The organism is Lysinibacillus parviboronicapiens, from assembly GCF_003049605.2.
GTDB lineage: Bacteria > Bacillota > Bacilli > Bacillales_A > Planococcaceae > Lysinibacillus > Lysinibacillus parviboronicapiens.
Genome location: NZ_CP073713.1, coordinates 165,001 through 222,671, shown reverse-complemented (window position 1 = coordinate 222,671; position 57,671 = coordinate 165,001). Strand labels below are relative to the sequence as shown.

53 protein-coding genes, 2 rRNA genes and 1 pseudogene (2 of these 56 only partly in view) are annotated in these 57,671 nt (G+C 39.4%); 20 read left to right on the top strand and 36 right to left on the bottom strand.

The annotated features are described in order from the left end of the window. The 3 genes from C9J31_RS01260 to C9J31_RS01250 form a co-directional block, all read right to left on the bottom strand. On the bottom strand, positions 1–85 hold the start of the coding sequence (locus tag C9J31_RS01260) for an FAD-dependent oxidoreductase (protein ID WP_107950686.1). Its footprint begins 1,250 nt before the window's first position; 85 of the gene's 1,335 nt are visible here — the first part of the coding sequence; its start codon is at positions 83–85; its stop codon lies beyond the left edge, outside the window. 13 nt (positions 86–98) lie between these two features. Beyond that, entirely contained in the window at positions 99–1,244 is a 1,146-nt protein-coding gene (locus C9J31_RS01255; RefSeq protein ID WP_107950685.1) for a VanZ family protein, read from the bottom strand. Between the two features lie 286 nt (positions 1,245–1,530). Then, positions 1,531–1,818 (bottom strand): DUF6509 family protein, encoded by a 288-nt coding sequence (locus tag C9J31_RS01250; protein WP_054768221.1) that lies wholly within the window; start codon positions 1,816–1,818, stop codon positions 1,531–1,533. Positions 1,819–2,081: 263 nt separating this feature from the next. Here C9J31_RS01250 and C9J31_RS01245 point away from each other — a divergent pair, with 263 nt between their 5' ends. From C9J31_RS01245 to tatC, 5 genes are all read left to right on the top strand, one after another. After that, on the top strand, positions 2,082–3,266 hold the full coding sequence (locus C9J31_RS01245; RefSeq protein ID WP_107950684.1) for an alanyl-tRNA editing protein: 1,185 nt from the start codon (positions 2,082–2,084) through the stop codon (positions 3,264–3,266). A gap of 591 nt (positions 3,267–3,857) precedes the next feature. Next, the gene (locus C9J31_RS01240; protein WP_107925345.1) at positions 3,858–4,601 is read left to right on the top strand and encodes a gluconate 2-dehydrogenase subunit 3 family protein; all 744 of its coding nucleotides are present in this window, start codon (positions 3,858–3,860) and stop codon (positions 4,599–4,601) included. Between the two features lie 12 nt (positions 4,602–4,613). Further along, positions 4,614–6,326 (top strand): GMC family oxidoreductase, encoded by a 1,713-nt coding sequence (locus C9J31_RS01235; RefSeq protein WP_107925344.1) that lies wholly within the window; start codon positions 4,614–4,616, stop codon positions 6,324–6,326. Between the two features lie 124 nt (positions 6,327–6,450). Beyond that, positions 6,451–6,654, top strand: coding sequence for a twin-arginine translocase TatA/TatE family subunit (tatA, locus tag C9J31_RS01230; RefSeq protein ID WP_107925343.1), 204 nt, complete (start codon positions 6,451–6,453; stop codon positions 6,652–6,654). 11 nt (positions 6,655–6,665) lie between these two features. After that, positions 6,666–7,508, top strand: a complete 843-nt coding sequence (gene tatC, locus C9J31_RS01225) for a twin-arginine translocase subunit TatC (RefSeq protein WP_107950683.1) — start codon at positions 6,666–6,668, stop codon at positions 7,506–7,508. A gap of 83 nt (positions 7,509–7,591) precedes the next feature. Here the strand turns inward: tatC and C9J31_RS01220 are convergent, their stop codons facing one another. Further along, on the bottom strand, positions 7,592–8,413 hold the full coding sequence (locus C9J31_RS01220; RefSeq protein ID WP_107925341.1) for a metallophosphoesterase: 822 nt from the start codon (positions 8,411–8,413) through the stop codon (positions 7,592–7,594). A 212-nt stretch (positions 8,414–8,625) separates the two neighbouring features. On the opposite strand from C9J31_RS01220, the gene C9J31_RS01215 reads away from it, so the two are divergent. Next, complete coding sequence (locus C9J31_RS01215; protein WP_153062536.1) at positions 8,626–9,030, top strand: saccharopine dehydrogenase family protein; 405 nt, start codon at positions 8,626–8,628, stop codon at positions 9,028–9,030. A 13-nt stretch (positions 9,031–9,043) separates the two neighbouring features. Continuing rightward, positions 9,044–9,307: a hypothetical protein gene (locus C9J31_RS01210; RefSeq protein WP_107950681.1), complete on the top strand. Its 264-nt coding sequence runs from the start codon at positions 9,044–9,046 to the stop codon at positions 9,305–9,307. 95 nt (positions 9,308–9,402) lie between these two features. Here C9J31_RS01210 and C9J31_RS01205 read toward each other — a convergent pair whose 3' ends face one another. The 3 genes from C9J31_RS01205 to C9J31_RS01195 all read right to left on the bottom strand — a co-directional run bounded on the left by C9J31_RS01205 (position 9,403) and on the right by C9J31_RS01195 (position 11,688). Continuing rightward, positions 9,403–10,125 carry an amino acid ABC transporter ATP-binding protein gene (locus C9J31_RS01205; protein ID WP_107950680.1) on the bottom strand — a complete coding sequence of 241 codons (723 nt, stop codon included), beginning with the start codon at positions 10,123–10,125 and terminating at the stop codon, positions 9,403–9,405. Further along, positions 10,118–10,777, bottom strand: a complete 660-nt coding sequence (locus tag C9J31_RS01200; RefSeq protein ID WP_107950679.1) for an amino acid ABC transporter permease — start codon at positions 10,775–10,777, stop codon at positions 10,118–10,120. The genes C9J31_RS01205 and C9J31_RS01200 overlap by 8 nt, the downstream gene beginning before the upstream one ends. A 110-nt stretch (positions 10,778–10,887) precedes the next feature. After that, positions 10,888–11,688 (bottom strand): transporter substrate-binding domain-containing protein, encoded by an 801-nt coding sequence (locus C9J31_RS01195; protein ID WP_107950678.1) that lies wholly within the window; start codon positions 11,686–11,688, stop codon positions 10,888–10,890. A gap of 638 nt (positions 11,689–12,326) precedes the next feature. Between C9J31_RS01195 and C9J31_RS01190 the strand changes: the two are divergent. Next, positions 12,327–13,675 (top strand): annotated as a pseudogene (locus tag C9J31_RS01190) (IS1182 family transposase). Positions 13,676–13,923: 248 nt separating this feature from the next. Here C9J31_RS01190 and C9J31_RS01185 read toward each other — a convergent pair. Genes C9J31_RS01185 through C9J31_RS01155 form a run of 7 tightly spaced genes read right to left on the bottom strand, consistent with a single transcriptional unit; the run spans position 13,924 to position 19,690 of the window. Beyond that, positions 13,924–14,283 carry a Na+/H+ antiporter subunit G gene (locus C9J31_RS01185; protein WP_054768509.1) on the bottom strand — a complete coding sequence of 120 codons (360 nt, stop codon included), beginning with the start codon at positions 14,281–14,283 and terminating at the stop codon, positions 13,924–13,926. After that, positions 14,261–14,545: a Na(+)/H(+) antiporter subunit F1 gene (locus tag C9J31_RS01180; RefSeq protein ID WP_054768510.1), complete on the bottom strand. Its 285-nt coding sequence runs from the start codon at positions 14,543–14,545 to the stop codon at positions 14,261–14,263. The genes C9J31_RS01185 and C9J31_RS01180 overlap by 23 nt, the downstream gene beginning before the upstream one ends. Further along, positions 14,545–15,027 (bottom strand): Na+/H+ antiporter subunit E, encoded by a 483-nt coding sequence (locus tag C9J31_RS01175; protein WP_107926073.1) that lies wholly within the window; start codon positions 15,025–15,027, stop codon positions 14,545–14,547. The genes C9J31_RS01180 and C9J31_RS01175 overlap by 1 nt, the downstream gene beginning before the upstream one ends. Beyond that, positions 15,027–16,532 (bottom strand): Na+/H+ antiporter subunit D, encoded by a 1,506-nt coding sequence (locus C9J31_RS01170; RefSeq protein WP_107950677.1) that lies wholly within the window; start codon positions 16,530–16,532, stop codon positions 15,027–15,029. The genes C9J31_RS01175 and C9J31_RS01170 overlap by 1 nt, the downstream gene beginning before the upstream one ends. Beyond that, positions 16,525–16,863: a Na(+)/H(+) antiporter subunit C gene (locus C9J31_RS01165; RefSeq protein WP_107926069.1), complete on the bottom strand. Its 339-nt coding sequence runs from the start codon at positions 16,861–16,863 to the stop codon at positions 16,525–16,527. Before C9J31_RS01165 ends, C9J31_RS01170 begins: the two co-directional genes overlap by 8 nt. 3 nt (positions 16,864–16,866) lie before the next feature. Beyond that, positions 16,867–17,289: a Na(+)/H(+) antiporter subunit B gene (locus tag C9J31_RS01160; protein ID WP_107926067.1), complete on the bottom strand. Its 423-nt coding sequence runs from the start codon at positions 17,287–17,289 to the stop codon at positions 16,867–16,869. Continuing rightward, entirely contained in the window at positions 17,276–19,690 is a 2,415-nt protein-coding gene (locus C9J31_RS01155; protein ID WP_193767129.1) for a Na+/H+ antiporter subunit A, read from the bottom strand. Before C9J31_RS01155 ends, C9J31_RS01160 begins: the two co-directional genes overlap by 14 nt. Before the next feature lie 487 nt (positions 19,691–20,177). Between C9J31_RS01155 and C9J31_RS01150 the strand changes: the two genes are divergently transcribed. Further along, positions 20,178–20,864, top strand: coding sequence for an adenine nucleotide alpha hydrolase family protein (locus C9J31_RS01150; protein WP_054768511.1), 687 nt, complete (start codon positions 20,178–20,180; stop codon positions 20,862–20,864). Positions 20,865–20,922: 58 nt separating this feature from the next. Here the strand turns inward: C9J31_RS01150 and C9J31_RS01145 are convergent, their stop codons facing one another. Further along, positions 20,923–22,131 carry an MFS transporter gene (locus C9J31_RS01145; protein WP_107926065.1) on the bottom strand — a complete coding sequence of 403 codons (1,209 nt, stop codon included), beginning with the start codon at positions 22,129–22,131 and terminating at the stop codon, positions 20,923–20,925. Between the two features lie 108 nt (positions 22,132–22,239). Between C9J31_RS01145 and C9J31_RS01140 the strand changes: the two genes are divergently transcribed. Beyond that, positions 22,240–22,959, top strand: a complete 720-nt coding sequence (locus tag C9J31_RS01140) for a YetF domain-containing protein (RefSeq protein WP_107950676.1) — start codon at positions 22,240–22,242, stop codon at positions 22,957–22,959. A gap of 18 nt (positions 22,960–22,977) precedes the next feature. Here C9J31_RS01140 and C9J31_RS01135 read toward each other — a convergent pair whose 3' ends face one another. The 6 genes from C9J31_RS01135 to C9J31_RS01110 all read right to left on the bottom strand — a co-directional run bounded on the left by C9J31_RS01135 (position 22,978) and on the right by C9J31_RS01110 (position 27,931). After that, positions 22,978–23,691 (bottom strand): CBS domain-containing protein, encoded by a 714-nt coding sequence (locus C9J31_RS01135; RefSeq protein WP_235616378.1) that lies wholly within the window; start codon positions 23,689–23,691, stop codon positions 22,978–22,980. A 653-nt stretch (positions 23,692–24,344) separates the two neighbouring features. Next, on the bottom strand, positions 24,345–25,127 hold the full coding sequence (locus tag C9J31_RS01130) for an ABC transporter permease (protein ID WP_107950674.1): 783 nt from the start codon (positions 25,125–25,127) through the stop codon (positions 24,345–24,347). Then, complete coding sequence (locus C9J31_RS01125; RefSeq protein WP_107950673.1) at positions 25,124–26,017, bottom strand: ABC transporter ATP-binding protein; 894 nt, start codon at positions 26,015–26,017, stop codon at positions 25,124–25,126. The genes C9J31_RS01130 and C9J31_RS01125 overlap by 4 nt, the downstream gene beginning before the upstream one ends. Continuing rightward, positions 26,014–26,217 (bottom strand): PLDc N-terminal domain-containing protein, encoded by a 204-nt coding sequence (locus C9J31_RS01120; protein ID WP_107950672.1) that lies wholly within the window; start codon positions 26,215–26,217, stop codon positions 26,014–26,016. The genes C9J31_RS01125 and C9J31_RS01120 overlap by 4 nt, the downstream gene beginning before the upstream one ends. A 314-nt stretch (positions 26,218–26,531) precedes the next feature. Beyond that, positions 26,532–26,966 (bottom strand): protein-tyrosine phosphatase family protein, encoded by a 435-nt coding sequence (locus C9J31_RS01115; RefSeq protein ID WP_235616377.1) that lies wholly within the window; start codon positions 26,964–26,966, stop codon positions 26,532–26,534. Positions 26,967–26,983: 17 nt separating this feature from the next. Beyond that, complete coding sequence (locus C9J31_RS01110; protein ID WP_107950671.1) at positions 26,984–27,931, bottom strand: carbohydrate kinase family protein; 948 nt, start codon at positions 27,929–27,931, stop codon at positions 26,984–26,986. A gap of 178 nt (positions 27,932–28,109) precedes the next feature. Here C9J31_RS01110 and C9J31_RS01105 point away from each other — a divergent pair, with 178 nt between their 5' ends. The 7 genes from C9J31_RS01105 (at position 28,110) to C9J31_RS01075 (ending at position 36,381) form a co-directional block, all read left to right on the top strand. Then, positions 28,110–28,673 (top strand): GNAT family N-acetyltransferase, encoded by a 564-nt coding sequence (locus tag C9J31_RS01105; RefSeq protein ID WP_107950670.1) that lies wholly within the window; start codon positions 28,110–28,112, stop codon positions 28,671–28,673. Between the two features lie 18 nt (positions 28,674–28,691). Further along, positions 28,692–29,609 (top strand): EamA family transporter, encoded by a 918-nt coding sequence (locus tag C9J31_RS01100; protein WP_107950669.1) that lies wholly within the window; start codon positions 28,692–28,694, stop codon positions 29,607–29,609. A gap of 307 nt (positions 29,610–29,916) precedes the next feature. After that, a complete protein-coding gene (locus C9J31_RS01095; protein WP_107950668.1) occupies positions 29,917–31,002 on the top strand; it encodes an extracellular solute-binding protein in 1,086 nt (361 codons plus the stop codon). A gap of 88 nt (positions 31,003–31,090) precedes the next feature. Further along, positions 31,091–32,161, top strand: a complete 1,071-nt coding sequence (locus C9J31_RS01090; RefSeq protein ID WP_107950667.1) for an ABC transporter ATP-binding protein — start codon at positions 31,091–31,093, stop codon at positions 32,159–32,161. Positions 32,162–32,173: 12 nt separating this feature from the next. After that, a complete protein-coding gene (locus tag C9J31_RS01085) occupies positions 32,174–33,895 on the top strand; it encodes an ABC transporter permease (RefSeq protein WP_107950666.1) in 1,722 nt (573 codons plus the stop codon). A 27-nt stretch (positions 33,896–33,922) separates the two neighbouring features. Beyond that, positions 33,923–35,437 carry an argininosuccinate lyase gene (gene argH / locus C9J31_RS01080; protein WP_107926047.1) on the top strand — a complete coding sequence of 505 codons (1,515 nt, stop codon included), beginning with the start codon at positions 33,923–33,925 and terminating at the stop codon, positions 35,435–35,437. Continuing rightward, on the top strand, positions 35,434–36,381 hold the full coding sequence (locus C9J31_RS01075; RefSeq protein ID WP_107950665.1) for an N-acetylglucosamine kinase: 948 nt from the start codon (positions 35,434–35,436) through the stop codon (positions 36,379–36,381). The genes argH and C9J31_RS01075 overlap by 4 nt, the downstream gene beginning before the upstream one ends. A gap of 53 nt (positions 36,382–36,434) precedes the next feature. Here the strand turns inward: C9J31_RS01075 and C9J31_RS01070 are convergent, their stop codons facing one another. The 4 genes from C9J31_RS01070 to C9J31_RS01055 form a co-directional block, all read right to left on the bottom strand. Continuing rightward, positions 36,435–37,742, bottom strand: coding sequence for a transglutaminase domain-containing protein (locus C9J31_RS01070; RefSeq protein ID WP_238602165.1), 1,308 nt, complete (start codon positions 37,740–37,742; stop codon positions 36,435–36,437). Between the two features lie 141 nt (positions 37,743–37,883). Further along, the gene (locus C9J31_RS01065) at positions 37,884–39,038 is read right to left on the bottom strand and encodes a transglutaminase domain-containing protein (protein WP_107950663.1); all 1,155 of its coding nucleotides are present in this window, start codon (positions 39,036–39,038) and stop codon (positions 37,884–37,886) included. A gap of 279 nt (positions 39,039–39,317) precedes the next feature. Beyond that, on the bottom strand, positions 39,318–39,578 hold the full coding sequence (locus C9J31_RS01060) for a metal-sensitive transcriptional regulator (protein ID WP_004233098.1): 261 nt from the start codon (positions 39,576–39,578) through the stop codon (positions 39,318–39,320). Between the two features lie 91 nt (positions 39,579–39,669). Then, positions 39,670–40,377 carry a glycosyltransferase family 2 protein gene (locus C9J31_RS01055; RefSeq protein WP_107950662.1) on the bottom strand — a complete coding sequence of 236 codons (708 nt, stop codon included), beginning with the start codon at positions 40,375–40,377 and terminating at the stop codon, positions 39,670–39,672. Between the two features lie 132 nt (positions 40,378–40,509). On the opposite strand from C9J31_RS01055, the gene C9J31_RS01050 reads away from it, so the two are divergent. Beyond that, positions 40,510–42,477 carry an SEL1-like repeat protein gene (locus C9J31_RS01050; RefSeq protein WP_244854854.1) on the top strand — a complete coding sequence of 656 codons (1,968 nt, stop codon included), beginning with the start codon at positions 40,510–40,512 and terminating at the stop codon, positions 42,475–42,477. 478 nt (positions 42,478–42,955) lie between these two features. Here C9J31_RS01050 and C9J31_RS01045 read toward each other — a convergent pair whose 3' ends face one another. From C9J31_RS01045 to C9J31_RS01020, 6 genes are all read right to left on the bottom strand, one after another. Continuing rightward, complete coding sequence (locus C9J31_RS01045; protein ID WP_107926039.1) at positions 42,956–43,360, bottom strand: hypothetical protein; 405 nt, start codon at positions 43,358–43,360, stop codon at positions 42,956–42,958. 77 nt (positions 43,361–43,437) lie between these two features. Next, positions 43,438–44,811 (bottom strand): HAMP domain-containing sensor histidine kinase, encoded by a 1,374-nt coding sequence (locus tag C9J31_RS01040; RefSeq protein ID WP_420798436.1) that lies wholly within the window; start codon positions 44,809–44,811, stop codon positions 43,438–43,440. Further along, positions 44,808–45,479, bottom strand: a complete 672-nt coding sequence (locus C9J31_RS01035; RefSeq protein ID WP_107950661.1) for a response regulator transcription factor — start codon at positions 45,477–45,479, stop codon at positions 44,808–44,810. Before C9J31_RS01035 ends, C9J31_RS01040 begins: the two co-directional genes overlap by 4 nt. 56 nt (positions 45,480–45,535) lie before the next feature. After that, positions 45,536–46,633, bottom strand: a complete 1,098-nt coding sequence (locus C9J31_RS01030; RefSeq protein ID WP_107950660.1) for a DUF1648 domain-containing protein — start codon at positions 46,631–46,633, stop codon at positions 45,536–45,538. A 4-nt stretch (positions 46,634–46,637) separates the two neighbouring features. Further along, complete coding sequence (locus tag C9J31_RS01025; RefSeq protein WP_107950659.1) at positions 46,638–47,033, bottom strand: GntR family transcriptional regulator; 396 nt, start codon at positions 47,031–47,033, stop codon at positions 46,638–46,640. 172 nt (positions 47,034–47,205) lie between these two features. Then, on the bottom strand, positions 47,206–48,099 hold the full coding sequence (locus C9J31_RS01020) for a LysR family transcriptional regulator (RefSeq protein WP_107950658.1): 894 nt from the start codon (positions 48,097–48,099) through the stop codon (positions 47,206–47,208). 120 nt (positions 48,100–48,219) lie between these two features. On the opposite strand from C9J31_RS01020, the gene C9J31_RS01015 reads away from it, so the two are divergent. After that, positions 48,220–48,882, top strand: a complete 663-nt coding sequence (locus C9J31_RS01015; protein ID WP_107950657.1) for an O-methyltransferase — start codon at positions 48,220–48,222, stop codon at positions 48,880–48,882. A gap of 110 nt (positions 48,883–48,992) precedes the next feature. Here the strand turns inward: C9J31_RS01015 and C9J31_RS01010 are convergent, their stop codons facing one another. The 3 genes from C9J31_RS01010 to aceA form a co-directional block, all read right to left on the bottom strand. Next, entirely contained in the window at positions 48,993–50,162 is a 1,170-nt protein-coding gene (locus tag C9J31_RS01010; protein ID WP_054768522.1) for a pyridoxal-phosphate-dependent aminotransferase family protein, read from the bottom strand. Between the two features lie 301 nt (positions 50,163–50,463). Further along, entirely contained in the window at positions 50,464–52,062 is a 1,599-nt protein-coding gene (gene aceB, locus C9J31_RS01005; RefSeq protein WP_107950656.1) for a malate synthase A, read from the bottom strand. A gap of 111 nt (positions 52,063–52,173) precedes the next feature. After that, positions 52,174–53,457 (bottom strand): isocitrate lyase, encoded by a 1,284-nt coding sequence (aceA, locus tag C9J31_RS01000; protein ID WP_107950655.1) that lies wholly within the window; start codon positions 53,455–53,457, stop codon positions 52,174–52,176. Between the two features lie 214 nt (positions 53,458–53,671). Here aceA and C9J31_RS00995 point away from each other — a divergent pair, with 214 nt between their 5' ends. Further along, on the top strand, positions 53,672–54,343 hold the full coding sequence (locus tag C9J31_RS00995; protein WP_107950654.1) for a LytR/AlgR family response regulator transcription factor: 672 nt from the start codon (positions 53,672–53,674) through the stop codon (positions 54,341–54,343). Between the two features lie 104 nt (positions 54,344–54,447). Here the strand turns inward: C9J31_RS00995 and rrf are convergent. Together rrf and C9J31_RS00985 are read right to left on the bottom strand one after the other, a co-directional pair. Then, positions 54,448–54,563 (bottom strand): 5S ribosomal RNA (gene rrf / locus C9J31_RS00990). Between the two features lie 188 nt (positions 54,564–54,751). Next, positions 54,752–57,671, bottom strand: a 23S ribosomal RNA gene (locus tag C9J31_RS00985); it runs 9 nt beyond the window's last position.

The following is a 57,671-nucleotide window of genomic DNA, read 5'->3' as shown; positions in this document are numbered from 1 at the left end:
TAATTTCTGCCCCCGGTACATTTCGATAAATTTCCATTGCGGCTGACATTCCAGCCGCATCTCCCCCGATAATTACGTATTTCATCGTCCAAGCCCCCTTATTTTTTTCTCGTCGCTACTAAGTTTGCATATTCATCTATATACAGTCGGCGTTTTCCGCCACTCACAATAACACGTACGACATGTATGGCGATAACTAGTCTTAAAAAGAACGCTAGTGTAAAAGCTAAGATTGTTAAAACAATTTGCAGTACGTAAAACGGTGAATCCATATCTAATTCAATTTGCCCCAGTATACGAATAATCTCAAAGATAGTGATTGTCGCTATAATTGCCACACAACGGCGCCATGACTGTACGACGATACCTTTCGTTTTATCGCTTGTCATCGTAAAGCGCATAACCCTCATCCCAATGGTTGCGCCGTTTGTGATGCTCGGTACAACCCCAAAAATAAGAATATATAATGCGATTTGCACGATAAACTCAAGTATATCGCTATAACCAGTTACTGCACCAACTATGAACCATACCACGTGTACAATCATCACATCTATAACAAGTGCTAGTAAAATAGACAAAGGCTTAACGATATCTTTTTTTGCAACTTCAGCAGCTTTTGCCTCAACAGCCTCTTGTGATGGAAACATTGCCCACACAATTGGTGCTAAGAAGAAGCCAATAAGTGCACCTATACTATTAAGCATTAAATCATCCACATCAAAAATACGATACGCACAATTAAAGATGCCATAAATACCAGTTACTTGTGTTGTCTCATAAAACAATGTTAACAAAAAGCTCAACATAAATGCACGTTTCCAGTACTTACGATTTTTTAAAAAATAACGCAAGTATACGCCAAATGGCATCAACAATAAAAAGTTAAAGAATGCCTGGAAAAATGCGGGCTGTTTCGTCAATAAGAGCCATGTCTTCGGACTTGTCAGCACAATACCACTATTTTTCATAATATCCGCCATAAATTGAAACGGATGCAAATTATAATGGACAGTGTCTGCTGACTGTAATGAACAGGTATCACGTGTTTCTGGAAACGGTAGCAATACCAAACATAGGGCTGTTAAAAAATAAAAAATAAATGAAAACATAATGATTGTTTTCGATACGGACAAAAAATTATATTTACGATACGTATAAATGAGCCATGGCACAAATAACACAAATGACAATAGTATCGTTATCAATGCTGCCACCACTATGGAATTGGTATAACTTGACATATATGCACCTCTTCTGTTTAAAAAGAGCACGAAATGACTTTCAGTGCCCTCCGTTTAATATCTCTGTTTTTTATTCTAAATCTACTTCAAGCATAATCTACAAATACAACAGTACTATTTCATCAAACTTAAATAATTCTTAAATTGCTTTTGTTTCAAAGGACTACAGCAAGTTGCTAGCTACTAAACATCTTTGCTAAATCGAAGAGCTTCTTTCAGGAAGAACGAAAAGGCAGGTAATGAAAAACCATTCGTTTTCCTTACCTGCTTTCATAGAAACTTATGCTTATGCTTTTGTTATTTCTTCTTTACAAAATGCTAATATCTCTTCTAACTCGTCATCCTCAAGAGCAAAGTCTAAATACTCGCCCTTCGCCTTTTCCATAATGAAATAATTTAAAATAAACGGCTCACTATCTTTTTCGCCAATTAGTACACGAAACTCGATACCTGCCTCATGGTACAACTCATCTTCTTCATCAATGTCTACATCTAAAATGAACTCAAAGCGTTTACCCTCAATAATATTTGTCGGATCTAAAATTTCTTCCATAGAAAATTGTGTAATATTCATTTATACTAGCTCCTTTTTCTTTACCTGTTCTTTTATATAATAAATCAATTTCAGCATGGGTCAACTAGAAAACCCGTATACACCTACAAGCAATTATGCCACAATAAAGTGAATCATCCATTAATAGGCTGTGTGAAATGGTGCCTATTGGTATCAAAGGATTGCGAGTAACGTATTATCCCTCTATTTCCACTAGCCTTGGTATAGGAAGGTTTCCAGCCCGCTTATTACACGATATAACTATATAAAGGAGGCTTTTTACAGTGAAAGAGCTACTATATTATCAGGATGCAATGCTACGTGAATTTGACGCAACAATTACACGGACAGGTACTGATACAGACGGCCGTAAATACGTTGTACTATCAAACACTGCCTTTTATCCTACAGGTGGTGGTCAACCACATGATACAGGCACCTTAAATCATATTCCGGTCGTTGATGTCGAAAAAGTTGACGATGAAATCCGTCATTATATCGCGTGTGACACTTCAACTTTAACTGGCTTAGTTCATGGCAAATTGAACTGGCAACGACGCTTCGACCATATGCAACAACATGCTGGTCAACATATTTTAACTGCAGCATTTGTAGAATTATTCGATGCGCAAACGATAAGCTTTCACTTAGGAAGTGAGCAGGTAACAATCGATATTGCCGTAGATAGTCTGACAGATGAACAGCTTGTTGCGGCTGAAGCGAGAGCAAATGACATTATTTTAGAAAATCGCCCAATTGAGACGAAATGGATTACTGAGAAAGAACTTGCAAATTTCAACTTACGAAAAGAGGTAGCAGTCACAGGAGATATCCGTCTTGTCATTATTCCTGACTATGATTACAACGGCTGTGGTGGTACGCATCCAAGCTCTACTGGGCAAGTTAACGTTATTAAAATTCTAGGTACTGAAAAAATGAAGGGCAATGTACGTGTCTCTTTTGTCTGTGGGCAACGTGTATTAACTGAGTTAGCCATGCGAAAAACAGTGCTAGCCGATGTTGCACGTCAACTGAGTGTACCTGAAATTGAAGTAGCGAACGCTCTCACTAAACTACTAGCAACACAAAAAACGACTGAAAAGGCACTTGTGGCAGCGAAAGAAGAATTACTGAACTTTGAAGCGAAAGCATTGGCATCTAGTACTGACCTCATTATTACGGCATCATTTAGTCAACGAACTGTGCAAGAACTTCAAAAATTAGCACGTTTTATCGTAGCTGAACGTACAGACGTCACTGTATTACTTGTCTCACAAAATGAAGACAAGCTACAGTTTGTCGCAGCTCGAGGTGCTCATGTAGAAACAAGCATGAAGGACATCGCCGCGCATGTACTTCCGTTTATTAATGGCAAGGGCGGCGGTAGTGAGCAAATGGTCCAAGGTGGTGGCGAGTGTATCATTTCTCCAGCACAGCTGCTCGTTGCAATGCAAGAAACCATTTGTTAACTACTTTTTAAAAATAATCGATGCTCAATTGACATCATTTAAAAATGGAGCTGCCCAAGGTGTTTGGACAGCTCCTTAATTCATTTATAGGGTATTGTATCATTTAACACTTTAGGCACAGTTTTACCGTTTGGTCGTACATGGCCATCAAACTTGCCAGTTGCTTAGCTAAAGCACGATGTACGTGTCTATAGATTCCCCTATTTTATGGTTATAGCAGTCACTTTCCTCTATAAAAGCTAAACCTCTCCCCATCGAAGTGTACGCTTAGATTATTTGCATTTACTTTCATCCCTACAAGCATCATACAATAATGCTATTATATGTATTTTAAAACACCTCATCCTACAACGTTAAATTTAATTCACCCGGTTTTTTCCACGGATTTAGCTTGCTCTTTTTTCGAGAATACGCCCCTAGTGCAAATAACTTTCTACCCAAAAATCAGCTTATGGTAATTGTGGTTATATTGGCAATCACTTACTGGATAAAATTAAAAATTTTCCCATGTGCAAATGATTATAATTTACTTTTTTTGCTGATTATAAATGATAGAACATAATTTCTTTATTTTTGAGGGGAGGATTTTATATGAGTACTGACAATAACGTTTCACGTCGTGACTTTTTAAAAACAACAGGTATTGCTGCTGGTACATTAGTCGGTGGTGGCTTAATAGGTGGGCTTGTAGGCTATAACATGAATGGCAAAGGAACTTCAACTTTAGATCATGGTAATGGAACTACAAATGAAGCTACTGGAGCACCTAAAGCTAAAATGTTTTTCATGAACGACCGAGATTTTAGAGTTTTATCGAATGCTACTGAACGCATTTTCCCAGAGGACGATTTAGGTCCAGGTGCGATTGGTTTAGACGTACCCTATTTTATAGATCATCAATTAGCCGGGCAATACGGCAGTAACTCCAAGGAATACATGCATGGCCCATTCGCTGAAGGTTCACCAACACAAGGCTATCAAAGTCGACTAACACGGGCAGAAATCTTCAAACAGGGTGTTCAAAAAATAGAAGCAGAAGCACAAAGTCGATTCAAAAAAGGTTTTAGTGATTTAGAAGGTAAGCAAATGGACGAAATTTTAACTGCCTTCCAGAAGGGAGAAGTTCAGATGAGCGGTGTCACATCCGCATTCTTCTTTGCTTTGTTACGTGCAGCTACATTAGAGGGTGCTTATGCTGATCCGATGTATGGCGGGAATCGAAATATGGATGGCTGGCGTATGAAAGGCTTCCCAGGACATCAGATGGCTTTTATTACACAAATTGAAGATCCAAAGTTCCAAAAAATTGAGCCTAACCCATTAGGCAACCATTAGGGGGTTTTTTAGATGGTAACAACATTACCAAGTGTAGACGTTGTAACAGTCGGTGTAGGGTGGACTGGGGGCATTGTTGCTGCAGAGTGCTCAAAGGCTGGCTTAAAGGTTGTAGGTTTGGAGCGTGGACAAAAACGTGGAACCGAAGATTATTTAAATGTTCATGATGAGTATCGTTATGCAATTCGATATGACTTAATGCAAAACCTTTCGAAGGAGACTGTATCCTTCCGTAATAACAGCAAAATGAGAGCATTACCAATGCGCCAGCTTGGTTCCTTTTTACTTGGAGAGGGTCTAGGGGGATCTGGGACACACTGGAACGGTATGTCTTATCGCTTTTTACCGTATGATTTTCAGATTAAAACACTGACCGACGAACGCTATGGTCCAAATAAATTAGGACCTGATTATTTACTGCAGGATTGGGCTTTAACCTACGATGAACTAGAGCCTTATTTCGACAAATTCGAAAAAACGGCAGGTATTTCGGGGGATGAAAAAAATCCTTTTGCTGGTAAACGCTCAAATCCTTTTCCAACACCTCCTATGAAAATGACACCGATGCTAGAGCAATTTGAAAAAGCAGCAAAAAATCTAAAATTATCACCTTATATGGTTCCTTCTGCTAACGTATCAGAAGTCTATAAAAATCCTGATGGTGAAACGATTAACGCCTGTCAATACTGCGGATTCTGTGAACGTTTTGGTTGTGAGTATGGCGCAAAATCCTCTGCAGAAATTACAGTTGTACCGACTGCTTTAAAAACAGGAAACTTCGACTTACGCTTTAATTCCAATGTTGTTGAAATTCTGAAGCAAGGAAACAAAGTAACAGGTGTCAAATATGTCGATACCATATCTGGCGAAGAATTTATTCAACCTGCTAACGTTGTTGTCTTAACAAGCTATGTTTTTAATAATGCCAAATTATTAATGCTTTCCAATATAGGGCAAAAATATGATCCAGCAACAGGAAAAGGAACACTGGGTCGAAACTATTGCTATCAAATTTTACCGGGTGCTGCCGGATTCTTTGATGAGCAATATAACACATTTATGGGCGCAGGCTCACTCGGTATGACCGTAGACGACTATAACGGTGATAACTTCGATCATAGTGAATTAGACTTCATACATGGTGGTAATATTGCCTTAACACAAACTGGTACGCGTCCTATCGGCTCAAACCCAACCCCTCCAGATACACCAACATGGGGACCAGAGTTTAAAAAGCAATCAATCCATTACTATACACGTTCATTCGGTATTGGGGCACAAGGTGCTTCTATGCCACATAAAGATAACTATCTGTCACTTGATACGGTATACAAGGATGCTTACGGTTTGCCATTAATGCAATTAACCTACAACTTTACTGACCAGGACCGTGCACTTCATAAATTTATCTCAGCGCGTGCGGCTGACATCATGAAAGAAATGGGTGCCAAAACAATTGTCCCAAGTGCAGAGATTACGGATTACAATATTGTGCCATATCAAACAACACATAATACAGGTGGAACGGTGATGAGCTCAACGCCTGAGAATGGTGTTGTGAATAACTATCTACAACATTGGGACGTTGAAAATCTGTTCGCTGTTAGTGCCGGAAATTTCCCACATAATAGCGGCTACAATCCAACAGGCACTTTAGGTGCACTTGCCTATCGCTGTGCAGAGGGGATTATTAATTACAGCAAATCTGGTGGGTCTTTAGTTTAAGAAAACGTATCCTCGCTCATCATACTATCGCATGGGACAGGGACTACTTAAAAAACCATGCTGAAAGCGTATAGCGATTTCGCATAGGTTACGAATAACGATAATTTAATAGGAGGCTTGACATATGGGAGGTCTTGGTGCAATTGGTGTTCCTGGATTAATCATCATTTTGGTTATTGTATTAATTGTTTTTGGTCCGAAAAAGCTACCTGAAATTGGTGGTGCAGTTGGTAAAACTTTCGCAGAATTTAAAAAGTCAACGAAAGGCTTAATAGATGATGACGATGAACCGGCAAAAAAGGTAGAAAAAAAATCTGACGTTTCGTAGGAGGTGTTCCTATGGATCCATATGAAGAAAGAAAATATTTAAGTCCACTCGATAAAGCACAAGACGAGCCTCCCGTAGCTGTGGAGGCTTCTATTGGAAATCTGACAATTGACACTGAACAGGAAGTGGTTACGAATAAGCCTCTTATTCCTGTGGACTCTTTGCTTGAGCATATTAGCGAACTACGTAAGCAAATCATTAAAGCACTCGTTGTATTTATACTATTTTTCATTGTCGTGTTCTCGACAATAAATTTTTGGTTTCCATACGTGACTCGTGGACATTCACTCATTATCTTAGGCCCACTTGAAGTTGTTAAATTTTATATGACAATTTCCACAACATTGGCACTTGGGCTGTCCATACCGTTTTTTGTTCACTTTCTTTGGAGTTTTGTTAAACCAGGATTAAAAGAAGAGGAAAGTCGATTTCTTGGTCTCTATGCGCCTGTTATGTTTTTGCTTTTTTTCTTGGGCGTGGCGTTCGGTTATTTTGTCGTCAACCCACTTAGCTATACTTTTTTAGTAAGCATAGGTGCGGCTAATTTTAATGTCATGGTTTCAGCGAGCGAGTATATGCATTTTTTAATTATGACAACAGTGCCACTCGGACTGTTATTTGAGTTACCCATTGTTGCAATTTTCTTATCATCCATTGGCCTATTAACTGCGAACTCCATGAAAAAAATACGGGGCTGGTCATATATTGCTATGGGAGTTGGCTCTGCAGTCATTACTCCACCTGATTTTATTAGTCAGCTACTCGTCTTAATTCCAATGATACTTTTATACGAAATAAGCATTTTGATAGTTAAGCGCTTGGAACGTAAGCAAGTAACCGGAGCTGTCCAATAAGCTACAAACGTATTGTTAGAAAGTCGAATTCGCGTCTGACATTGCATTTACGAGCATAAAAAGAGATAGTCTCAAAATTGAGACTATCTCTTTTTTGTCTTTAATTCCATGACAACAATTTCGGGTAAATTAAATATCCGATATGGTACAGTGCTATTGCCTAAACCTCGACTCACGACCATTTTTGTCTCCTGTCCTTCGTAAATACCGGCTGTATATTTCGGGAGCATGCCCTGCCCCGGCGCAACAAGTCCACCAAGTCCAGGGATACGAATTTGTCCACCATGTGCATGCCCTGTGAATGCCAGGTCAATACGGCTTGCTACATACACATTAAACACTTCAGGTCGATGGGCAAGTAACAGCTTTAGCATATCTTGTGGGACATATGTTGTCGCAAGATTCAGCATTTCTTCTGTTGTTCTGCCCATTAACGGATCTTCAATACCAACAATCGCCAAGCGCTCCCCGTTGCGCTCTAATACGGTCGATTCATTGGCCATTATATGTACACCTAACGATGACAGCGCCTCATAAATTTCACTAACCTTATTGGTCGCCACTTCATGATTCCCGAGTACATAATACACATCCGCTAATTCAACTAGCCCTTGAACTGCCTGCAAGCTCTGCTCCAAATCATAGCGATTGCTATCTATGACATCACCCGTAATAAAAATAATGTCCGGCTGTGTCGCCTTAACCTTTGCTATTAGCTTCTCTTGCGTGTCACCAAAGAGGGCATCATGTAAATCTGATATCTGCACAATACGTAGCCCATCAAAGCTTTCTGGTACCTTTTCTGATTCAAATACATGCTCACTTACAACCAGCCAGTGATTGTTTACGTACAAAAAAATGACTATAAAGACAAGAAAGAAACCTACGTATAATAATTTTTTCAATCGCAATCGCTCACTTCGTGGCTACTTATTCAGAAAATCTTCTGCATCTACTATTATAAGCAAAAAACAATGCGATTGTAAGTACATACTCCGAAAATCCACTAGTTTGCGAAAAAGACTAACCCAGGCTGTAACTTCGGCTAGTCTTATCTATCAATTTTTAGGGAACTTATACGATGTTCCAGCGTATACTCATGGACTATAGAGGCTGCTTGAATTTCAAAGAAAGCCCAATGGTTATCGAAAAAGCTAAACAATTTTGTACACAGCTAAATAACATGGCTACCCCTATTCAACTGGATGTTACGAAAAAAATCGAGCGTCATCAATTAGCCAATATAGCTCTTGTCATCATGTGTTTAGAGCAAGAAAACACCAAATTCGCTGAACGTTGCCTTGAAGAAGGGATTAAATATATTGATATTTCCGCAAGCTATTCCTTTTTGCAGAAGTTAGAATTGCTAAATCCCATCGCTGTGCAACACAATACAACAGCCATACTTAGTGTCGGTTTAGCTCCTGGGCTGACAAATTTAATGGCCATGCATGTAGCACAACAATTTTTCTCCATGGAAAAGCTTCATATTATTATTGAAATGTCCGTGGCTAAAGAATAGATTTGCATTCCTCATGCAAAAGATGAAGATTGGTTCTCCTATATGTGCTATCAAAATTGAGGCTACAGGCATAAAGCAGCATGGAAAAATTGCTGCATCGTTAACCTTTACTGAAAATGATGAATCCTTCATTACAGCTAAAATAGCCGCAACAGTCGCTCAGAAATTGCTTGAAAAGGAGCATTCGTCTGGCACATTCCATATAGAGGAGCTATTTACTCTTGAAGCATTAAGGAATAATTTGATATTCCTACTGTACAAAATAAACAATATATAAATAATTCTTAAAAATAAAAACGCATTTAGCAGTTCATATAAAGCAAGTCTAATTGCGTTTTATTTTCATTCAACCTTATTAACGGCGAAATTGATTTAAAGTACTTTTTCTAAGAAATCTTTTGCACGTTGTGTTGATGGTTCTGAGAAAAACTCTTCAGGTGATGCATCCTCAATAAGCTTACCACCATCAAGGAATAAAATACGGTCTGCTACTTCACGTGCAAAGCCCATTTCATGTGTCACGATTAGCATCGTCATTCCTGTATCTGCTAGATTTTTCATAACAGCCAATACTTCTTTGACCATCTCCGGGTCAAGTGCTGAAGTGGGCTCATCAAATAACATTACCTTTGGATCCATGGCAAGTGCTCTAGCAATCGCAACACGTTGCTTTTGACCACCAGATAGACGGCTTGGATATTCGTTACGCTTTTCAAAAAGGCCCACCTGCGTTAGTAAATCTTCAGCTTTCTTCGTCGCTGTCGCTTTGTCCACACCTTTAACATTAATTGGCGCATATGTTAAATTTTCAAGTACTGTTTTATGCGGGAATAAGTGAAAATGCTGAAATACCATGCCGACTTCTTCACGCACTTTCATTATGTTTGTTCCTTTTTTTGTTAACACTTCACCAGCAATTGTTATGTTACCGCTAGTAGGCTCTTCTAATAGGTTCAGGCACCGAAGAAAAGTAGATTTACCGGAACCCGAGGGACCAATAATGGCGATAACTTCCTTTTCTTTTACCCCTGTAGAAATCCCTTTTAGAACTTCATTTTGTCCATATGATTTGTGTAAATCTTCAATTTTAATCACTTTTTCTCATTCCTTTCTCGATTCGTTTACCAAGGAACGTTAACACAAGCGTCATAATGTAGTAGATTAAACCTGCAACTAATAATGGCTCAAGATAGCGATATGTTGCTCCACCTACAATATAGGCACGACGCATAATATCAAGAGCGCTAATAACGGTTACAACTGCTGACTCTTTATTTAATGTAATAAATTCATTCATTAATGAAGGTAAAATATTTTTCAATGCTTGGGGAATAATAATGTCCTTCATCATTTTTCTGTAAGGTACGCCCAGCGCCATTGCCGCTTCTTGCTGTCCTTTATCGACTGCATTTATACCAGCACGAATAATTTCAGAAATATAGGCAGAAGAGTTTAAACCAAACGCAATAATTGCGGTCGGTACAGGGGCAATCTGAATATCTAATAATTGCGGTACAGCATAGTAAATAATCATTAATTGTAGGACAAGCGGTGTCCCACGGAAAATTGACGTATAAATATCGGCAAACCAGCGAAGTGCCGTAATCTTACCAATTTTGCAAAGCGCTAATAATATACCTACTATAAAACCAATGATGGTTGCACCAATTGTAATTTGAAGTGTAACACCTATTCCTTTTAATATATAAGGAATAGAGGGAATTATAGCTGTAAAATCTAAATTCACAGCATTCCCTCCTTTCTTTTTATCGATTAAACCTTAAGGGAGGTCTGAATTTAGTTAACAAGAAAAGCACAAGCGATAGCCCTATATAGAGCTATCGCATTTCAATTGAATTATTCAGCTTTTTCTAACCATTTTTCTTCAAGTTCTTGAATTTTGCCTTCATCCGCTAATTCCTTTAAAGCTTGATTAATTTTATCTTTAAGGTCACTACCTTTTGGAACAGCAATTGCTTTGAAGTCTTCAGGTTGCTCTTCTACAGGGAACGCTGCTAATTTATCATTTGTTTTAAGATAACCTTTCGCTACGCCACCTTCTAAAATTGCACCGTCTAAACGTTTAGACATCATGTCTTGAATAATTTCAGGAATACGAGTGCGTCCTTCAACTGCTACATCTACTTTTTTCGCAATTGTGTTTCCTAAAGTTTCTTGAATCGAAGCTGTTTGCACGCCGATTTTTTTGCCAGCTAAGTCAGCTTCTTTTTTAATGCCACTATCCTTCTTCACAACGATCACTTGCTCTGTTTCATTGTATTTATCTGAGAAATCCACAACTTTTTCGCGGTCTTCATTTGGTGTCATACCAGAAATAACAACGTCAATTTTACCTGCTTGTAAAGCTGGTACTAAACTGTTGAAATCCATATCTTGAACTTGTATTTCTACACCAATCTTTTCACCAACTAATTTAATTAAATCAATATCAAAACCAATAATTTCTTCACCTTTTGCAGCATCCACATATTCAAATGGTGCATAGTCAGCAGATGTTCCTACTTTTATTACTTGTTTTTCTTCCGTCCCGGTACCAGCGTTTGAGCCTGTATCACTTGTGTTATCATCTTTTGTACCACATGCTGCAAGTACACCGATGACTAGAACGAGCATAAGTATAAAAATTTTATTCTTCATATTTAAACACTCCTTTGTATTTATTGTGTATTATGATCCAATTTCTAGAAAATATCAGATTGGATATTTATTCATATTACAGAATAAAAAATCTATCTGCTAATTAAGATATACTCTTTCAAAATAATTTTCAAGCTAAAAGTTAAAATTTTTTGCAAAATATTTTAAACTAAATTTTCTAATAAATCAATTTATTTTTATTTTTCTGTTAATATTTAAACTTAATGCCAACCTCCATCTACATAAAATTAGCGTTACTATACTATTTTCCTTCTTTTGAACATTTATGCTTGCTTCAAGTAAATTCTAATTTTTCCCTTGCCTTGAGATTATTCTAGACTATAAAAAAACAGATCTCCTTTTAGGAGATCTGTTCAGACTGTAGAAACTCAATGAATTTTGAGTTTGCCTACAGTCTTTTTTCTTTTACAATGAAATAAAGTAAAGCCGTTGATTTCCACTACGGGCGGACGCTTTCCGCGGGCGGGGTCGAGCTGCTTCCCTCGCTTCGCTCAGTCCAGGATCTCGACTTTCCCGCTTTTCCCGCAGGAGTCGCCGCCCTTCGTTCCAATCAACTTCTACATAAAGTGCTCCATCTACATAGGGTGTTGAAAAGTAAATTTTTGAGGTGATAAATGATGATGACGAAGAATCAAACCAATGAACGTGAACAATTAGAAATGTTAACGATTGATCAATTAGTTCCCCAAGATCATTTAATGTGAAAACTAGAGGCTGCTATTGATTTTTCATTTATCTATCCCTTAGTAGAAAATCTCTATTCACCTAATGGGCGTCCAAGTATTGATCCTGTCGTTCTCTTCAAAATGACGTTTATTCAATATGTTTTTGGAATTCGCTCCATGCGTCAAACGATCAAAGAAATTGAAACGAATATGGCGTATCGCTGGTTTTTAGGATTTGGTTTCCATACAGAAGTCCCGCATTTCTCTACCTTCGGTAAAAATTATGCCCGTCGCTTTCAAGACACCGATATATTTGAACATATTTTCTATCGTATATTAAAAGAGATTATGCATCAAGGACTCCTCCATGCAGACCATTTATTTATCGATTCTACGCATGTGAAAGCGAGTGCGAATAAACGAAAGTATGATAAAAAGGTCGTGCGAAAAGAAACACGGGCTTATGAAGAGAAACTTCAATCAGAGTTAAATATTGATCGTGAGGAACACGGAAAAAAGCCCTTCCCCCCGGAGAAGTTTGAAAAAGAAGAATGGAAAGAAATAAAGGAAAGCACTACAGACCCTGAAAGTGGGTATTACGTGAAGGATGAACGTACGAAACAGTTTGCGTATTCCTTTCATGCAGCGACAGATGAAAAGGGCTTTGTATTGGGTGCCATTGTGACTCCGGGAAATGTGCACGATAGCCATGTATTGCAACCACTTGTTCAAAGGGTCATTCAAAACGTTCAAAAACCAATCGCCGTTGCGGCAGATGCAGCCTATAAAACACCAGCGATTACGAACTTTTTATTAGAGAATCAAATGTTGCCTGTTCTTCCATATACACGTCCTAAAACCAAAGATGGATTCTTCCGAAAGCACGAGTATATATATGACGAGCACTATAATTGTTATCTTTGCCCACAAGGGCAGATATTGAAGTATGCGACAACGACGAGGGAAGGCTACGGCAATATAAATCGAATCCTTTGATTTGTGCTAAGTGTCCAAGCCTTTCCCAATGTACAGAAAGTAAGAATCATCAAAAACTCATTCAACGCCATATTTGGGAGTCGTATGTGGAAGAAGCTGAACATTTACGCCATTCTTATGACATTAAACAAATCTATGCAAAGCGCAAAGAAACGATTGAGCGTGTCTTTGCAGATGCAAAGGAAAAGCATGGAATGCGATGGACAACCTTAAGAGGTCTTAAAAAATTGTCCATGCAGGCGATGCTTACTTTTGCTGCCATGAATTTAAAGAAACTGGATACTTGGACGTGGCAGACAGCTTAAGAGAGCATCTATGCTCAAAGAGTATGTTGGATACGGCAGTAATTTACCAAATATTAAAAATGAAAGAGAAAGAAAAATGACAAAAGCCATCGAGAGTGAACTTCTCGATGGCTTTTGTCTACAGTGTAAGAAACACGGACTTTACAAACGTTCACTTGTGTGAAAATTACAGAAAAAAAGTTTCGGGATTGACCAGCATTCCCGAAACCTTTTGACTCCAGTTTGAACAGACCCAAATAGGTCTGTGCTTATTTCTCATCTGAAAACAGTTTGGACTTCAACTCATCCTCACCGGAGCCTTCTGCTAAAGGGACACGCGAGCGATAGGCAGCACGACAGATTAAATGTCCTGCTACAGGAGCCGTTACAAAGACAAACGTAATTCCTAAAATTAGGCGCACACTAACATAACCATCATGTACCCAAAAATATATAAATGTGCCCAAAAGACATGTTAAGACCGATAGTGTCGAACTTTTTGTTGCAGCATGTGAGCGCGTGTAAACATCTGGCAAACGAATCATCCCAAACGCACTAATAACACTAACAATTGAGCCTATCAGAATTAGGATGACCGCTGTCCATTCAATCATTTGATTTACGTTCAACAATCACACCTCTTTCTATATATTTCGTAAAGGCGATTGTGCCTATAAAGGCCAATATGCCTAAAATTAGTATTGCCTCTAAATAAGCCTTCGTTTGTAAGACAATCGAGACGATAGCGATTGACGAAAGAAGGTTGATACCAATCGTATCAAGTGCAATTGCACGGTCTGGCATCGATGGTCCTCGAATGACACGGTATAACGACAGTGCAATCGAAACACTAAATAATGCAAGTGCTAATAGTAAAACATTTTCAATCATTAGCGTGTCACCTCCATTATTGCTTGTTCAAACTTTCCTATTGAACGAATTACTGCGTCCTTAGATTGCTCAATATCCATTGCATGAATATAGAACAAATCACCCTCTTCGGAAACCTCCATTACGACAGATCCAGGTGTCAATGTTAGTAATAAGGCAAGTGCCGTTACTTCCCAGTCTCCTTTGAGCTCCGTTTTATACGTAAAAATACCCGGTGTAATATTCAACTTCGGTGTTGTAATTTGTCTTAACACACTGTAACTCGATAATAACAGCTCCCAATTAAAGAGCCATAATAATTTAATGGTTGAAAACACACGACGCAGATAAAACTGCGTACCATAAAAGCGGTGCATCGCATATAAAATACCAATCCCCACAATAAAGCCCATTAAAAAAGTAGTAAATTGCGGTGTAATTTCATCCTGCAACAGCAACCAAAGTGTTGCAATGAACAAGTTCAATATAAATTGCATTGCCATTACTCATTCACCTCGCCTTGCCATTTTGCACCGTCTAGCACTGCATCTATATATATCGAAGGCGTATGTAGCGTTTCAGCTGCATCCGTAATATATGGTGATATCCACTCTGCCCCAATGCCTAAAGCAATTGTACAAAGCGCCAGCAATATAACTGGCAACTCTACTCGCCTCGGCAGTGGTTTTTCATCCTCTAGACTTATAATTGTTTCACCAAAGAATGAACTAAGGAAGATACGTAGTAGTGAATACAAGACAACTAAGCTCGATAAGAAACCAAGACCTAGCAGGACAAAGTTACCACCCTCAATAGCTCCTTGTCCAATTAATACCTTCCCTAAAAAACCACTTAATGGCGGAATTCCGGCTAGCGAACACATTACTATAAAGAACATCCAACCAAAGACGGGATAATTTCGAATGAGTCCACTCATTTTATCTATAACGGTCTCACCAGTAAGATATATCATCATGCCAACCGCTAAAAATAACATTGCCTTTGCCACCATATCGTGCATTAAATAGTACGTTACACCCTGTAATGCCGATTCCGTTCCAATGGCAAGTCCGGCTACTATAAAACCAACCCCAATAAGGACATTATAGGAAGCAATTGTTCGCACATCTCGACCAGCAAGTGCCCCCATACAACCCGCTACAATTGTTAATCCTGCCATAACACCGAGAACTGTATGTGTTACCTCTGTATTATTTGTGAATAACAATGTAAAAGTACGTACGAGTGCATAAATCCCTACTTTTGTTAAAAGGGCTGCAAATAATGCGGCAATAGCAGTTGGCGGTACACTATATGAACCTGGTAACCAGAAGAATAATAATAGACCTGCTTTCAAGCTAAAGACAATTAAGAAAATAAGTGCAACTGTCGTAATTAGTGGATCATTGCCCGTCTCCATAACACGTACTGAAATATGCGCCATATTTAACGTTCCAACGGTTCCATATAAAAACGCCAATGCTACTAGGAAAATCCATGATGCGACGATATTGATGAGCACATACTTCAACGCCTCACGTAGCTGAACTTTCTCACCGCCTAAAGCAATGAGCGCATAAGAAGCGAGTAGCATCACCTCGAAACATACAAACAAATTGAAAATATCACCCGTTAAAAATGAGCCATTGACCCCAGCTATCATCAGTAAGGCAAACGAATAAAAATACATTTTTTCATAACGTTCGCCTATCGTAAAGATTGCATATAGCAAACAAATTGCTGCAACAATATTGGCTACTAAAACCAACAGTACCGCAAAGGAGTCAGCCACAAATGAAATCCCAAATGGAGGGAGCCAGCCGCTGAAATCAATACGCATTACTCCCTGCACCTGAATCTCCATCAAAAGCACAATACTGATAATCGTTACAAAAACTAATGTTAATAAAGTGATGATGCGCTGTAATAAAACATTTTCACGCATAAATACGAGCAAGATGGCCGTAATGACCGGCACAATTAATGGTAAAACAATAATATTACTCATCCGGTGTACCTCTCAATTCATCAAAGTTTCCCGAACCATTTGTTTTATAGGCACGGTAGCCGAGAACGAGCACGAACGCCGTCACTGCAAAGCTAATAACTATCGCTGTTAAGATTAGTGCCTGTGGAAGCGCATCTGTATACGGGCCCTCCGATTCACCAAGAAGTGGCACATCGCCTCTCTTCAGACCACCCATCGTTAAAATAAGTAAATGCGCTGCATGTGATAATACAGCCGTTCCTAAAATCACACGTAATAACTGCTTGGAGAGGATTAAGTATGTAGCCACAGCTACCAATACACCAACTAAAACTAGTATTAAAGACTCCATAGGCTACTCATCCTCACTTATACTTAAAATAATTGTTACAACTACGCCAACCACGGTTAATGCCACGCCAGCTTCAAATATAGTTACTGTCGAAAAGCCCATTTTCCCGAAAATCGGCACATCGATATAGGTATGGGTCTGCGTCAAAAATGGCACATCAAAAAATAATGAGCCAACTGCTGTTCCAGTCGCTAGCAATACCCCGAGCGCTGCTACTTTCTTAAAATCAAACGGCATCCCTTTGTGCACTGTTTCAATGTCATACGCCAAATAGAGCAATACAATACCTGAAGCAAGTACAAGACCACCGATAAAACCACCACCTGGTGCATGGTGTCCCGCAAAGAATAAATACACACCAAGTGTCAAAATAATAAATACGACAGCCTTCGTAACAGTACGTAAAATAACATCATTGATTTTCATGATCTGCCTCCTCCTTTCGCGGCTTGAGTTTCGTCAATGTATACACACCTAAGCCTGCAATAAGAAGAACTACAACTTCTAACATCGTATCAAATGCGCGGAAATCTCCTAAAATTGTATTAACAATATTCGAACCACCCGCTAACTCATAGGCATCATTAAAATACAATGACACTGGTTTGAATTTATCGTAATGCACAACCGCTAAGCCAACTAATGTCACTGTAGCGCCAACAAAAATGGAAAGGACTGCATTCGACCACTTCACTCTCTTACGGGCGATTTCAGGCATTACATCAGGTAAATATTTAAAGCTTAGGAGGAATAGTGCTGTTGTTACAGATTCAACGACTAATTGTGTCAATGCTAAATCAGGTGCGCGGAAAATCACAAAGAAGAACGCTATGGAATAACCAAGCACACCATTTAACAGCATGGCAGTTACACGACCTTTAGCGAAAAGCATCCAAACTGCCGCAAACATCATGACAAATACTAAAATTAGCTCATACGACTCAACTGCTGAGTCCTGCGCAAAGTTAAATGCAAATGCTTCCGACCATATAAAGTACCCCGCTATAAGTGCCACAAAAAATACATAAATATAAACAAAATAATGCGTGAGATTGCCTGTCATATAACGCTTTGTAAGCGTTATTGAACTATTTTCGCCAAATTCAATCATACGATTATAATAGGTATTAAAGGCATATTTTTGAGAAAACACACGATATAGTGGTTTCCATTTATCGAATGTTTTAAATAAGATAACACCGACAATGACGACACCAAATGTCATCAGTAGCTCAGCATTAAAGCCATGCCATGCATGGATATGTGGCGTTAATTCGCTTGCACTTGGGAACGTTGGGTAAATACTTGCCATGGCAGGCTCTAAAATATAATGTCCAAGTACGTTTGGAAAAAAGAAAATGCCAACAACAAACAGACATAGTACTATAGGTGAGATTAGCATCCCAACTGGCGCTTCATGCGGCTTCTTGTCTATCTTATCAGGCTTTAATTTTCCAAAAAATGTACGGCCAATTAAAATCATACTGTAAACAAAGGTGAATATACTTGCCACCCAAGCCAGTATTGGGAACAATAGTCCCATATCAGCAATTGAAAATGCTTCGACATCACGGATGGCTAGCACGGCAGTAAAAAACATCTCTTTACTAAGGAAACCATTAAATGGTGGTAGTCCAGCCATCGAAAAGCCGCCAATAACTGCAATTGTAAAGGTTACTGGCATCAATGCCATCAAACCACCTAGACGACGAACATCGCGTGTCCCAACTTCATGATCGACAATACCGACCATCATGAATAATGCCCCTTTAAACGTGGAGTGATTAATAAGATGGAACAGCGCCGCAAAACTTGCCTGTGTATAAAGAATTGAACTTTCTGCATATCCAAAATAATGTCCGACTGAGCCAAGACCAAATAAACTCATAATTAACCCAAGCTGACTGACTGTCGAATAAGCCAGTAATGCCTTTAAATCTGTTTGTCGTACCGCATTGAATGAGCCCCAGAATAATGTTACAAGACCAACGCCACTTACTAACCAGAACCAGATTGCCTCTCCTCCAAACACAGGAGAAAAGCGAGCAACTATATAAATACCTGCCTTGACCATTGTCGCAGAGTGTAGATACGCACTAACAGGTGTTGGTGCCTCCATTGCGTCTGGCAACCAAATATGGAAGGGAAATTGTGCAGACTTCGTAAAAGCCCCCATTAAAATAAGTAATAATGCTGGAATAAACAATGTATGATCACGTATTACCTCTACGTTAGCCACAATTTCACGAATACTAAACGTTCCTGCTGAAACATAAAGCATCAGGAAACCTGCTAGCATTGCAAGTCCACCAAAAACAGTAATGGTCATAGCTTTTCTCGCACCAGCACGCGAAGCCTTACGATGATGCCAAAATGCAATTAGTAGGAACGACGATACACTCGTTAATTCCCAAAATGTATATAGCACCATTAAATTATCTGAAAAGACGACGCCAAGCATTGCGCCCATGAATAGTAATAAGTAGCAGTAAAAATGATGAAGTGATTCTTTCGTTGATAAATAAAAAATAGAGTATAAAATAACTAAACTACCTACACCTGTAATCAGCAAAGCGAAAATCATACTGAGTCCATCAAGGTATGTTGTGAAATTTATATCAAAAGAGGGAATCCACTCATATGTATGGATAAACACTTTACCCTCGGCAATTTGAGGAATATACCTAGCGAGTAAAAGAAACAATATGATTGGAACGGATAAAACAAACCAGCCAAGGTGTGCAACACGCCTTAGTCGCCTGTATAGCAGTGGAATAAGTGCAGCACAAACAAATGGGAAAAGTATCATAATGAGAACTGTAACCAAAGGAAGACCTCCTACTAACTGAACTAACATATCAGAATTTCTCTTAAAACGGGATTTATATCTCGTACTAATGGTGTTAAGATAATACTTCAAAACGAAGAGTAAGCGGGTGTTTAAACACCCGTAAGTACCCGATAAATTCAACTAATGATAATTTAAATGACGACAATCCCTATCGTTTAAAATTTCAATTTATCATGACACTTGACTATCTATTTAACTCACTGCATAATAATGTGGCATATAGAGGCAATTGGTTTACATGCACGTAATGCATATATCAAATAACTATAGAGCATGGAGATAAGCCTATTTCTTCAAGGGTTTTCCGATATATCGTAATTAACTTTTATACACTTTTAAGTATACATTATAAATGTGCATAATGCACTGTAACTGCATCGGTTTTAGCTGTTTTAGGATAATTTTTCGGAAATCGGCAGTACAAATAACAAAATAACAACAGGATAAGAGGTGTGATTTTTTTATGAAACATGTAAAAGGGAGATTAGACGAAAGTATTTTAGTTTGCGTTTATTACGGTCTCAATGGCGAGCGCCTAATTCGTCGCGGTCATAAAATGGCAACGATGCTCGATTGCCCACTCTATATTCTTTCAGTCGATTCACAACCCCTTGATGCATTTGACGTGGAGAAATCCAGTTACATTGATCAGTGGAAAGACCTATCGGAAGAACTTGAGGTTGAAAAATTCATTTTGTTAGACAATGAAAAACGTCCTATACAAAAGGTCATTGCTGAGGTGGCAAAGAATTATAGTATTTCACAAATTATCGTAGGTCAAAGTGCACAAAGTCGCTGGGAGGAAATTACAAAAGGCTCATTCCTGAACGTTCTTTTAAAAGAAGTACCTTTTGTTGACTTCCATATTGTTGCGGTTCAACGTCCTACTGAAGATGATGCCAATGATACATATGAAAAAGGTGTACGTGCTTACTTAATTAAAGAGAACGATGACTTTAAGGTGGCATTTACATGTCCTAAATATGTTTCAATCGAAGGTATTTTCTTCAAAGAAATCGGCACAGACTTTGACAACGGTATTTTCAAATTCACGTATAATGATAAAATGCATGAAGTTCATATTTCAGAGGGCTTCGTTATTGATAAGGGCAATCTTCCCGTAGAATTTTTATCACCGTTACGTCAATAAAGTAAAACAACACGCACTCAATAACAGGGGCGTGTTGTTTCATCTATCCGTCTGAACCTTACAAAGGAGCTGAGGCTGGTTTATCCTTTGGTAAGAAAAACGCCACCAATAATAATAACGGCAATATCGAAACGACCATCATGGTAAAATCTATCCCCTTATGATCCATTAGCACACCAATTACCATCGCACCAATCGCTCCCATACCAAATGCAAAGCCTGTAGTTAAACCTGCCATAGTACCAATTTTAGAAGGTACTAGCTCTTGTGCATAGACAACCGTTACAGAGAAGCTAATCATAATAAGTGTCCCTATAATGACTAAGAATATCACCGCAGCCCATAATGGTACATAAGGCAGTGCTAAACAAAACGGCAGTGGTACCACAACGGATAATAGGATTACATTTTTTCTACCAATACGGTCTGATAAAGACCCCCCAAAAAATGTCCCAATGACCCCAAAAGCCATAAAAGTAAATATTAGAATTTGACCGAGACGTAAATTCACATCATAATGGTCCATCAAATAAAACACATAAAAGCTCGTAATATTTGTTGTATAAAATGATCGTGCAAAAATAATAGTAAATAATAATGTTAATGCAATGCCCACTTGTTTCTTTGTAAGTGGTGGTAAAGATGAAACTAGTGTTTTCTTTTTATTTGATGTCCGTTCTTGCTCTAGTTGCTTCTTATACCATTTGGCTATCTTACTTAATAAAAGTATACCGAACGTTGTTAATAGTAAAACAAACGCTGCTCCACGTTGCCCAAAAATGTCTAAAATATAAGCACTAATAAGCGGTGCAAGTGCTTGGCCAGAGTTTCCTCCAACTTGATATATAGACTGTGCTAAACCTCTTTTAGAACCAGCAGCCATAAATGATACACGAGAGCCTTCTGGGTGAAAAATGGCTGAACCAAAGCCTAAAAATAATACAGCTATAATGATTACCCAGTATTGTGTTGTAAAGGCTAAAATGGCAATACCGATAAATGAACTAATCATACCGATTGGTAAAGCGTACGGCATCGGCTTTTTATCACTAACAAAACCAACAATCGGCTGTAAGGCAGATGCAAATATATTTAACACAAATGAAATGAGCCCGATTTGTGTAAAGGTTAAACCTAAATCACTCTTCAGAATCGGGAACATCGCCGGAATAACTGCCTGCATCGTATCATTGATAAGATGGGCAACACCAATAGCAATCATTATCGGATAGACAGGGTTGTTAAAATTCCCTATTTGTCTGTTCATAACCGTCATCACACTTTCTAAACTTTCTTATTGTTAGTGATTGTCGCATACAATCTCTCCTTTTGCACAAGCTATGCAACGACAGCTGTAAAAGGAGTTGATTAATATATGGATAGTTTCTTTCATGCAAACTTTTGGGAAATGATTCTTCGTACTACACTTTCATTCTTTGCGTTACTTATTTTGGCCCGTATACTTGGTAAAAAGCAACTTGGGCAATTGACATTTTTCCATTACATCACAGGGATTACATTTGGATCGATTGCATCAGAAATAGCCTCACAGCACGAAACCCCTTTTTTAGATGGTATCATCTCTCTTATTTGGTGGAGTGTTTTAACTTATTTAATGACTATTATTACCATTAAATCGAAAAAAGCCCGTGTACTCGTTGATGACAAACCAACTATTGTTGTCCAAAATGGTCTTATTTTAGAATCAGGATTGAAGAAAAATCGGTTGCATATGGATGAGCTAACAATGATGCTACGGGAACAATCCATTTTTTCTGTTCAAGATGTGCAATATGCACTGCTTGAAACAAACGGTAAACTTAGCGTGCTACAAAGAACTTCTGAACAACCGGCTACGAAACAAGATGTCAAAGCCGATATTTCACCACCTACTTATTTGCCAACAGAAGTGGTATCAGATGGTCAGCTCATTTATGAAAATTTAGTTGAACTTGAATTAACCGAAGAATGGCTCATAAAAAAGCTAAAGAAACAAAATGTCCAATCGGTGGAAGATGTCTTTTTTGCTCAGGTTCAAACAACGGGCTCCTTATATATCAGCCTAAAAGACAAAGCGAGACAAGCAAGCCCTTAATAGCTTGTCCCGTTTTGCTTAATCTACTTTCATAATGTCTAAAGGTGTCACAATACCCATTAATTTTTGTTGTGCTTTTCCATGCTCCGTTATTAAAAGTGCCTCAAAACGGCGCCCCCGTTCGACCCCCTGCTTAAAAATCTCCTCAGCTTCATATATCGTTATGTATCGACTCACAAATTTGTAATTCACTCTATTTTTTTCATGCAATAATATGTCATGTAAGGTAGGTACCTGCTTTGGTATTTGATTTCCTCCCATCATCGTGGCAAGCCAGTTTGCAATCCCTACCGTTGTGATAAGACCTTTGAATTGATCTTTATGATACACCGGAAACTGTGTAAATTTACGAGTACGAATGACTTTTAATACATGCTTTAATGAGTCCCTTTCTTGAAAAACATGTACTTTTTTCCGAAACATTTGACCGACAAGTGTCGGCTTGGCAAGCGTAGCATCCATATATTCAATTCGTTCTACCACATCTACATGAGGTTCAGCGATTACATATTCCATGGACGTACGATGATGGACAATGGCATTGCGTAAATCTGCATAGGAACGTAAATCATCTTCATATTTACGGACTAATACATCCTTCTTCTTTGCTTGATCTATAAGACGGTAAAAAGGCATAAAATCCTTCGCACCAACGATATCCCGTAGCCTATGATCAATGCGATTAAAGGCTGTAAGAAACCGATCGGAATTTTGTGTAACCAATCTTGTCACCTATCTTCCTATTAAAATCTTATATTTTCGAGTTATTTGACAAATATCGAGTTATAGCTACATTATATTCCTAAGTTATGGATATTCCAAGAGGAGTAGTGAGCGTACGTCACACAAATCACGTTATTAGCTTTGACAGAACATTTATCTGTGCTGGAAGCATTGACAAAACTCGCTACAGATAATGTTGCAGATGGTGGAAAGCCGTACAGCGCCATTATCCTAAAAGGTGGTGTACAGATTGCTAGCGCAGTGAATCTTTCGCATAAAATTAGACACCAAACTTATCAGATTGTATCTTATATGCAAGTGCACAGCCTTGCCTTATGTGCCACACAGCAGCAAAATGGGTAAAAATGTAACAAATTTATTATATTGTACAGCGGGAAAACATTCCTCAATCGATGCAGGCTTTATGGATGACTTCGCCATTGCCGGTAGACTCTCTATCCTACTCTCCTGTCAATCGATTATTCTCTCTGTCGGATAATGATTAACCATAACAGCAAAACCGAATGCGACAAGCGCACTCGGTTTTGTTTTCTAGAACAATCTACAACTCTGTAACTTCAGCGTGATAATAGAATCTGAATCGCAGTAATTAATTTCGTCATTTCTATCTGCTTGTGCGCCCTATTGAAAAAAAGCATAGGCTAAATTTTTGTCATTGCTACATTTTTCTTCATTGTCAAAACGCCAATGTTCATACAAACTATCGTAATTACCAATGTAACAGCTAAACTCCACCAGTAATCAGACATCTCCATTGTGCCACGAATCAACTGTACGCCATATGTCGGAAGTTTCCATGGTGTTACTGTCCAAAATACGCCAACAAATGCATCCATAATTTGCCCAACAAAAATAATGACAAATGCACCTGCTGTTGCAACTACGGATGTAAATGTAGCACTCATCATCAACGTTACTGCAAATACAAATAATAGCCATACAAAATACGTGCCAATACTTGCTATCAAAGTAGCTCCTTCAAATGTTCCATATAACACAGCTATATAGTAAACACTTGCCGAATATCCAGCAACGATGCTAATGAAACCAACAGTGCTCATGACAACAAATTTACTCATAAAGTATGCGCGAAACGAAATTGGTCGCACATACATTAAGGTAGCCATTCCATTCGCTCGCTCTTTACTAATAGTACCGACAAACGAAGCCATCAGTACAAGGAGCCCAATCGTCTGAAACTGTCCAATTGACGCCTGCAATAAATCAGCGGGTCCCAATTCTGGCATTAACATTTCAAAACCTTCAGGTACATTACCGACAGCCGATAAAATATCCATCATGTAGTAGTTTGTCAAAGGATCAGTCATACCCAGCAGCGCGAAAACCAGTGGTATCCATAAAAACTTCCAACTACGCCAAGCCTCCCTAAATTCCTTTTGAAGAAGTACGCTAAAGCCATTCATACCCTTTTCGCCACCTTCATAAAAATTTCCTCCAGTGATGCCGTTTGCCGTGCTACTTTTCGTACGTTATAGGGACAAGCACTAAGTTGTTGCAGTAACTGCTGCATAGTCGGTTCTTCCTCCTGAATATCTACAAATACATAGCATCCTTGTGCTTTACCAAAAAGCTCTGAATGACTAGCAAAAAGTCGCGCCTCTTCTTCAGTGCTAAATTCTACTACATAACGAGGCTCATCAAAACGTTGCCTCACCTCGCGCAATGTTCCTTGCTCCACAAGCTTTCCATCACGTAAAAATAATAATTGGTCTGTCATTTCTTCAGCATCATTTAAAATGTGTGTCGAATATAAAATTGTTGTCTCTTGTTGTAAACCTTTCAACAAATCTAAAACTTCTCTACGTCCAACTGGGTCTAATGCAGATACGGGTTCATCCAGTAAAAGTAATTTAGGCTTATGCACAATTGCCTGGGAAATACCAAGGCGTTGCTTCATACCACCTGAAAATGTCGCGATTTTTTTATTTAAAGCGTTCTCTAGACCCACAAACTCTAGTGTTTTTTGAGCATCTGCTTTTGCTTTTTTACTAGGCACACCATTTAGCCTCGCAGCCATTTCTGTAAACTCTAGTGCACTTAACCAAGGATGAAACTGCGGGTATTGTGGCAAAAAACCAATGTTTGCACGCAAATCTACACCTGATAGCTCTACGTTACCGATTGTTGGCTTTAATAAGCCCGTTAACATCGATAAAGTCGTTGTCTTACCTGCACCATTCGGTCCAATCAATGCTGTTGAGGTATGTTCCTCTAAGGTAAAACTGATTGCATCTACAACTGTTTTCTCTGCAAAGCGCTTTGTCAGCCCTGTTACCTGTAGTATTGTCGTCATGATTGCTTTCTCCCAACTATAAAGTAAGCAATTGGGCCAAGTAGATTGACAAACAGAATAATAAAAACCCATAAAATTTTCGGGCCATTCGTTTCATGAATTTTACGTAAATCGATAAGTGCTACTATCATTAAAATAATTTGAACCAGAATCAATGGCGCAATTACGGCCCAAGGAATTTTATCTAACTCCTCCAACATACAAACCACCTCATTCTTTGTTATAATATAACTATAACAAATTTTGTTCTAATATGTATAGAACAAAAAAACTTCATGATAAAATCACTTGAGCATAGCATTTCTGTAAGTTTAAAGAAAAATACTTGCATCAACACCTACCGCAAAAATTAGTTGGAGCCGTGCCTGCGTAAAGGGCGCTTGAAGCAGAAATCAACGGTTTCTTACTATTTTATTCAAAAAGAAAAAGACTGTAGGCCAACTCAAATTTCTTCGAAAGTTAGTCTACAGTCTGAAAAGATATACCAAAGCTAAGATTGGTACCTCTTTTTGTTTTATTTATACAATTTCGTTAAAGCCTTCGCCATATTTGGTCGAATTGTTACTTGTGAACGGGCATTTTTCACAGCTTGCTCCGCTTCCTCTAAAGTACTCGCCAAGCCTAGCTCCATTAATACAGCCGTTGCTGCTACACCCGCTCGTCCGCCGCCACTACCGCAATGGAAGTATACCTTCTGACCGGCTTCATAGGTTGTAACAATTTCTTGTGCAACCTTTTCAATGGATGATGCCACTTCTTCTTCTTCATCTGCAATCGGTAAATGCTTGTACGTATAGTTCACTTTTACTTGTTCCTCAGTAGATAATCCATTAACCCGAACATCAATTACGACATCAACTGATTCATTTGCAAATGCCGCCTCTGCATCCTTTGCGCCACCAAAATAAAGCCGATCTTTTACTAACACATCATAGTTTTTTTCCATCATCTGCACGCTCCAAACTACTACTTTAACAAATGCTTTATATCATCATAGTATGGCAGAGCTGTTAATGCGCCTGCCTTTGTTGCTGCTAAGGCACCTAACTTATTGCCAAAACTAACACAGCGCACAAGCTCATCCTCAGTCGTTGGTAAGCCATTGTAATGTACATCTCGTAATACTCCCGCCATAAAGGCATCACCTGCACCTGTTGTATCTACTGGCACAACCTTTTCTGTTGGTACATGGATAACCTCGCCGTTCAATACTGCGTATGTGCCCTCTTCACCTACCGTTACTAAAACGATGGGTACTAAATAACTGTCTAATTGCTGAATCCCCTCATCTATTGAGGTTGTTTCAGTTAAGAAAAACAGCTCATCATCCGTTACTTTTAAAATATCGACATTTTCGAAAAATGAAGTAATGGTCTCGCGGCAAATTTCTTCGCTGCTCCAACGTAATGGACGAATATTGGCGTCCATTGCGATTATTGCTCCTCTATCCTTCGCCATATCGACTGCGGAGCGAGTTGTTGTCAAGGCAGTAGGATGGAACATAGTACCTGAACACACAATTAATGCTGAAGCGTGTTTAAAAGCTGCTTCATTTAATTGGCTTGCCTCTACTTGTAAATCTGGTGTCTCATCAACATAGTCCTTGAAAATACGCTCACATACTTCTGTTAAATGTACATAAACCCCACTGACACGCTTTGCTGGGTCAAATACCGCATAATCTAGGCTTACCCCTTCTTTTACAAGGCCGTCTCGGACGAATTGCGAAGTTTCGTCATCTCCCGTTATTGTAATCAGTGCAGAGGGTGCACCGATACGGCTAATGCCAGCAGCTACGTTTACTGTCGCACCACCCATATATTTAGTAAAAGATGTGTTCGTTACATCATCTGCAATATAGTCAATAAAAGCGTCACCATAGACTAAAATAAAATCCTTATCTTCCTTTGTCATTGTTGTCCTCCCGAAAGTCTGTTCATTTTAGATTAACACGAAATTTGATTTCATATAAAGTTTTAAACTTTCGGAAAAATACTGAAAGATTCCTTCCATAAAGTAGTGAATATTTCAAAAGTTTGTGACATCCTCTATCTTTGTTATACTTGCCTATAGAAAGGTAGGGATTTTGAAGATGAGTATTTCAATTCGACAAGCGCAACCACAGGATGCCCATGCCGTTGTACCATTAATTATTGACGCTATTGGTGATATCGCAAACCGTTTAACTGGTGAACAAACACCAGAGGCTGTTGAGCAAGCACTTATAGTACTTTTCAAACGAGAAGATAACCGCCATTCCTATTTAAATACTTTTGTTGCTGTAGAACATGAACAGGTCTTAGGCATTCTTGTTTATTATAACGGCGAACAAGCCATTGACATGGACGTAAATCTTGTAAAGTGGCTTGAAGCAAAAAATGCGCCAAGTATTGTCATCGATAAAGAGGCTCATGAAGATGAATACTATATAGATACAGTTTGTGTGGCACCTGAGGCTCGTGGAAAAGGAATCGGCACATTATTATTACAATTTGCTGAAGAACAGACGAAAAAATATAATTTTAAAAAGTTATCATTAAATGTTGAAACGCAAAAAGAAGACGCTCGTCGTTTATATGAACGTATGGGATTTGTTATTACAGAGCCATGGTCTATAATCGACGAACCCTTTCATCATATGGTGAAACAGATTTAGGATGTGACATAAAATAGCATGAAAACTAATTTACTCTATCCTCTCTTGATAGTCATCGCATCAAGTAGCTACGGAATTCTATCAACAATCGTTAAAGTAGCAATGTTACATGGCTTTACGTCAGCAGAGGCGGTATCTAGTCAATATATTATTGGCTTTATGTTGGTTGCGACTATCTTTATAGTTACGCAAAGACAGATACCAAAGATTTCGAAAAAAGGCTTATTGATTATGGTTAGTGCCGGGATATTTACCGGGATTACAGGTATTGTGTATGGTGAATCATTGAAATATTTACCTGCATCTCTTGCAGTTGTAATGCTCTTCCAATTTACGTGGATTGGCTTATTGTTGGATTGTGCACTTCATAAACGTTGGCCAAGTCGACCTGAAGTGATTTCCCTCATTGTCCTATTTGCTGGGACAATTTTAGCTGCTGGTATATTGAATGTAGATTTAAGCGGTATTGCGATTCAAGGTTGGATATTCGGCTTTGCTGCTGCATTTACTTTTGCTTGCTTTATTCAGTTTAACTCTCGCCCTGTTGAAGGTGTAACAACCACAGCGCGTGTATTGATTGTTTCCTTCGTTGCACTCATCATGATTAGTATTTTCTTAAGTCCTGAAATTGCATGGAACGGAAAATTATTTACTGAAGGTTTATGGAAGTTTGGACTAGCTCTCGGACTTTTCGGTATTATTTTACCGATTTATTTATTTTCTATTGCTGTGCCAAAAGTTGGTGGGGGCCTTGCCTCCATTTTAAGTGCAATCGAATTACCTGTTGCTGTGACAGTTTCCGTAATTGTTTTACATGAACCGCTCACTTATTTACAAGTAATTGGTATTGTTCTTGTCATTTTAGGTATGATGCTTCCGACAATACTCGCTCAGCTACGTCACAAGAAAAGTACTTTTGAGCCTGGAAGCGCCTGATTGACATTAAAGTTCAAAAAGTGATTGTAAATTAGGCAGTGACTTTCGTAGGAAGATTAAAATAAACTTGGGTGTGGGGTTTCATATCCCTTTCATTGTCAAGAAATACAAAACTCCTTAAAAGTGGAAATCCCCATTTTTAAGGAGTTTTTTTGACATTTTTTTAAATTCCATTGATAACCATTATTTACTTAGTTTAAGATGTTTATAATGTTAGAATTTTTTAATTATTCTAACATTAATGTTCTTTGTAAGTATTATACTGCAATATGTAAGCTACTCACTACGTAGAAAGGGGAAGATGATTATGAAAAAAATGCGTATTTTCAGTTTCTTATTTGTATTGATGGTCATTATGTTAGCGGCTTGTAGTAACGACGACAAAAAAACTACAACAAACGATGCAACAAATGGCGACAAAGCAGATGTAGAAACACCTCCGTCAGGTAAGCTTGTGATCTACACAGGGCGTGATGAGGAAATGGTGCAAGACGTAATCGATCAGTTTAATGAGAAGTACCCGGATATTGAAGTGGAGTTTTTAACAATGGGTGCGCAGCAAATCTTAGAGCGCCTGCGAGGCGAAAAAGCCAACCCTCAGGCAGATTTTTGGTGGGGAGGCACACAGTCAGCACTAATTGTTGGTGCAAATGAAGATTTACTACACGCCTGGAAACCAAGCTTTAACGATGCAATTGATGCTAATCATACAGACGTAGAAGGTCGTTGGTTCGGTGAAATGTTATTACCAGAAGTAATTATGATTAATAGTGATTTACTAACTCAAGAAACCGGCCCACAGGATTGGGACGATTTACTGGATCAAAAGTGGAAAGATCAAATCTTAATTCGAGGTGTATTAGCCTCTGGGACGATGCGTACAATCTATTCTTCCATGATTGTACGACAAGGTGTGGAATCACCTGAGAAAGGCTATGATTGGTTACTAAAATTAGATGCCAATACGAAAGAATATACACAAGATCCAAATGCACTTTACTTAAAACTAACTCGCCAAGAAGGTAGCATTTCCTTATGGAATTTGCAAGATATTTTGCTAAAGAAATATACAACCGACTATCCATTTGATTATATTTATCCTAAGAGTGGCGCTCCTATTTTAGTAGATGGTGTTGCTGTCGTAAAAAATGCGAAAAATGTGGAAAACGCTCAACTATTCGTAGAGTTTTTATTTGAAAAAGAAATGGTAACGAAATTAGCCAATGATTACTACCAAATCCCAACGCGCTCAGATATCGACAAAGCAACAATGCCTGAATGGTATCAGGACTTAGATTTAAAAACATTTGATATTGATTGGCAACTTATGTCTGATAAAGAAGCTGAGTGGATGGAGCATTGGGATACGAATATTAAAGGCCGTGGGAAATAGTAAATAAATTACGTTTTTAGAACCTCGAGTAATTTTTTGCTCGAGGTTTCCTGTACAACTAGTTGTTAGTGAGAGAGGAGCATTGCATATGAAAAGTGTCAAAATAGAAAATGTCTCGAAGCAATTTGGTCAAGTACCTGGTGTAAAAGATTTAAACCTTACTATTAAAGCCGGTGAATTTTTCACTTTCCTCGGCCCTAGCGGTTGTGGAAAAACGACAACACTACGCATGATTGCTGGCTTTTATTACCCAACTGAAGGAAAAATTCTTTTCGATGATCGAGACGTGACATTACTTCAGCCAAATAAACGCAATATCGGTATGGTGTTTCAAAACTATGCTCTCTTTCCACATATGACCGTAGATGAAAATATTGCTTTTGGTTTACAAGTACGAAAGCTTTCGAAAACTGAGATAACGCAAAAAGTTGATCGAATTCGCGGACTTGTACATTTAGAACAATATGGTAGACGTAAAATCAATGAGTTATCTGGCGGTCAACAGCAACGTGTTGCGTTAGCACGAGCACTTGTTATTGAACCAGACATTCTATTACTCGACGAACCTTTGTCCAATTTAGATGCTAAATTACGTGAGGAAACACGTATTGAAATAAAGCGTATTCAAACGGAACTCGGTGTCACAACAATTTATGTCACGCATGACCAAATGGAAGCGATGGCCATGTCTGATCGCATTATGGTGATGGAACAGGGCATTATTAAACAAATTGGTACACCGCAGGAAATTTATAATCGTCCATTGAACCGTTTCGTTGCTGACTTTATTGGCGAAACAAATCTAATTGAAGCTACAATAGAATCCATTAATGGCGATGACATACAGGCAAAAACGGTGAATGGACTAAATTTTATTGGGCGAAAGCAACACAGCTCCCCTACTTTAACGCATATGATTGGAGACAAAGTGTTTATATCTATTCGTCCTGAATCCGTTAACCTAGGTCCTGGTGAAAACAAACTTATTGGTAAAATCTCTTTTGTCGAATTTACGGGTGTTAGTGTAAATTACATTGTTGATTTTACGGAATTTTCACTGAAAGTCATGATTATTAATTCTAACGGCCAGTTAAAACAAATTGGCGAAGACATCACCTTGCATATTGCACAAGATTCACTGTACTTCTTAGGGGAATAGGAGGGGACCACTATGGAAAAACAGCCTGTCGATTCTTATCAAGATAACGCATGGGTACGACTAACCCAATCTAAATGGTTTGTGTATATTTTAATTTCACCATTATTTTTAGTGTTGTTCGCCTATGTGGTGTATCCCTTCTATCAAACTTTTATTCAAAGCTTTACTGGCGATGATGCGCTCTCTCATTATAAAAAGTTTTTCAGTCTAGCAAGTCCTGCAAACCTCGAGGCACTGTGGACTAGTTTATATATATCTATCATCAGTGTTATTTGTTGTGCAATTGTCGGCGTGACCATGGCCTTTTTGTTGGAACGCTATGATTTTCCAGGTAGACGTTTGCTCGCTATTTTAGTACTGGTACCCATGGCGCTTCCCCCACTTGTAGGTGTACTTTCTTTTACATTCTTGTACGGGGATAGTGGTATCTTCCCTCGAGCACTCCAGCATCTGTTCGGCCTAGATCAAGTCCCATTTTCGTTAAATGGTATCTGGGGCGTAATTGTTGTGCATACATTCACCATGTACACATACTTCTACTTAACCGCTTCCGCCGCCATTAAAGGATTAGATCCTTCTCTTGAGGAAGCAGCTACTAGCTTAGGAGCTGGGCGTATCCGTGTATGGACAAAGGTTATTTTACCTATGTTAACGCCTTCAATTATTGCCTCTGCGCTACTTGTCTTTATGATTTCTATGGCATCCTATACAGCTCCTCTAATGTTTGGCGTAGAACGCACGATGACCATGCAAATATACTTATCACGCACAAATGGTAATTTGGAGATGGCAGCTACTCAGTCCATGATTTTATCCTTCGTGTCTATCACATTTTTAATCATTATGCGTTGGTATCAAAACCGCCGCAATTATCAAAACTTGAGCAAAGGCATTAGCGTACATCGTTCTGAAGTATCTTCTAAAGGCATGAAAATCTTAGCAACTATTGCTTCTTTTGTAGGCACGCTAATTTTAATCTTGCCGATTTTAGTACTGATTTTAATTTCTTTCTCAGTCGATGGTGCTTGGAAAACACAAATCTTACCGACAGACTATACCGTTGATCATTATATTGCACTCTTTACGGATGAACGGACATGGCGACCAATTTGGAATTCTATTCAAATGGGTGTTGTTGCAACGCTCGGCAATATACTATTTGGAGTCGCGGCCGCCTACGCAATGGTGCGTTTGAATTTCAAAGGGAAAACACTGCTAGATATTTTGATTATGGTTCCTTGGGCATTACCCGGAACAGTTGTAGCTGTCAATTTAATCGCTGCTTTTAGTACAGAAAATATTTTCGCCTTTAATCAGGTGCTTATTGGTACATTTTGGATTCTTCCGTTGGCATACTTTATTAGACATTTACCGCTAGTTTTCAGGTCGACCTCAGCGTCTCTTGTACAATTAGATCAATCCATCGAAGAGGCAGCACGGAGCCTAGGTGCTACCTGGTTATATACATTTAGGCGCATCGTTATACCGCTAACCTTTACTGGTATTTTAGCAGGGACATTGTTAGCACTTGTCCAAAGTCTAGGTGAATTCGTAGCATCTATTCTTATATACAGTACTTCTACAATTCCGCTGTCAGTCGCGATCTTTCAAAAGTTATATGCGTTTAAGTTTGGAACAGCCTGTGCCTATGGCGTCTTACAAATTTGCTTAATTTTAATTGTTCTTATTATTTCTGAAAAGCTATCAAAAGGCAGTGCTGGCTCAGCTATTTAACTGTCAATCTATTAGGAGGAAATGGATATGTTTGAAGATTTCCGTAACAAAACCCAGCAAGAAGATGGGATGATTTTCCCGTCTAATATTTATCGTAAAATTGTATTGCAACCAGCATATGACGAAGCAAAGAAAAACTTTTTAATAATTATGCTTCAAATTAATATTGCACATTTAAAAATGTTAGAAGAACAAGGACTCGTAAAAGCTGAAGAAGCTAAACAGATCGGCCTCGCACTAAAGAAACTAGATTTGAACTATTATCGTATAGAGGATTACAGCCCGAACTATGAAGATTTATTTTTCCGCATTGAAAATAAGCTAATCGAATTTGCTGGCGATGTTGCTGGAAATCTTCACATTGGTAGAAGTCGTAATGATATGGGTATCGCCATCTATCGTATGACATTGCGTAAGAAATTATTAGAGCTTATGCGGGCGCTACTGACATTACGAGATGATTTAGTAGCTGCAGCAGAGGAGCATATCGATACCATAATGATTGGTTATACACATACGCAACAGGCACAGCCAACAACCTTTGCTCATTATTTAAAAGCTGTGATTGACCAACTGAACCGTGACTTTGAACGCCTGCAAAATGTCTACAAAACAGTCAATCGTAGCAGTATGGGGGCGGCAGCATTAACGACTACTGGCTTTAATATTAGTCGCGAACGAATGCGAGATTTACTGGCATTTGATGAAATAATCGAAAATGCTTGGGATGCAGTAGCAGGGGCTGATTATATAGCTGAAGCTGCAAGTACCGTCCAGCTCGCTGCACTCAATCTTGGCCGCACATCACAAGATTTCTTATTATGGGCGACGCAGGAATTCAATGCATTTACACTTGCCAGCCCATACGTACAAATTAGCTCTATTATGCCTCAAAAGCGCAACCCTGTATCGATTGAGCATACACGTTCATTGCTATCAGCGGTCGTTGGTGATGCAAGTACGGTACTGCAAATGGTACATAATACACCGTTTGGTGATATCGTTGACACAGAGGATGATATGCAACCTTATTTATGGCGTGCCATCGATCGTTTAGTAGGGATTTACGAATTATTTGGTTCCCTCGTTGTGACGATGGATGTAAACAAGAAAAAGCTACGAGATCGTGCAGAAAATAGCTTTGCGAATGTAACAGAGCTTGCGGATACTTTAGTACGCTCTGAAGGTATTTCCTTCCGCCAAGCACACAGTATTGTAAGTAAATGCATCAAAGTATTGCTTGCTCATAATGAAGAATCACTTGCTAGCCTGACATGGGGGCTCGCAAATACACAATCCAAACTAGTAACAGGTAAACCTTTAGTCATTTCTGAGGAAGATTTCTACCATACTTTAAAACCGGAGTTTTTCGTAGGTATCCGAACATTGCTAGGCGGTCCTGCGCCCGAAACGATGCGAGCATCACTTGAGCAATGCAAGGCTTCTGCTCACAAACTATATGAATGGATTCAACTAAAAGAAACAGCTATTGCTGAAGCAGAAAAACAATTAGGTATGTTTTTGGAGGAATGGAATCAATGAAGGATTGGTTACTGATTATTGATGGTGGTGCAACAAAAACGGCATGTGCAGTTGTGCATGCCGAATCCGGTGAGATTATATACACGAAAACGGCTGGCGGATCCAACTATCAAGCAATTGGTGTTGACTCCGCCACTGAGATTTTACAAGCACTATTAGCGTATGTACTTGCATTTTTGCAACAGCAAAGTCATTCAAAAATTGCTGTAGCTACTTTTGCTATGGCAGGAATTGACTCTTCGAAGGATCATGCCATCGTAAAAGCCATTGTACATGCAGCCATTACCAAATCACAGTTAGACATAGAAACACTTATTATTGAAAATGATGCAGAGGCAACATTATTAGGTGTCACCGCTGGACAAACTGGGGCCTTGCTTATTGCTGGAACTGGGGCCATTGCCTACGCTTTTGATGGCAAGCGTATTGAACGCGCTGGTGGTTGGGGACATCGTGCAGGAGATGAAGGCAGCGGCTACTGGTTAGGGCAAGAGGTCGTACGCGCTATTTTTCGTATGGAAGACGGACGCGGTGAACCGACAATATTAAAAAATGACGTCTATAGTTATTTACGTATTCAGGATGTTACAGATCTTGCTGCGTGGATATTCCGCCCATCTTATACAAATGCTCAGCTTGCAAAAATGGGGGCATTTTTAGCCGATGCCGTTACCAAAAATGATTCTTGTGCCATTCAAATCTCAATGAGAGCTGCCCATGAATTGGTGCTTTTAGCCTGTGCAGTGTTAAAAAAAATTTACTACCAAGGAGAAGCCATTAACCTATATTGTAATGGTGGGGCCATAAAGCATAACCCATTGATTTTAAAGGCCTTTTCACAAGACATGACGTCAATGTACCCACAAATCCAGATATCTTTATGTCAGCATCAGCCCATTCATTACATTATTGAACGCACTAAAAGGGCATATGACAATTTATAATGTCATATGCCCCTTATCACGACCATTTAGCCTAAGTTGTATGTGGAATAAAGTTATAGTGCCATTTTCTTCAGTTCATCTGTCACGAAGTATAGATAGCCATCCTTCACATATAAATCCTTTGTTTCTTCACGATTCAATACTTGTTCACCACTACCATCAGGGCGGATTTTCGATAAATATGCGCCGTGTGAATAATTACTATAGTATAGCCAGCCATCAGCATACACAATATACTGTGCTCGCGAGCTTGAAACGCGCGTCGATTTACCTGTGGAGATATCAAGTACATACAATTTATTATCATCAGAGACACTGCTATAAAATAATTGTTGTCCCACCTGTGCAGGAAAGTCGATATCATGGTAGTAACTATAAATGGTACTTGTTGCTTTCGGATAATCAGCTGCAACCCATGTATGATCACGTGCCATTGTACGATCATCAACTAAAAAATATTGGTATCGTATAGCGCCTTTACGATCTGGCACAGGATCATTCCACGTTGTATCGAGATGATACCATTGACCGTTGAGTTTCACTAAATTCCAAGCATGTCCTTCCTGCCCAACATAGCCGACAATGTACTGTGTTTCGATACCAAGTTTTTGTAACATTGAATGTGCTAGTAAAGCGTAGCCTTGGCAAACACCCCTATGCTCAGCTAACACTGTATATGCGCTATGTGGACTTGCTTTTGTATTATCCGTATAAGCGGTATTTGATACAATATAGTCATTGACCGCCTTCACTTTTTCTACATCGCTCTTAGCGCTCTTATTAAGAGTAGTCACGATTTCTTGAACATTCATCTCCACATAAGCTGCTTGTTCAGGTGTCATCAAATAACTTTGCTCACCGTAAATTGTCGCCACCTTTTTCCCGTATTCATAACGAATAGAGTGTTTACTAATATGGCCATACACATAATCATCTCGTTTAATGGCTCTGTCATAGGCTTCCTCTACTAGCTGCTCTATGCGTTGCGTACTGCCCTTATATTGAATTTCGAAAGTTGGTGAAAAACTACTGTAATAAGCATACATTGCATCTGCCATTTCTTTAGCATTCGTTACAACGAGCTTGGCTTCAGGTTTCAGGGCCAGTGCAGTCGTTGCCACTAACTCAGCTTCATCATGCTTTCCTTCTGTTGGGGTGGCTGTTTCGATTGAGGCATCTTCTGAAAGTTTTGCTGTGACATCAACGATTTTGTCTTTTGTTTCTAGAAGCATCGTTTGAATTTCATCATTAGTTGCCCATGTGATGATTTGTTGTACTGTTGCTTTACCGACCGTATATATAGGATCAATAAAAATAATCAAAATCACAATAATGGCTAGTTTTTTCCACAAAATCCTCACCTCCAACCGTATTACTAGTTACATTATATACAAAAAAAGCACAAAGAACTCACTTGGAAGCCCTTTTGTGCTTAGAAATTATGAACAGCTGGTAAATGAAGTATAGAAGTCTTTACTCAGCAACTTATTAGAAACTTAAAATTAATTAATTTTCAATTTTTGTTCTTTTGCATTAACCTTGTAAACTAAATTATTGTCTTTAATCATTAGATCTGATACGGGTTGCTTCACAAGCACACCAGTCTTTAATGTCTTTAAACTCATCTTTGTTAAGTAACCACCATTGCTATAGTCGCTATAATAAAGGTCATCACCTACACCTGTAATATACAACGCACGACTATCCATCACCTTTGTTTTCTTACCATTCGTTAAGTCGAGTTTATACAATTTGTCATTGTCAGCTGTATTACTAAAGTACAGCATGTTATTGATTTGATATGCAAAATGTACATTTTGCATATAGTTATATGCTGTGCTCGTTGCTACAGGATAATCTGAAGCAATCCAAGAATGATCTTTCTTTAGTTGTGCATCTGTTACTAAGAAGTAATCATAGGAAGATGCCCCTACTCGGTTAGGTAATGGGTCATTCCATGTTGTATCTAAATGATACCACTTGCCATCAAGTTTCACCATATTCCAGGCGTGGCCTTCACTGCCGTTGACATAACCTACTACATACTGTGTTTCAATACCAGCTTGTTGTAACATTTTATATGCTAGTAATGCATAGCCTTGACACACTGCTTGTCCTTCCATTAATAATGCGTATGCACTGTGGGGGCTTGCTTTCGTTTTATTGCCATATGTTGCATTCGAAACAATGTAATCATTAACGGCCTTTACTTTTTGAAATTGTGTCATAGAAGGCTTTATAATTGTTTTTAATACTTGATCAACCTTCTTTTGTACCGCAGCTTCTTGTGTTTGATTCGTAAAGTATTTCACTTTAAACGTGATATTACCCTCAGAATCCGAGGTAATAGAAACACCTTCCAAATGCCCACTCGCATAGATTGCCTGTTTCTGAGCACTTTCTAATACCTGCATGATATTTTTATTAAAATCAGCCATTGGCCCACTATATGTAACTTTAATTTCGGTAGAAAAATTATTCATTTGTTGTGCTACTTCATTTATGAGTTTATCCCAAGTAGTGATCTTTGAGCTGGACATACCATTGAAAGCACTCTTAGGGGAAGTCTCGACTGTATGAGTTTCTGCATTATGTGCATATGCAGCAGTTGGGCTTAGCATTAATACCGCTACACCGCTTAGTAACCATTTTTTCATAATAAATTCTCCTTCCCATTTATAAATTATTCTCATAATAATTATAAAAGAAAAAGGTACTATAAATCTATCGTACAAGTTCACTACATATGACTTTTTTCTATAATTATATTTTCATTAATATAGGTTTTTAATCTCACGGATACAGTATAGATACTATAGTACAACACTTTTCTGCACAAAATAAAAAACTCACCCATTACAGTGAGTCTTGTCTTTTATGTTTATGGTAGCTGGCAATTATACTTACGATACCGCCCATACAATAATGTTGCACCTTTAACGGCTTTTTACAACTAAATTTACAGCCTCTTGAATCGCTTCATTCATTTTTTCGCCGTCCCCTTCAGCATTTTGTACACATTCTAGGAGATTTGTACTCACTATTACACCAACTGTACGATCTACAGCTGAGCGTACCGCCGATAATTGCGTAATAACCGCCTTACAATCCTTTTCTTCTTCCATCATTTTTAAAATACCACGTAGCTGACCTTCCATCCGCTTTACGCGATTTTTCACTTGATCTGAATATTCCACATGCATTACTCCTTCTTCTTATACTCGCTACGTTCTATTGAGTAATTATTATTTTTATCCTAGCCTAATATGTTAAAAATACACCAGTAAGTTACTTTCTCCTTGGTTTTAAATAATTCATAAGCATTTTTGCAATAACTGTACTTGCATTGCTAACTTCATCATACTGAATTACTGAATTTTTCTTCAAGCGTAGCTGACCAATTTCTACTTCAAAAATTGGACATTTTCTTTTAAGCGCAGTTATCAGCATATTAGTATCGTACTCAAAGCGATCACCTTTCACTTCCATTAGCCACGGCAACTCTTTTATCGATATATAGCGTAAACCTGTTTGTGTATCCATGAGCTTTCGGTGAAAAAGCAAATCAAAAAACAAGCTTGTCGCACGATTACCCCAATATGACAAAAACGTACTATCGGTCGACTGAAAATTACGTACTCCTAGTACTATTCCTTCAGAAAACACTTTAGTCATCGTTAACACTAGCTTCACATCCTGCAATGTATGCTGACCATGAGCACCAATTGTTATAACACCTTGAAACCGGCCCTTCTGCGCCCAAGCATAAGCAAATGCTGTTTTTAAAGCGCCACCTTTCCCAATATTCAAGTCATGTTGCAATACTCGACAATTATCAATAGTTTTCAATTCTTCAAAAATACCTGCATATTTTAAATCACTGCCATCATTTACAATAATAATTTGTGTGATTGAAGTGGCCAATAATTGATGTACATATGTTACAAATGACTGTTGCGGATTATATGCTGGAATAATAGCTGCAATCTCTTTCATCAATCAATCCCCCAAATGGCTATAAACTAACCCTTATATCAAATAGTATCATGTAACGTAGACAATTCAACTGGGGAATCCATTTGAAAATATCAATAACTCCATTTATTTCCCGATAAATGAGAAAAGAGAGTGTTTTCGTCATTTATAGAAGTAGAGGTGAGTACTATCGTCATACAATATGAAATTCTACGAGAACAATGTAAAAAATTATCTGCATTGTCCCTCACAAATTTAGCTAAAAATTTACAAGATGCTAGTAAATTCACTGTAACAAAACCGGATATTTCCTTGCAAAGGTCACGCCTTGTACTCGAGGAGATTTTATACGAGAGTTATAAGTTGGAAATGCATACTGAGCCTAAACTAAAAAGTATTCGTACACTCATGAATAATCGCAGTTTTATCGCCAAAATCCATCCACGTCGTATTTATTTACTCATGAATCTTGTTCGGAAAATGACGATTAGTAGTAGTGGCATTATTGAGGCGAAGGCAGCAAAAATTGTTCTCGATTACATCAGTGATATTGTTGAGTGGTTTATCAATCGTTATGATCGTAGCTTTATAGCTTCTTTATCCGTACGGAAAGGTTCCTTCTTAGAAGATGTTCTGCCCCCATTCGACATGAATATCTTACATCAGGAAGACCAGCCAACAGATGACTACGAATATGCCGCCAATTGGTTTGAATTAGCAGCGAACGAGGGCAATGCCAGTGCACAATATAATTTAGGCGTCCTTTATAATCATGGACGGGGTGTCAAGAGAGACTATAAAATTGCAAGAATGTGGTATGAAAAAGCTGCGGCTCAACAGGATGCGAACGCCCTCTATAGCTTAGGTGTTCTATATCATTTAGGACAAGGTATAGCCCAAAATTACGAGGAAGCTGCTCGCCTTTATAAAGCATCGGCTGATTTAAGCAATGCCGATGCACAGTACAATCTTGGTGTCATTCACAATCAAGGGCTCGGCATGCCTATCAATTTTTCTGAGGCCGCTAAGTGGTATGTTTTAGCAGCTAACCAAGGGAATACAAGTGCACAAAACAATCTCGGCTTTCTCTATCATAACGGCAGTGGTGTACCACAAAACTTCGAAGAAGCTATAGCCTACTTTGAAATGGCAGCATTGGCTGGTGACGCAAGTGCACAGTACAATCTTGGCTATATGTATATTAAAGGACGTGGGATTGCACAAAATTTTCAGGAAGCCGCGAGATGGTTTCATTTAGCTGCATTACAAGATCATACAAATGCAGAATTTCAATTGGCTATGCTCTACAATACAGGGCAAGGATTACAACAGGATACGGTCGAAGCATTAAAATGGTTTAAACTTGCGGCACATAAAGGACATATTAATGCACAGTATTGCCTTGGTGTTCTTTACGAAAGCGAAAAAAACAGCACAGGCGCTGAAAAATGGTGGCAACTTGCTGCTAATAATGGTCATATTCGTGCAGGCTATGAACTTGGTCGCCTTTATGTAAATCAACTTCAGCAACCTGAAAAAGCGCTACACTACTTTAAAGTTGCAGCAGAAAAAGGTTACCCTGATGCTCAATTTGAGCTTGGGTTGTTATACGCAACTGGCATTGGAATCACTCTAAACTATCCCGAGGCTGTTAAATGGTGGCGTGCGGCTACCGACCAATCACATATAAGCGCTGAATATCAGCTAGGATTGTTATATGAGCAAGGACTGGGCGTCACACGGGATTTAGATGAGGCACGACGTTGCTACCGCCTAGCTGCCACACAAGGACATGCTGGGGCACAATATCAACTTGGTAATTTATATGACAAAGGGAAAGGTGTTGAGCAAGACTATACGGAAGCAGCAAGATGGATCGGGCAGGCTGTAACAAAGGGCCATGCTAAAGCTCAATTTCAACTAGCTCAAATGCATAGTCACGGACAAGGTGTACCAAAGGATTTTGCAAAGGCTGCTCAGTTGTATCGACTGGCTGCCAATCAGGGCCACCAAAAAGCTCAATTTCAGCTAGGTATGCTCTACAAAAAAGGCCAGGGCGTTGCACAGGACTATAACGAGGCGACACGTTGGCTCAAAAAATCGCTTGAAATATTACATTGATTAATGAGCCATAATTTGCCCAGATGTTGAATTGTGACAGCATAATTCAACATCTGGGCTATTTGGGGTGAATATTAATTTAGTTAAAACTTTTCTATCATCAGTTTTATAAAAGCTTGTGCTGCTTTACTTAAATATCTATCATTGCGGTAAACGATATCAAGTTCACGTATTGGCGCGTTTTCAATTGGAATAGAAACGATGCCAAGACAAGAACGATTTACTGCAAAAAAATAAATAAGACAGTATAAGATAGTTTGTTACAATCAAGCGGCGATCAGATGACTTGGGTAAGCTGAATAAGCTGCCGAAGTCATTTTTTTAAACATTCATCACCTTGTTGAACAAGCCTCTATTTGTCCTCTTTGATGTCGACCACCTATTCAAAGTTTGAACTGCCCCCTATCAACTAGACAAAGGGCAGTTCGGTTTCCACTTTTCAGGTATCATGCTCTTCTAAATTAGCAAGAGTGTTTCCTTAATGTTTCATTTCTTCTTTTTGATTAATCATAAATGTCACAACAATAAATAATGCAAAGCTAATTAATAAAGTTGTCCCACCAACAATAAAGAAAACCATTGTAAATGTACTGCTAAAATTAAACGGGTTAATATTGTAGAACCACATGCCCAATGTTAAACCAAAGACTCCCAAAATTGCGCTCCAACCTTGTGCCGCTACTAATTTTTTAGATTTCACGTTGAAAGCACGGTAAAAAATTCCCCAAGCAAACATACTTAACCATCCAACAAGTAAAATGTGTGCATGTATTGGTCGATACTCATAGCTACCTGACCCTGACATATGTGAACCTAAGTACGTACCTAACAATGCAAAAATAGCAGCCAGTCGTATAAGGCGTAAACTCCATTTTTGTTCCATATGATAATTCCTCCTAAGCTTTCTTCAACTTACTTAGAAGTCTACCGAGTGAATATGAACTTTACATGAACTCCTCATTACAATTGTGGTAAACGAATACGGACCTTAGTGCCCGAAGTAAGCGTACTCTCCATCTGCACCTCGCCCCCGTGCAACTCAGCAATTTGCTTAACAATGGCTAAACCAAGGCCGGTCCCCTGTTTTGTACGTGATTCGTCAGCCCGATAAAAACGATCATAGACCTTTTCTAATTGCTCTTTTGTCATGCCAATACCACTGTCTTCTACTAGGACCTCGACAAAAGGTGCATGTTGTTGCAAATGAATATGAATTTCTCCACCTTCAACATTATATTTAATGGCATTTGTTAATAAATTATCCCATACATTCTGCAATAACCCAGCATCACCATCATACATAACAGCATCTAACTGATACGTTAACTGTACACTCGCTTCCTCTAGCTGCCAACGATACTTACGTACTGTATCCTTCAACTGCTCGTCCACACGATAAGGTTCACGCTTTAATAACCTTGTCGATTGGTCGAGAGATGTCAGCAATAGCAATTGCTTCGTCAATGTCGAAAGCCGCTTCGTTTCTAACTCTATAATCGTCGCGTACTCCTGTCTTTGCTTCTCTGTAAGTAGTGGATTTTTCAGCAAATCCACATAACCCCGGATATTTAATAATGGTGATTGGAAATCATGGGATACATTGCTAATAAATTCCTTACGAATTCGATCATTTTCCTGTAATTTTTCTGTCATCACATTAAAGCTATCAGCCAATTGGCCAATTTCATCCGCACGTTCTATTTCTAACAGCGTATCAAACTTCTCATGTGCGAGCTGGTGTGTCGCCTCTGTTAATTGTGTAATAGGGCGAATTAATGCCTTGGCAAATAGTAACATGGCGAGCAAGCTCAGTACTGCCATGACAAGAATTAATCCGCCTAGAATGGTATGCACCTCTGAAAATAACAGACGTATATCCGGTCGAATGAACAATGCATATTGCTGATTGTCATATGAAAAAGGCACGCCAATGGTATTAATCAGTTCATTGGCAAAAAAACCTGTCACAAAAGTCTCTTTCGGAAAATCACGCATACCGTGATAAATTCCTCCGTCTAATACATGTTGAATAACACTAGGTGACAATGTTTTTTCTCGATATTCACCACCAAAAAAACGACCTTCCTCGCCGGTTGTGACATAAATTTGATAGCCAATCTCTCCGAGTGTCGTTAAATAATTATCTAAATCTACAGGGTTAGCGGACTCGATATATTCTGCAATATTTGTCGCAATATCAACATTTTTTGTATCGTTTTGTTCCTTAGTTACTTGATGATAGTAAGTATTTGTCATTAAAAAGCCGATACACAGACTGCCTATCATGATGAGCATGGTTGTAACAACAAACTTGCTATATAATGTTTTCATCATGCTATGACCTCTAGTTTATAGCCTACGCCACGTACAGTTTTAATTTCTACATCTGTATCATACCGATATAATCGCTCACGAACCCGTTTCACATGTGTATTTAATGTCTGTTCATCTCCATCATAATCATATCCCCAAACTTGTTCCATTATCATACTACGTGCAAAAACTTGGTTTGGGCGTGACGCTAGTAATGCTAATAGTTCAAATTCCTTTAATGGCAAAATAAGTGTGTTTTCACCAATGCCAACCTCGAAGCTTCTGCGGTCAATTATCAGCTTTCCAACCTGCACAGTCACTTGATTCTTCTTATCAAATCTACGCAAAATTGCTGCTATGCGAAATAATAGCTCTTTTGGTTCAAACGGTTTGACAACATAGTCATCTGAGCCCGCTAAAAACCCACGTTCCTTGTCTTCCAGTTCGCCTTTTGCCGTTAATAACAACACCGGAACATCATAATCCTGACTTAGTGTTTCCGTTAGTGTAAAACCATCCATACCTGGCATCATTACATCAACTACAGCCAAATCAGGTAAATCGTGCTCAAGCAATTGTAATGCCTGCTCACCATTTTCTGCCTGTAATACCTGATAGCCTTCACGTGTTAAATAAATATTAATTAAATGCAGAATATGCACATCGTCATCCACCACTAAAATCTTCATTCATACTTACCTCCATTCAAAAAGGGGCCACTACTTAGTGTAGTAACCCCTTTATTTTATAATGAAAATATAGAAATCAACAGCAATATAACGAATGGCAATACGATGACGATATAGGCACGTGGATTCGCCAAATTCATTGTCCAACCGACACCGAAGCGTTTCTCTACAAAAACAGATGGGTCTTGGGCATTCATATAAATCAATCCACCCTTCCAATAACGATCCTCGTCAACATCCATTACTTCTGATACTACATTATCTACATAACTTAACCTCAACTGACGTTTCTTCCATACATAGAAAAGTAATGAACCCAGCACTAGCACTAAAAATACAATAAACATTGGCAATAATTTTCCTCCTTCAGCCAACGAAGGATAGATATTACTTAGCTGCAATACCGACAATAATACAGTGAGGGCATAGCTTATTAGCATCATGTGCCAGCTCATATATTTTCTTGTTTTTAACTGATCTTCTAAAGACTCTTCTTGGCGATTAACTGATAATCTTATGGCTGAACGCTTAACAGAATCCACAATGCCCCACATCATACACTGCATCATCAGCATAACAAGCGGTAAAGAGATTGCTGTAAAATATGATTTTTCTTGCCAAGCGTCAGCCTCTCCATTAGGACCCCAGTGCACGGCAACATTATTTGGTATTTGCTCATAATGTAGTACAGTGAATATCATTAAAAATACAGTCACTCCTATAGGGACCACATAGAATGGCCAAGGAAGTATTTCATCGCGACTCCGTGCAGTTAAATCCACCGCACGCACTTGCTTTATATTAATTCCCCATTGCTCTTTCTTTTTCAATTTAGTAATTTTCTGATGATTCAACCAATATAGTACCAAACTCACTGCTAGCATCCCATATAATACACTAAGCAAAAGAATACCTTGAGTAATTTCAGAGGGCTTAGCTATCCAATTGATAACGAGAAGAATGACTAACAATGCTACACCAGAAATTCCCACAATTTGAGCATAGCGCTTTTTCATTAACCCTAAAATAGGATGCTTTATATTTTGTTCAGGCACCGTTACACCGAAGACAATTGTCTCTCGCACTAGATATGGGACAAATACTTGCATAACCAATGTCACGATATACGAAATTGTAAAAATAGCTAGTAGCATCCTGCTACACTCCTTCTACTGGCATTTGTAAATCAGCAAAGACCTTTTTCATCATAAGCTCAATCTGGTCTACACTGGCGCCAAGGACCATTCCTTCCGCCACAAGAGGCTTTAAGTTTTTTTCAATTTGTTGTAATTGCTCTGAAGTTAATGCTCGCTCCTCTACTGAACGAATAATTGCCCCTGATTTAGCACGAATCGTTAATATACCTTTTGCCTCTAATTCATGATAGCTTTTATTAACTGTATGCATATTGACACCTAAGTCCGCTGCTAAATTACGGACAGATGGCAATGTATCGCCTGGCTTCATATCTCCCCTCGCAATCCCTTCAATTATTTGCCGTGATACCTGTTCATAAATTGGTACATCCGACTGTGGTTCTATTTGAATTATCATTATTATCAGCTCCATGTTTGTTATATAATCAATATAACAAACAAACTACTTAATTGCATTGTTAAAAACTGCAGATTCACATGGATTTTACTGCGAATTTAAAGCAATAGCACAAGAACACGGTGTATTACATTACTTCTTTCAGTTTAATATGCAGACTGTTTTCTTAGCATTAGAAAGGTAGCGAATTTTTAATAATCTCTATAAATTTTCGTACAAGTAAACTCTGTTTTTCGTCTTTTCTTGTACAAATCGCAATTTTATGTTTAATATCTACATTTTCGACATAAACTCTTGCCAATTGACCACTATTTACATACTCACGCACTGCAAGCGATGAAATAAAATTTGCACCATAGCCAGCCATTACGGAACGAATAGTTTCATTAATTCCATTAAATTGCAGGGCGATTTTCGGAGGTTTTACTTGATATGTTTGGCATAAAGAAAAAAGGTGCTCTCTCATTGAACTTCCTTCTTCACGCATGATAAAGGGCTCTCTAACCATCTCAGCTAACGAAATGTCCTGATTGGCATAAGGATGATCTGGTGCTACAACAAACCAAAGTTCATCTTCAAATAGTTCTTCCCATGTTACTTCTTCTGGCCTTTCTGATATCCCGCCCCCATAAATAGCAATATCAGCTTTATAATGCATGAGTTGTTCAAAAGCGTCCTTGGTATTCGTCGTCGTAATGATTAAATTAACGTCCTCATTTGTACCTTTAAATGTAGCTGCCCATTTAGGAATTAAAAAATTTGCCGGTAAATAAGTCGCGACAAGATGAATGGTTCCTGCCTTAGCGAGTCGATAATCCTCAATAAAAGATTCAATATGTTTTTCAAGCGTAACAAGGCTTTGTGCTTTTTCTGCTAAAGCTTCCCCGAATTCAGTTAAGACAATGCCACGCCCTTGTTGCTTAAATAATGGAACCCCAATTTCATGTTCAAATTTTTTAATTTGGCTCGAAACTGCAGGCTGACTAATACAAAGCAATTCAGCTGCTCTAGTAAAACTTCCAGTTACCGCTACTTGATAAAACAATTTTAAGCCATGTATGTTCATAAGTTCACCTCTACTCATAACTTATAGTTATGAATGAATAATAATAATATATTTTTATTATGATTCATTCTATCATACACTTTTGTTGCAAGAACACAAACAGTAGAAAAGAGGAGCGTTATGTTAAACACTATTTGGAAAGATGTAGATGATTATTTGGTTGATAAACTAATACCGTCTGATGAAATACTTGAAGGAGTACTACAAACGAATAAAGAAGCTGGCATTCCTGAAATTGATGTGTCCCCAACACAAGGAAAACTTCTATATTTATTGGCTAAAATTAAGGGGGCTAAAAATATTTTAGAAATTGGCACTCTTGGTGGATATAGTAGCATATGGTTGGCACGCGCTCTCCCTGAAACAGGTAAAGTATATACACTTGAAGTTGAACCACAGTATGCAAAAATAGCTAAACAAAATATTCAAAATGCGGGTTGTGCAAGTAAAGTAGAAGTAATCGTTGGTAAAGCATTAGATACCTTGCCTACCCTCAAAGATAATGACCTACTGTTTGATTTAATTTTTATTGATGCAGATAAGCCCAATAATCCTCATTACTTGAAGTGGGCATTAGAATTAGCTAATAATGGGGCACTTATTATCGGTGATAATGTCATTCGAGACGGAGAAGTGATTGACAAAAAAAGCGAAGATGAACGCGTACAAGGTGTACGTCAATTTATGGATTTGTTAGAAAAAGAACCTCGGCTCGAGTCTACAGCTATACAAACTGTTGGTAGTAAGGGCTACGATGGCTTTGTGATAAGTTTTGTTAAATAGCTTACTACGCGAAAATTACGTTGTAACTTACCTCTATACTTTACGTTTGAGGAAACTAATTTTTCATCAAAAAGAAGCTGTGTCACAATTAATTGGACACAGCTTTCTGTTTATTTTGTAGTTACAGCTAAAACCTCTTTCAACCGTAAAATAGCTGCTTCTATATCTACTGACTTTCCTAGTTCGTTTAACGATTCACCAATAATTTTTACTGCTTCTTCAAGCATCACCGGCGTTGTATTACCCATATGTCCGATGCGGAATGCCTTGCCAGCTAAATGTGCCAATGAGCCTGCTACTATCACACCTTTTTCTGCTAACTTTGCACGAAATTCCCCATCCTCTATCTCTGCCGGATATAACAAACAGCTCAGTGTGGGGGCAGCAACTGCTTCTTCTGCAAGAGCGACCATGCCATACGTAAATAATGCGGCCCGTATTGCGCGGCCATATGCAATATGACGAGCCGCACGCTTCGTAATACCTTCATCTAACACAATGTTCATCGCCACCTCATATGCATAAATTAAATTAACAGGCGGTGTTGCAAAGTATTTTCCTGGGTCATTCATTACCGGAATCCAATTTGTAATATCACTATAATACGCAGGAATTGTACCTAATGCCTTTCGAGCCTTTAAAGCCGATTGATTGAAAGCAATTATTGCTAGTCCTGGTGGAACACCTATGGCCTTTTGTGAACCGGTTAACACGACATCTAATTTGTAGTCAGGATGATTGTATTCTTTGCTCATATTTTCATCAAGCGCAGCCGTTGCGACAACACCATCTAATATAACAAGTGCGCCAGCCTTCTTTATAACTGGTACTAATGCATCTAAATCTGATACTACACCTGTAGACGTATCTGCATGTGTAATCGTCACTGCCTTAAAATTGCCCTCTGCTAATTTTGCCTTAACTGCTGATACCTCAATTTGCTTCCCCCACTCAGCTTGAAGCACCTCAACATGAATACCATAAGCTGTTGCAAGTGGTATAAAACGATCCCCAAAATAGCCATGACTAATTACAAGAAGATTTTCGCCTTTCCCCACTGTATTAACAATTGCCATCTCCATAGCTAATGTTCCGGATCCAGCTATTACAAAAACCTCGCCATCTGTTTGAAACAGTTTCTTCGTTTGTTCTATTGCATTTTTATAAATGTTAACGAACCGTGGATCTGTATGCCCTCTAGTTTCGCTTGCTAATGCATCGTAAATTTCATCTACTACTGGTGTTGGTCCAGGTACTAGTAACATTTCTTTATTACGCATTTCTTTTCCCCCTTGAGTTATACTTGCCCATCCTATATGTATTCTTTCATACAAAATATAATCCCCCAGTTATACAAAAAATGCCCTGCAAGCTCCCCATCTAAGCTTACAAGACATCTTTCACCCCTTGTTAAATCTCTTTACTTATAAGTAGACCCCTTTAATTGAAACTATGCTCATTTTCTTTCGGTAAGGAACGAGGGAACAGACCCCGCTCATTACATCACTGACAAAGTGGACTGCATTCGAGTTCAATCCACTGTATTAAAATTGGACATGTTCGTTAGTAGATTTACCTCAATTAAGTTAATCGTTCATAGCCTGGAAGCGTCAAGAATTCCACGAATTCATCTTGCTCAATTAAAGATTTGAACAGTTCAGCAGCTTCATCAAAGCGACCACTGTTATAAGCCTGCTCCCCAACAGCCTCTTTAATTTTCACAAGCTCCTCTTCCAAGATCTCTAGCACAAATGCTAATGTAATGCCACGACCATCATCTAAAATTCCTTTTGGATGACGAATCCATTGCCATACTTGCGTACGAGAAATTTCTGCTGTCGCAGCATCCTCCATCAGGTTATTAATAGGTGCAGCACCGTTGCCTCGTAACCAAGAAGCAATATATTGAACTCCAACACTGCAGTTTATACGAAGTCCTTCAATAGTAATAGTACCTTCTGGAACGGAGACTAAATCTTCAGCAGTCACACTTACATCCTCACGCTTTTTATCGATTTGGTTTGGTGTTTTCATAATCGCATCAAATTGCTCCATTGCTGTTGCAACCATGCCTGGATGGGCAACCCAAGTGCCATCATGACCATCTGTTGCTTCACGACGCTTATCTTCAGCAACCTTTGCAAATGCAACAGCATTCGCCTCGTCATCACCTTTAACCGGTATTTGCGCTGCCATACCACCCATAGCAGGTGCATTGCGTTTATGGCACGTTTGAATACATAAAGAAGTATATGCTTTCATGAAAGGTACCGTCATCGTTACTTGGCCGCGATCAGGTAAAATTACATCAGGTTGATTGCGCAGACGTTTGATATAGCTGAAAATATAATCCCATCGTCCACAGTTCAGACCGGCTGAATGCTCACGTAGCTCATATAAAATTTCATCCATTTCAAATGCAGCTAAAATTGTTTCGATTAAAACAGTTGCCTTAATCGAACCTTGCGGAATACCGATGTATTGTTGTGCAAAGAGGAATACATCATTCCATAAGCGCGCCTCTAAATGACTTTCAAGCTTCGGAAGGTAGAAGTAAGGACCTGTATTTTTTGCCAGTGCGTTTTTTGCATTATGGAATAGATATAGACCAAAGTCAAAGAAGCTACCAGAAATCGGTTCACCGTCTACTTGCACATTTTTTTCAAGTAAATGAAGCCCACGTGGACGGACTAACAATACGGCTGTTTCTTTGTTTAATTTATATGTTTTACCATTTGACTCTTGTGTAAATTCAATTGTCTTATTAATAGCATCACGCATATTAATTTGCCCGTTGATCATGTTTTCCCATGTCGGAGCAGATGCATCTTCAAAGCAAGCCATGAACATTCTTGCACCAGAATTTAATGCATTAATAACCATTTTACGATCAACTGGCCCTGTTATTTCTACGCGGCGATCCTGTAAATCTGCTGGAAGTGGTGCAATTGTCCAATCTCCGTCACGAATTGCCTTTGTCTCTGATAAGAAATCAAGCTTTTCACCAGCATCAAGACGTTTTTGACGGTCTTGGCGTGCCTCTAAAAGTTCTTTACGACGCGCATCAAATTTTTCATGCAGGGCAAGAACAAACTCAAGGGCTTCCGGTGTCAAGATTTCTTTTGTTTGCTCATTTTGTTCCCCAACAATTTTAAGCTTACCTGTAGTTGCTTGTTCCATCAGTAATTTCCCCCACCTTTTGCGATTTTAATTACAGTCCTCCCCCGCTTAGGAGGGGCGGAGGAGACTGAGCTATGATTATGAATTTAGGATTCGATGTACTTTTCTATCTTATACGAATTGCTCTGTTTCTGTAGAACCGGCCATTGCTGTTGTTGAAGATGTACCTCCAGAGATAACTTGTGATACATCATCAAAGTAACCAGTACCCACTTCACGTTGATGACGAGTAGCTGTATAACCTTTTGATTCTGAAGCAAACTCAGCTTGTTGTAGCTTAGAATATGCAGCCATTCCGTTATCTTTATAATCATGTGCAAGTTCAAACATAGAGTGGTTTAATGCATGGAAGCCAGCTAATGTTACAAATTGGAATTTGTATCCTAACTTTCCAAGTTCGCGTTGGTATTCAGCGATTTCTTCTTCTGAAAGGTTTGCCTTCCAGTTGAATGAAGGTGAGCAGTTGTAAGCAAGCATTTTGCCTGGGAATTCGGCATGAATTGCTGTTGCAAATTCACGTGCTTCCTCAAGTGATGGCTTAGAAGTTTCACACCAGATTAAGTCTGCATATGGCGCATAAGCTAAGCCGCGAGCAATCGCTTGCTTAATACCCGGTTTTGTGCGGAAGAATCCTTCTGGTGTACGCTCGCCAGTGATAAATTCAGCATCGCGTGGGTCAATATCAGATGTTACCATATCCGCAGCATCCGCATCTGTACGTGCGATTAAAATTGTATCAACGCCCATTACGTCTGTTGCAAGACGAGCAGCGATTAAGTTACGAACAGCATTTTGTGTCGGTAGTAATACTTTACCACCTAAGTGACCACATTTTTTCTCAGAAGCTAATTGGTCTTCTAAGTGAACGCCAGCAGCTCCTGCTTCAATCATTCCTTTTACAAGCTCGAATACATTAAGAGGACCACCGAAACCAGCTTCTGCATCTGCTACGATTGGCGCGAACCAATCAAAGTTATCTACACGACCTTCCGCATGGTCAATTTGATCAGCACGTTGTAACGCTTGATTAATGCGTTTAACTACAGCTGGTACAGAGTTTGCTGGATATAATGATTGGTCAGGGTACATTTGACCAGAAAGGTTAGCGTCAGCAGCCACTTGCCAACCTGATAAGTAGATTGCTTTTAATCCTGCTTTTACTTGTTGAACCGCTTGATTACCAGTTAAGGCACCTAACGCATTAATGAATGGCTCTTCATGTAAAGAGTTCCAAAGTCGTGCAGCACCTTTAGATGCTAGAGTTTGTTCAATTACAACAGAACCTTGTAATTTAATTACTTCTTCTGCTGTATATGCGCGTTCAATCCCTGCCCAACGTGGGTTTTCTGCCCATTGTTTTTCTAAAGTTTGGATTTTTTCTTGACGTGTTGACATATCGAAATTCCACCTTCCCCTTTGTGTACAATATACTCTGTTAAAAAACTTTCAAGCAACTGTTCCATAACAGGTTTATTTGTTGTAAATTAATATATAACAGAGCATCTGAATTTTCACTATTTTTAGATAAAAGACCGAATTTTTATGATGAAACCATCTTTTTCAGCGACGAAATTTGGTAAACTGTTTACAAACAAGGGGGATATTCACAATGAATAATGAGTATAATTTATCAGCAAAAGAAATTTCACAACAGTATATTACGATGTTAACAGACTGGCTTCCATCTAATTCATCAATCGCCATTGCTGTTCAAGACACTTATATCTATTTTCATTCTGGTCATCAAAGTATTCATTTGGAGGTAGGACAGCAGGTTCAATCTGGTAGCATAGCAGAAAAGGTACTAAACACCAAGAGACGGACAGATGCCATTTTGGATAACTCTCTTTTTGATACGCCTTATTATGGAATTGGTTATCCCATTTATTTACAAGGTGTTCCAGCGGCACTTGTAGTAGTGTTACCTTCAACCTTCACCATTCAAAAGGTAGAACCTTATCAATTTTTAACGGGCAAACAAGATGAAGATTGGAACCCTGTTGCAATTGAAAAGATTTCCCACATCGAAAGTCTTCAGAAAAAGACGTGGTTCTATGTAGAGGGGGAGCAGTTTAAAACAAGTATTACGCTGAAAGAATTACAGATGCGACTACCTTCATCCTTTATTCGCATTCATAGATCCTATATCGTTAATATTCATTTTATAAAAAAAATGTCCCGGGACCTCACTTCAAACTTTATTGTCACACTTAAAGATGGAAGTGAATTACCAGTCAGTCAATCCTATACCAATAATCTTCGTAGTGCCCTTGAATTTTAAAAATTTATATATAAAAACAGCTGCTCCATGAACTTCCATTCATCAGAGCAGCTGTTATCCATAATAAAAAAAGCCTGAGAATTTTATTCTCAGGCTTTTTATTTGCCTAGCGACGTCCTACTCTCACAGGGGGAAGCCCCCAACTACCATCGGCGCTAAAGAGCTTAACTTCCGTGTTCGGTATGGGAACGGGTGTGACCTCTTTGCCATCATCACTAGACTATTGTCGGCTTCCAATATACGTCGTCTTTCTTTGTCAGCTTCATTCGTTCAGTCAGTCACGTACTTAGGTACGCTCCTTCCTTCTCTCAATTGCTTCCTTGAACTACTCGTATCTTGAAACCCTCTTTTAGAAAGATGTTGTTCTTTCAAAACTGGATAAACGGTGCATTGAATGTTTCAAACATTTTGGTTAAGTCCTCGATCGATTAGTATTCGTCAGCTCCATGTGTCACCACACTTCCACCTCGAACCTATCTACCTCATCGTCTTTGAGGGATCTTACTTACTTGCGTAATGGGAAATCTCATCTTGAGGGGGGCTTCATGCTTAGATGCTTTCAGCACTTATCCCGTCCACACATAGCTACCCAGCGATGCCTTTGGCAAGACAACTGGTACACCAGCGGTGTGTCCATCCCGGTCCTCTCGTACTAAGGACAGCTCCTCTCAAATTTCCTACGCCCACGACGGATAGGGACCGAACTGTCTCACGACGTTCTGAACCCAGCTCGCGTACCGCTTTAATGGGCGAACAGCCCAACCCTTGGGACCGACTACAGCCCCAGGATGCGATGAGCCGACATCGAGGTGCCAAACCTCCCCGTCGATGTGGACTCTTGGGGGAGATAAGCCTGTTATCCCCGGGGTAGCTTTTATCCGTTGAGCGATGGCCCTTCCATGCGGAACCACCGGATCACTAAGCCCGTCTTTCGACCCTGCTCGACTTGTAGGTCTCGCAGTCAAGCTCCCTTGTGCCTTTACACTCTACGAATGATTTCCAACCATTCTGAGGGAACCTTTGGGCGCCTCCGTTACCTTTTAGGAGGCGACCGCCCCAGTCAAACTGTCCGCCTGACACTGTCTCCTGCCCCGCTAAGGGGCATGGGTTAGAATTTCAATACAACCAGGGTAGTATCCCACCGACGCCTCCTTCGAAGCTGGCGCTCCGAGATCTCTGGCTCCTACCTATCCTGTACAAGTTGTACCAAAATTCAATATCAGGCTACAGTAAAGCTCCACGGGGTCTTTCCGTCCTGTCGCGGGTAACCTGCATCTTCACAGGTACTATAATTTCACCGAGTCTCTCGTTGAGACAGTGCCCAGATCGTTACGCCTTTCGTGCGGGTCGGAACTTACCCGACAAGGAATTTCGCTACCTTAGGACCGTTATAGTTACGGCCGCCGTTTACTGGGGCTTCAATTCGCAGCTTCGCTTGCGCTAACCACTCCTCTTAACCTTCCAGCACCGGGCAGGCGTCAGCCCCTATACGTCACCTTACGGTTTTGCAGAGACCTGTGTTTTTGCTAAACAGTCGCCTGGGCCTATTCACTGCGGCTCTCATGCGCTTGCACGCTCAAGAGCACCCCTTCTCCCGAAGTTACGGGGTCATTTTGCCGAGTTCCTTAACGAGAGTTCTCTCGCACACCTTAGGATTCTCTCCTCGACTACCTGTGTCGGTTTGCGGTACGGGCACCTCTCACCTCGATAGAGGCTTTTCTTGGCAGTGTGAAATCAGGAACTTCGTCCTTAAAGGACTCGCCATCACAGCTCAACGTTACAGTGTGCGGATTTGCCTACACACACGCCTTACTGCTTGGACGCGCACAACCAACGGCGCGCTTACCCTATCCTACTGCGTCCCCCCATTTCTCAAACGGTGAGGAGGTGGTACAGGAATATCAACCTGTTGTCCATCGCCTACGCCTATCGGCCTCGGCTTAGGTCCCGACTAACCCTGAGCGGACGAGCCTTCCTCAGGAAACCTTAGTCATACGGTGGACGGGATTCTCACCCGTCTTTCGCTACTCATACCGGCATTCTCACTTCTAAGCGCTCCACCAGTCCTTCCGGTCTGACTTCAACGCACTTAGAACGCTCTCCTACCACTGACATCGTAGATGTCAATCCACAGCTTCGGTGAATCGTTTAGCCCCGATACATTTTCGGCGCAGCGTCACTCGACCAGTGAGCTATTACGCACTCTTTAAATGATGGCTGCTTCTAAGCCAACATCCTGGTTGTCTATGCAACGCCACATCCTTTTCCACTTAACGATTACTTTGGGACCTTAGCTGGTGGTCTGGGCTGTTTCCCTTTTGACTACGGATCTTATCACTCGCAGTCTGACTCCCGTGTATAAATATCTGGCATTCGGAGTTTGTCTGAATTCGGTAAACCGGGATGGCCCCCTAGTCCAAACAGTGCTCTACCTCCAGTATTCTCATCACGAGGCTAGCCCTAAAGCTATTTCGGAGAGAACCAGCTATCTCCAGGTTCGATTGGAATTTCTCCGCTACCCACACCTCATCCCCGCACTTTTCAACGTGCGTGGGTTCGGGCCTCCAGTAAGTGTTACCTTACCTTCACCCTGGACATGGGTAGATCACCTGGTTTCGGGTCTACGACCACGTACTAATTCGCCCTATTCAGACTCGCTTTCGCTGCGGCTCCGTCTTCTAAAACTTAACCTCGCACGTAATCGTAACTCGCCGGTTCATTCTACAAAAGGCACGCTATCACCCATTAACGGGCTCTAACTACTTGTAGGCACACGGTTTCAGGATCTCTTTCACTCCCCTTCCGGGGTGCTTTTCACCTTTCCCTCACGGTACTGGTTCACTATCGGTCACTAGGTAGTATTTAGCCTTGGGAGATGGTCCTCCCAGATTCCGACGGAATTTCACGTGTTCCGCCGTACTCAGGATCCACTCAGGAGGGAATGAACTTTCGACTACAGGGCTTTTACCTGCTCTGGCGGACCTTTCCAAGTCGCTTCATCTAACTCATTCTTTTGTAACTCCGTATTGAGTGTCCTACAACCCCAAGAGGCAAGCCTCTTGGTTTGGGCTCTTCCCGTTTCGCTCGCCGCTACTCAGGGAATCGATTTTTCTTTCTCTTCCTCCAGGTACTTAGATGTTTCAGTTCCCTGGGTCTGCCTTCAAGACGCTATGTATTCACGTCAAGATACTACGCGATTAAACGTAGTGGGTTCCCCCATTCGGAAATCTCCGGATCAAAGCTCACTTACAGCTCCCCGAAGCATATCGGTGTTAGTGCCGTCCTTCTTCGGCTCCTAGTGCCAAGGCATTCGCCGTGCGCCCTTAAT

Bases quoted from the DNA above. Each gene is read 5' to 3' on its own strand.
- C9J31_RS01035 (WP_107950661.1), bottom strand. From the start codon at position 45,479: ATGAAGATTTTAGTGGTGGATGACGATGTGCATATTCTGCATTTAATT.
- C9J31_RS01250 (WP_054768221.1), bottom strand. From the start codon at position 1,818: ATGAATATTACACAATTTTCTATGGAAGAAATTTTAGATCCGACAAAT.
- C9J31_RS01165 (WP_107926069.1), bottom strand. From the start codon at position 16,863: ATGGAGTCTTTAATACTAGTTTTAGTTGGTGTATTGGTAGCTGTGGCT.
- C9J31_RS01160 (WP_107926067.1), bottom strand. From the start codon at position 17,289: ATGAAAATCAATGATGTTATTTTACGTACTGTTACGAAGGCTGTCGTA.
- aceA (WP_107950655.1), bottom strand. From the start codon at position 53,457: ATGTCAACACGTCAAGAAAAAATCCAAACTTTAGAAAAACAATGGGCA.
- C9J31_RS01020 (WP_107950658.1), bottom strand. From the start codon at position 48,099: ATGAACATACATGGCTTAAAATTGTTTTATCAAGTAGCGGTAACTGGA.
- C9J31_RS01210 (WP_107950681.1), top strand. From the start codon at position 9,044: ATGCAAAAGATGAAGATTGGTTCTCCTATATGTGCTATCAAAATTGAG.
- C9J31_RS01195 (WP_107950678.1), bottom strand. From the start codon at position 11,688: ATGAAGAATAAAATTTTTATACTTATGCTCGTTCTAGTCATCGGTGTA.
- C9J31_RS01175 (WP_107926073.1), bottom strand. From the start codon at position 15,027: ATGGCAATGCAATTTATATTGAACTTGTTCATTGCAACACTTTGGTTG.
- C9J31_RS01145 (WP_107926065.1), bottom strand. From the start codon at position 22,131: ATGAACAGACAAATAGGGAATTTTAACAACCCTGTCTATCCGATAATG.
- C9J31_RS01010 (WP_054768522.1), bottom strand. From the start codon at position 50,162: ATGCGTAATAAAGAAATGTTACTAGTACCTGGACCAACACCAGTAGTA.
- C9J31_RS01125 (WP_107950673.1), bottom strand. From the start codon at position 26,017: ATGACGACAATACTACAGGTAACAGGGCTGACAAAGCGCTTTGCAGAG.
- argH (WP_107926047.1), top strand. From the start codon at position 33,923: ATGTTTGAAGATTTCCGTAACAAAACCCAGCAAGAAGATGGGATGATT.
- C9J31_RS01180 (WP_054768510.1), bottom strand. From the start codon at position 14,545: ATGATTGAAAATGTTTTACTATTAGCACTTGCATTATTTAGTGTTTCG.
- C9J31_RS01105 (WP_107950670.1), top strand. From the start codon at position 28,110: ATGAGTATTTCAATTCGACAAGCGCAACCACAGGATGCCCATGCCGTT.
- C9J31_RS01150 (WP_054768511.1), top strand. From the start codon at position 20,178: ATGAAACATGTAAAAGGGAGATTAGACGAAAGTATTTTAGTTTGCGTT.
- C9J31_RS01115 (WP_235616377.1), bottom strand. From the start codon at position 26,966: ATGATGGAAAAAAACTATGATGTGTTAGTAAAAGATCGGCTTTATTTT.
- C9J31_RS01055 (WP_107950662.1), bottom strand. From the start codon at position 40,377: ATGAAAGAGATTGCAGCTATTATTCCAGCATATAATCCGCAACAGTCA.
- C9J31_RS01095 (WP_107950668.1), top strand. From the start codon at position 29,917: ATGAAAAAAATGCGTATTTTCAGTTTCTTATTTGTATTGATGGTCATT.
- C9J31_RS01235 (WP_107925344.1), top strand. From the start codon at position 4,614: ATGGTAACAACATTACCAAGTGTAGACGTTGTAACAGTCGGTGTAGGG.
- C9J31_RS01255 (WP_107950685.1), bottom strand. From the start codon at position 1,244: ATGTCAAGTTATACCAATTCCATAGTGGTGGCAGCATTGATAACGATA.
- tatC (WP_107950683.1), top strand. From the start codon at position 6,666: ATGGATCCATATGAAGAAAGAAAATATTTAAGTCCACTCGATAAAGCA.
- C9J31_RS01170 (WP_107950677.1), bottom strand. From the start codon at position 16,532: ATGAGTAATATTATTGTTTTACCATTAATTGTGCCGGTCATTACGGCC.
- tatA (WP_107925343.1), top strand. From the start codon at position 6,451: ATGGGAGGTCTTGGTGCAATTGGTGTTCCTGGATTAATCATCATTTTG.
- C9J31_RS01015 (WP_107950657.1), top strand. From the start codon at position 48,220: ATGTTAAACACTATTTGGAAAGATGTAGATGATTATTTGGTTGATAAA.
- C9J31_RS01120 (WP_107950672.1), bottom strand. From the start codon at position 26,217: ATGTTGGAGGAGTTAGATAAAATTCCTTGGGCCGTAATTGCGCCATTG.
- C9J31_RS01030 (WP_107950660.1), bottom strand. From the start codon at position 46,633: ATGCTACTAGCTATTTTTACAATTTCGTATATCGTGACATTGGTTATG.
- C9J31_RS01140 (WP_107950676.1), top strand. From the start codon at position 22,240: ATGGATAGTTTCTTTCATGCAAACTTTTGGGAAATGATTCTTCGTACT.
- C9J31_RS01100 (WP_107950669.1), top strand. From the start codon at position 28,692: ATGAAAACTAATTTACTCTATCCTCTCTTGATAGTCATCGCATCAAGT.
- C9J31_RS01110 (WP_107950671.1), bottom strand. From the start codon at position 27,931: ATGACAAAGGAAGATAAGGATTTTATTTTAGTCTATGGTGACGCTTTT.
- C9J31_RS01040 (WP_420798436.1), bottom strand. From the start codon at position 44,811: ATGATGAAAACATTATATAGCAAGTTTGTTGTTACAACCATGCTCATC.
- C9J31_RS01045 (WP_107926039.1), bottom strand. From the start codon at position 43,360: ATGGAACAAAAATGGAGTTTACGCCTTATACGACTGGCTGCTATTTTT.
- C9J31_RS01240 (WP_107925345.1), top strand. From the start codon at position 3,858: ATGAGTACTGACAATAACGTTTCACGTCGTGACTTTTTAAAAACAACA.
- C9J31_RS01130 (WP_107950674.1), bottom strand. From the start codon at position 25,127: ATGAATGGCTTTAGCGTACTTCTTCAAAAGGAATTTAGGGAGGCTTGG.
- C9J31_RS00995 (WP_107950654.1), top strand. From the start codon at position 53,672: ATGAATAATGAGTATAATTTATCAGCAAAAGAAATTTCACAACAGTAT.
- C9J31_RS01090 (WP_107950667.1), top strand. From the start codon at position 31,091: ATGAAAAGTGTCAAAATAGAAAATGTCTCGAAGCAATTTGGTCAAGTA.
- aceB (WP_107950656.1), bottom strand. From the start codon at position 52,062: ATGGAACAAGCAACTACAGGTAAGCTTAAAATTGTTGGGGAACAAAAT.
- C9J31_RS01025 (WP_107950659.1), bottom strand. From the start codon at position 47,033: ATGATAATTCAAATAGAACCACAGTCGGATGTACCAATTTATGAACAG.
- C9J31_RS01075 (WP_107950665.1), top strand. From the start codon at position 35,434: ATGAAGGATTGGTTACTGATTATTGATGGTGGTGCAACAAAAACGGCA.
- C9J31_RS01085 (WP_107950666.1), top strand. From the start codon at position 32,174: ATGGAAAAACAGCCTGTCGATTCTTATCAAGATAACGCATGGGTACGA.
- C9J31_RS01065 (WP_107950663.1), bottom strand. From the start codon at position 39,038: ATGAAAAAATGGTTACTAAGCGGTGTAGCGGTATTAATGCTAAGCCCA.